The organism is Kineosporia mesophila (assembly GCF_021129235.1).
GTDB lineage: Bacteria > Actinomycetota > Actinomycetes > Actinomycetales > Kineosporiaceae > Kineosporia > Kineosporia mesophila.
Window position 1 is genome coordinate 1 of record NZ_JAJOMA010000035.1, and the last position, 56,875, is coordinate 56,875.

The window sequence follows — 56,875 nt, forward strand, 5'->3', positions numbered from 1 at the left end:
GTGGAGAACGGCGTCCGGGGGCCAGGCCTGGGCTCCGTGGACGGCGCCCAGCACGGCCCCGGCCATGGCGGCGACCGTGTCGGTGTCCCCGCCGAGCCCGGCCGCCAGGCAGAGGGTCGGGTAGGGATCGTGGTCGAGTGCCACCAGGGCCAGGGCGGCGACGACGGATTCCTGCGAGGCGACCGAGGTGCCCACCACATCGCGAATGGTCCGAAGCTGTTCTGGCGGGGTGAGTTCGGGCAGGAGCCCCCTGATCCAGCGCAGCCGGGCGGCGATGTCGGCGCCGGCGATCCAGTGCCCGCGCCGGGCGCCGATCTCGGCGGCGGCGCAGGCACGGTCAAGAGCCTCGCTACGAGGTGATCCGTCGAGGCCGGCGCTGACCGCGGCGGCGACCGCGGCGGCCCCGGCCACACCCAGTCCGGTGTCATGGGTGAGACGGCACGCGTCGTGCACGGCATCGACGAAGACGTCCAGATTCTGGTGCCGGAAGGCGATCCCCACCGGCGCGATCCGCATCGCGGCGCCGTTCGTGGTGCCGCCGGAACCGGCCTCCTCGACCGGCACTCCGTCGAGGATGCGCTGGACCGCCATCTTGGTGCTCGGGCCGAGCAGGTCGAGCGATCCCTTGGCCGCCATCCGTCGTTCCCATTCCAGGAGGGCGTGGGCGAAAAGGCCGGGGTCGATCCGGCCCTGGCCCCGGATGAGCAGTTCGGCCACCAGGACCGCTTGCTCGGTGTCATCGGTGATGCTGCCCGCGGACATGCCGGCGGCGATGCGTTGTCGGGGCCCGGCATCGATCAGGCCGCTGATGACGCCGTAGTCCTCGGCGATCGCGGCCGGTGACATGGACTGGGTGGGCATGCCCAGGGCGTCGCCGAGGGCCAGGCCGGTCAGGGAGGCGATCGCGTGCTCGGCCAGGGCGGTCACTGCGCCCCACCGAAGCGCATGTGAAGACGGAATCGTTCGGGAGCCAGGAGACTTTCGACGTTCTCGACGAAGTCGCCGGTCGCGGTGTGGGACACGCGCCGCGAATGCAGGAAGGGTGTGCCGGGCGGCCGTCCCAGCCGTTCCGCGTCTGCGGTGTCGAGCGGCACAACGTCCACCCACTGCTCGGCCCGGGCCGGCACGAGCCCGGCGCCGTCCAGGGTGGCGGTGATCGAGTCGTCGACCAGGCCGTCGGTCAGCACCCGGCGGAGGGCTCCAGTGAGGGGGACACGACTGCGTTCCAGGGAGATCGCGACGTCGTCGGCCAGCCGCATCCGGTCGATGGCGACGAAGGCGGTGACGGCAGAGCCGATCTCGGCGGCCAGCACCTCGTCAACGACGGTGGCGATGCGCAGCACACGGGTACGGACCTCGACGCCGACGGCGTCGATGGATCGTGCCCACCCCGAGCGGGGATCCAGAACCGCGCCGTCGAAGGTGACGACGGAACCGATGCCGCCGCGGGTGTCGATGTAGTCCTGGTCGGCCAGTTCGGCCAGGGCCGCGCGCACGGTGCCGCGACTGACGGCGAAGCGCTGCGCGAGTTCGTGCTCGCCGGGCAGGCGCTCGCCGGGCGCATGCCGGCCGGCGGTGATTTCCGCACGCAAGGTTTCGGCCACGAGGTGGCGCTTCGTTGAGCTGGGCACGTCCATGACAGTACATGTACATAACCTGTCCACTCAAGGTCTGGTCGCAACCCACACCGAGACCAGCGTGGAGGGGTCTCGTCGGTGCCGCCGGTCGGTGTCGGGTCAGGGTCAGGGCCAGGCAGGGCAGGCCCGGGAGGGACGAACCGTCAGTGAGCCGGGGCGGTTGGCCGGAAGGTGCCGCAGTCAGGAACGGCCTGCTGAATCCACGACGCGGAACGTGTTGCGGAACCGGTCATCAGGAGCAGGCATCCAGACATGTCGAACCACAGTTTTCAGATTTCACGGAACGAGGGGCGCAGAACACCGCTCCGGCCCTGCTTCCGAAGGCTTCGGAAGCAGGGCCGGAGCGAAGGGAGAGTCAGCGGACCGGGTGCAGGAGAACCTTGGTCCAGCCGTCCTCGCGCTTGTCGAAGCGGTCGTAACCCTCGGCCGCGTCGGTGAGGTCGAGCTCGTGGCTGACGATGAACCCCGGCCGGGCCCGGCCGGCGATGATCAGGTCGCGCAACTGCCGGTTGTACCGCTTGACCGGCGCCTGCCCGGTGCCCATCGACTGACCCTTGGTGAAGAAGGTGCCGTACTGGAATCCGATCCGGCCCTCCTTCGCCGCGTCGCTCCTGGCACCCGCGTCTTCGGGCATGTACACGCCGACGACGCCGATACCGCCGGTGGAGCGGACGACCTGGACAAGGTTGTCCAGCACCAGCTCCGGGTGCTCCTCGCCGCTGTGGTCATGGGCCTGGTAGCCGACGGCCTCGACCCCACGGTCGACGCCGGTGCCACCGGTCGCCTCCGTAATCTGTTCGACCGGGTCACCGGCGCTGAAATCAATGGGTACGGCGCCGATCTCGCGGACCAGGTCGAGCCGGTCCTTCTGCTGGTCGACCACGAACACCTCGGACGCGCCCCGCAGGATCGCGCTGTGGGCGGCCATCAGGCCGACCGGACCGGCGCCGAACACGGCCACCCGGTCGCCGGGCTGCATGCCGGACAGCTCGACCCCGTGCCAGCCGGTGGGAAAGATGTCCGAGAGCATGGTGAAATCGTTCTCGTGTTCGGTGCCCGACGGCAGCCGCAGCAGATTGAAGTCGGCGTGCGGCACGCGCAGGTACTCGGCCTGCCCGCCGTCGTACGGGCCCATGTTCGCGTAACCGTAGGCGGCGCCGTCCATGCCCTCGGTCGGGTTCATCCGGGTGCAGAATGACGACCAGCCGGTCAGGCAGTTACGGCAGGAACCACAGCCGATGTTGAACGGTACCGACACCCGGTCTCCGGCCTTGAACTGGCTGACGCCGGGCCCGACCTCCTCGACGACGCCCATGTTCTCGTGCCCGAGGACCTTGCCGGTCTCGACCGAGGTGCGCCCCTCGTACATGTGCAGGTCGGAACCGCAGATGTTCGTCGTGGTGATCCGGATCAGCGCATCCGTGGGTTCCTCGATCGTGGCGTCCGGAACGTCGTCAACGCTGACCTTGAACGCATCGTGATATACAACGGCTTTCATGTGATTCATCCCTTTCGAACGGGCCGGCCGGTGCCGGTGGTGTACCGGGTGCCACGGACGTCCCCGCGAGAACTGATTCCCCTTGTCTGGACGAATCTGTTCCGGTGGCTGCCATCCCACTCGGCCGGCCAGGTCGTAACCCTCTCCATGTATATCCGCTGCCGGTCGGCGCGCAATCGGGGGTGGGTATCCCGGCACACCCACCGATGGAGAGGGATCGGGTCGCCGTGGACGCAGGCGGCCGGACGTGCCCGCAGCCGGTCTCTCTTTCTGCTCTGCCTCGATGTTCCGGGAGGGTCGACCCCGACAACCCGCCATACTTCTGCACACCGACCAGACCGTTGTTCGCGGTGCGCCGGCCGCTTGGGTGAGCGAATTTCCTGCGCACAGAACCGTATCGAACCGAGCTGAATCGTCTGATCAGTGCTCCGGACCCTCCTGCGAACATCCATCCGGCAAGGGTTCACCCCGCCCAGGTGTACTGATGCTCCGGCCGCCCCGCGGCCCCGTAACGCAGGGAGACCGTGGCCTGCCCCTCCTGGGTCAGGGCGGCCAGGTAGCGCTGCGCCGTCGCCCGCGAAATGCCCAGGGCATCAGCCACACTCGCGGCCGTGATGGCCGGGCGCCCGGCGCGCAGCTGCTCGACGACGAGGCGGGCCGTCACCGGGGACTGGCCCTTGGGGGCGGGGGCCTGGTCGGCCTGGCGCAGGGCCAGGAAGGCCCGGTCCACGGCGGCCTGGCCAAGGGGGTCGCCGGTGTCGGGCAGGAGCTGCCGGAAGCGCGCGTAGGCGCCCAGGCGATGCTGCAACTGAGTGCCCGCGAACGGCTTGACCAGGTAGTTCAGGGCTCCGGCCGACAGCGCGGCGCGCACGGTTGCCACCGCGGAGTCGGCCGTGACCATGATGACGTCACAGGTCAGGGCCCGGGCGACCTCGGTGCCGGGACGGTCGGGCAGGTAGTTGTCGACCAGCGCCAGGTCGGGATGGTGGCGCTGGGCCTGCTCGATCGCGTCGGCGCCGGTGAACGCGGTGCCCACCACCGAGAACCCCTCGACCTCCTCGACGAAACGCGCGTGCAGGGCGGCCACGCGAAAATCGTCCTCGACGATGAGCACGGTGTGGGTCATCGGGTTTCTCCAGAATGATGGACGAGGTGGCCGGGTGCGGTCGCATCGGTCACCGCAGGACGCAGCACGCCCGGCATGCGGGCGACGAAGACGGTCGGGTCGCTCACGCCACCCGGGTGGGTCAGGTCCACGCTCCCGCCGAAGGACTCGGCCGTGCGACGGGCATTGGGCAGCCCCAGGCCCCGTTCCGGGCCACGGGTGGAGAAGCCCTCCTGGAAGATGCTGCGGCGCATGGTCTCCGGCACACCGTCGCCCGAGTCCGCCACGCTGATCAGCAGGTCCTCCCCGTCCACGAGCAGATCGACCTCGACCCGGGCCGGACGGTGCCGGGTCTGCCGGGCCCGCCGTGCGGCCTCGACCGCATTGTTGACCAGATTGCCGAGCACGGTGATCACCTCGACCGGCGCCGTGAGTTTGCGGGGCACATAACTGGTCTCGCTCAGCACCAGGGCGACACCGGTCTCGCTGGCCTCGGCGGTCTTGCCGGCCAGGAACGCCCGGATGCTGGCCGGGGCGATCATCTCCTCGGTCATCCCCACTGCCACCCCCGGCCCCTCGGCAAGTGCGTCCAGGTACTCCAGCGCATCCGCCGGCCCGGCGGTGTGCAGCAGGCCGCGCACGGTGTGCATCCGGTTGGCGAACTCGTGGCGCTGGGCGCGCAGGGCCTGTGTCATCAGCCGGACCCCCTCCAGTTCGCTGGTCAGGTTCTCCATCTCGGTCCGGTCCACCATCGTCACCACCGATCCCAGGGTGCGGCCGTCATGGTGCACGTCGCGGCGGGTGACGACCAGGGCACGGTCGTCCAGCGTGGCCACGTCCCGGCCGGGTGCCGCCGCGGTCATCGCCCGCCGCACCGCCAGCGGCAGGTCACTGTCCTCCAGGCGCTCGCCGATCCGCACGCGGGAGCCCAGCAGGCGCTGCGCCTCGGCGTTGAGCATGGTCACCGTGCCCTCGACGTCGATGGCGGTCACCGCGTCCGAGACCCCGAACAGCACGGCCTCGCGCTCGCGCACCAGTTCGGCCAGGTCGGCCGGTTCCAGGCCGAAGATACGGCGTTTCAGCAACCGGGTGAGCAGCAGGTTGCCGCCGATCCCGGCCAGCAGGCCGAGGCCGAGCAGCAGGATGCTGTCGCGCAGCAGGCGTTGCAGGGCCCGGGTGATCTCCTGGGCGTCGAACCCCACACTGACCTCGCCGACGATCGTCCCGTCGCCCGCCCGCAGGGGCACCTTGCCGCGGGCCGACAGGCCCAGGGTGCCGCGTTCGATGTTGGTCACGTGGTGTCCGCGCAGGGCGGCGTCGGGGCTGGTGCTGACCCGGTGGCCGATCTCGGCCGGGTTCGGGTGCGCCAGGCGGATCCCGTCGCGGTCGGTGACCACGACGAACAGCGCCCCGGTGGCCCGCTGGGCCTGCCGGGCGCGCTCCTGCACGGCCGGCTGGCGCCGGGCGAGGACGTCGTCCGCGAGTGAGGGTTCGGTGGCGAAGGTCTCCGCCACGAACAGCGCCCGGTCGGTGAACCGCTGGCGCAGCGTGTGATTCACCTGCCAGGCCGCCACGGTGAAGCCCAGCCCGGTGACGACCACCAGAAGGAGCACCTGCAGCAGGAGCAGCTGCCGGGTGAAGGGCAGCCGGGCGGGCCGTGGCGTGCGGGGGCCAAGCTGCTTCGTCGCAACCATCGGGTCACCGTAGACGCGGAGCATCGGTGCGCACAATGCGCACAACCCGATCAAAGAGGGTTGCGCGGGTAAGGGCCGCAACGCAGACGCCAGGGCCGGCCGGTACCTAACGTGCCGGGAAACGTCACCGATCCTCGAAGGCGAGATCCCGATGACTCCACTGGTGCAGTTACGGCAGGCCACGAAACGTTTCCCGAACGGCCGCGGCGGCCTGCACACCGCGATCCGTGACGTGGACCTCGACATCGGCGCGGGCGAGTTCGTCGCCGTCGTGGGCCCTACCGGATGCGGCAAATCCACGACTCTCTCGCTGATTTCGGGCCTGCAGCCGCCCTCGGCGGGCACGGTCACGGTCGGCGGCGATCAGGTCCAGGGCATCCCCGGCGGTGTCGGGTACATGTTCCAGTCCGACGCCATGCTGCCCTGGCGCAGTGTGCTGGCGAACGTGGCCGCGGGTCCCGTCTGGCGGGGCCTGGGCAAGGACGAGGCCCGGCGCCGGGCCCGGGACTGGATCGCCCGCGTCGGCCTGGACGGCTTCGAGAACTACTACATGCACCAGCTGTCCGGCGGTATGCGCAAGCGGGTGGCGCTGGCCCAGACCCTGGTCAACGAGCCCAGCATTCTGCTGATGGACGAGCCGTTCTCGGCGCTCGACGTGCAGACCCGGGCCCTGATGCAGCAGGAGCTGCTGCGGCTGTGGGCCGGTTCGGGGGCGGCGGTCGTGTTCGTCACCCACGATCTGGAGGAGGCCATCGTGCTGGCCGACCGGGTGGTGGTGATGACGGCCTCACCGGCCCGGGTGAAGGCCACCTTCGACGTGCGCCTGACCCGCCCGCGCGAGGTCGAGGACCTGCGCACCACCACCGGGTTCATCGAGATCTACCGGGAGATCTGGTCGTCGCTGTCGGCCGAGGTCGACATCGCGCGGAAGGGGCAGACCCGTGCCGCTTGAGACCGCCACCCCCGTGCCCGCCGCGGCCGCCGGTGAGCACGACGACCTGGCCGCCGTCCGCGCGGCCCGCCGCCGGCACCGTGCCACCGTCTGGGGTCTGCGGGTGCTCGTGCTGATCGTGGTGTTCGGCAGCTGGGAACTGCTGTCCACGTACTACATCGACCCGTTCTACTACTCCAAGCCCTCCCTGATCGCGCAGCGCCTGGGGGAGTGGTTCACCGACGGCACCTCCAAGGGCTCGATCTGGGTCAACCTCAGTGCCACGCTCCAGGAGGCCATCTACGGCTTCGCGCTCGGTTCGGTGCTCGGCGTGGTGCTGGGCATCTTGTTCGGCCGGGCCCGGCTGCTGGCCGAGGTGCTCTCCCCGTTCATCCAGGCCCTCAACGCCGTGCCCCGCATCGTGCTGGCCGCGTTGTTCATCATCTGGTTCGGCCTGGGCATGGAGTCGAAGATCGCCACCGCCCTGGTGCTGGTCTTCTTCCCGGTGTTCTTCAACGCCTTCCAGGGCGCCCGCGAGGTCGACCGCACCTTCGTCGACAACGCCCGCATCCTCGGCGCGAGCCGCTTCCAGGTGCTCACCTCGATCGTCGTGCCCAGCGCGACCAGCTGGATCCTGGCGTCCCTGCACACCGCCTTCGGGTTCGCCCTGATCGGCGCGATCGTCGGTGAGTACGCCGGTGCCGACAAGGGCATCGGCCTGCTGATCTCCACCGCCCAGGGAACGTTCGACGCCGCCGGCATCTACGCGGGCATGATCCTGTCCACCGCCCTGGCCCTGCTCGCCGAGGTGATCCTCGGCGCCCTGGAACGGCGGCTGCTGCGCTGGCGCCCACCCAGCCAGTCCGCCGGCGCCATCGGTATCTGATCCACCACCGTGCGAATGACGCGTCCACCATTGGACCCGAGAACCCGAGGATGACGATGAAGACCACGCAACGACGCGCGGTGACGGCGGCCGCTGTGATCGCGCTCGGCCTGACCGTGAGCGCCTGCCAGACCCAGTCCAAGGCCGCCTCGGGCAACCCGGCCGAGGTCTCGATCATGGTCGGCGGGCTCGACAAGGTGATCTATCTGCCGGCCGAACTGACCGAGCGCCTCGGCTATTTCAAGGACCAGGGCCTGACCGTCAAGCTGCAGAGCCAGCCCTCGGGCGCGAACGCCGAGACCGCCTTGGTGGCGGGGCAGGTGGACGGGGTGGTCGGGTTCTACGACCACACGATCGATCTGCAGACCAAGGGCAAGTGCATCCGTTCGGTGGTGCAGTTCGCGAACGTTCCCGGGGAGGTCGAGATCGTCGGGAAGGACGCGGGAATCACCGGCGCGAAGGACTTCGCGGGCAAGAAGCTCGGCATCACCAGCCCGGGTTCGTCCACCGACTTCCTCACCCAGTACCTGGCGGGCAAGGCCGGGGCGGCCACCGACGAATACACCACGGTGGCCGCCGGCGCGGGCGCCACGTTCATCGCGGCCCTGCAGAACGGCGGCATCGACGCCGGCATGACGACCGACCCGACCGCTCAGCAGATCAAGGAAAAGGGCCTGGGAGACGTCCTTCTCGACATGCGCACCGAGGAGGGGACCCGCGCCGCGCTCGGCGGTCTGTATCCGGCCAGCTCGCTGTACATGGACTGCGACTACGTGGAGAAGAACCCGCAGACCGTGCAGAAACTGGCCAACGCCCTGGTGAAGACCCTGGCCTTCATCAACACCCACAGCGGGCAGGAGATCGCGCAGCAGATGCCGGGCGAGTACGCCTCCGGTTCCGGCGGGGCGGCCAGTTACGCCGCCGCGATCGACGCCAGCAAGGGCATGTTCACCGCGACCGGCGTGATGGACCCCGACGGCGCCCAGAACGTGCTCACCGTGCTCAGCCAGTTCAACCCCAACGTCAAGGGCAAGGCCGGCACGGTCGACCTCGGCAAGACCTACACCACCGAGTTCGCGAGCAAGGCCACCGGCTGATCCGGGGGCATCGGGTGCAGCTGGGCGCCGGGCCGGTCGCGCGCGTATGGCGGCCGGTCACCGGCGTATGGTCTGCCCTCCCGATTGCTGCTCGAATGGGCCACGTCGTCACCGCACAGCGTTGGGAACCATTGTGAGCAAGGCAAATATCAACATCATGCGGTTGCTGAACGGTCTCGTCGACCGGGTGCTCGACCCCGTTCAGGATCTGCCGTCGGGCGCGCGTGTCGTCCAGATCGCCTGCGGTACCGGGGGGCTCGGTCTGGCCCTGGCCGGTCGCCGCCCGGATCTGCAGATCACCGGGATCGACCTGGATGCCTCCGTTCTGGAGGAGGCGCGGGCCGAGGCCGCGGCGCAGGGACTGAAGATCGAATTCCTCCGGATGGACATGGCCGGGCTGGACCTTCCCGAAGCCGGGGCGGACGCGGTCATCTCCCGGATGGGGCTGCTGACCCCCGGAACCGGCGACTTCGGTGCCTCGGCGCGGGAGGCGGCGCGCATCCTGCGGCCAGGTGGAGCGCTGAGCATGGTCACCTGGACCGACCTGGCCTCCAGCCCGTACACCGGGATCGGGCTCCCGCTGCTGAGGCGGGTGCTGCCGCCGGGAACCGTGCCCGACCTGGAGAAGCTCTTCGAGGACTCGGCCCGGCCGGGAGCGCTCGAAGGGTATCTCCAGGACGCCGGGCTGCGCGAGGTCGAGGGATCGTGGCTGCGGTGGGACACCGAGTACCCGGACTTCGAGGCCTGGTGGCAGTTCGGCGCCGGATTCGGGCCGCTGAAGGCTCTCTTCGGCCGGCTGGGCGCCGAAGGGCTGGCGACCGCGCGCCAGATGATGATCGACGACCTGAAGCAGTACCGCACGCCGTCCGGAAGCTACCGGATCCCGGCCCGGGCGAGGGTGATCACGGCCCGGCGCTGAGCGCGGCCTCGGCCCGGAACCGTCCCGGAGCGATCCCGTACTCCCGGCGGAAAGCGTTGCTGAGCGCGAACTCCGTGGAATAGCCCACCCGCCGCGCGATGGCGGACAACGGGGTATCGGTCTCCCGTAGCAGCCGGGCGGCGTCGGCGAGCCGCCGGCCGGTGAGGTAACGCTTGGGTGGCTGCCCGGTGACGGTGGTGAAGCGCTCGCTGAAGGCTGTTCTCGACAGGCCGGCGATGGCACTGAGGTCCGGCACCGTCCACGGGTGGTCCGGGGCCGCGTGGATGCGGCTCAGCACCCGGGCGATGGGCGCGTCGAGGGGATCGGGGTTCTCCTGCAGCCACTGCCGCAGCAGGTGGGTGAGCATGAGGTCGAGCAGGGCCGGGCGGGTCACCCCGGTCCCCGGCCCGGTCTCGGCCAGGTGCGCGCGCATCAGGTCCAGCAGGGGACGAAGCTGCGGGTTGCGTGCGTGGTCGGGGGTGACGGCGATGACGTCGGGCAGGGACCGTAGCTGCGGGGACACCTGACCGTGGTCGAGCCAGTAGGCGCCGCAGAGGAATTCGACGTCGGCCGGGTCCGGCTGCGGGAGGTCTTCCTCCCGCACGGCCCGCGGCAGGCCGGTGAGGGCGGCCGGGGCGTGACTGAGCCCGTGCTCGGCCCCGGCCGGGGTGAAGACGACGTCACCGGTCTTCAGGTGGCGGGGAGGTCCGCCGCGGGTGACGAGCCAGGCCTCGCCGGCGGTCACCAGGTGAAATCCGCTGCCGGAGAAGGAAGGATAGCGCCAGCCCCAGGCGCCGGCCTGGCGCACCGAACAGGCCTGGGCGCGCCCGATCCGGATGCTGCTGAGGGTTTCGCTGAGCACGTCCACCCCGGACAACCTACTCCGGCTCTTTCCCGGCGCCGGCGGGCGGGAGCACGATCGTGCGCAGCGCCCGGCGCCGGATCTGCGTGTGCTGCGGGCTGAGGCCGGACAACAGGGCCAGTTCGGCCTCGGCGTTCGCCTGCTGTCCGGCCTTCAGGGCGGCCCGGCCCGCGTCGGTCAGCTCCATGACATGGCGGCGCCGGTCGTGCGGTGCGGGTTGCGCGACACCAGGCCGATGGACGTGGTGGTGGCCGCAGCCAGCGCCACGGTGTCCGTCACGCCGGGGTAGGCCAGCTGTCCGACAGTCGCCAGGTCTGAGAACCCGGCCGCCTCCGCGGTGGCCGCCCAGGAGGGGATGACCTGGGCGCGTGCACGTCGCGTACCGGATGGGGAAGACCGATGTCGATCTTCGTGATGACTTCCGTGATGGCGGGAAAAGACGGGTCAGGCAGCGGTTCCGTAGACCCGCCGGGCGTAGGAGCGGTATCGGCGCGTGGCCAGCGGCCTGACCAGCAACCAGAACAGCGGGGGGACCCCGGCCCGGATGATCTCGGTCATCTCCTCGTCGGCCTGGTCGAGCATCATGCCGATCACGGTCGGCGCCATGGTGAGAGGCAGTTTCGCGGCCGAGGCGGCCACCGATGCCTTCCACTCCCGGTCGGTCAGGTAGCGATCGATGAGGGAGAGGACCTGGCGTTCCTCCAGCGCCAGGTGCTCGGTCAGGAGCGGTCCCAGCCGATCGGCGCAGGCGGCGAGCTCTTCACGGGTGGCCGCGTCGGCGAACTGCCAGCCTCCGGCGAGGGAACGCAGGGTCTGGAGCTGCTGATCGAGAGCGGTGTGCTGGGCCTCCATCGTGCCGATCAGCGGCTGGACCTCGTCCGGGCAGCGGTCGTGCAGCTTGGGCCAGACATGGTCGTCCTCGCTGCTGTGGTGGTGATGCAGCAGATCGGCCAGCAGGACGACGTGGCCGGAGACGATCGAGGCCCGCCGGGTGTCGCCGTCGGCCACGGACCGCACGAGGGCGGGCAGCGCGCCGAACTGGTGGCGGAACAGGTCGTGCGCGCCGATCATGTCCCGGCTGTCGGCCATGGTCGCGTCAGGGGTGGGCATGGATGGTTCCGTTCCTCGGTACAGGGGCACAACAGGGCTGTCCCGATGATCCGGGCCGTACCTTTCACCGGCCTTTCACGGTCCCGACCGGCCGGTAATCTGCGGGGATGTGGACGATCGGAGTGCTCGGTGTCACTCAACTCCGCCACGGCGATCACCCGGTGCAACCCACCGGTGCGGTGGCCCGGCGGTTCCTGGCCGCTCTCGTCGCGGCCGGTAGCCGGCCGGCGACGGACGAGGACCTGACAGAAGCGGTCTGGGGCCGGAACCGGCCGGAGCATCCGGCTTCGGCCTTGCAGGTGGCGGCGTCCCGGCTGCGGCGGGCGCTGGGCGAGGAGCACCGTCAGAGCCTGCGCCGCACGGGCAGCGGGTATCAGCTCTGGTTGCCGGCCGGATCCACCGATGCCGACGTCTTCACGCAGATCGTGGGCCGGGCCCGGCAGTCCGCCGCGCAGGGACGGCCGGGGGAGGCGGTCGCAGCTTTTGCCGAGGCGTCGCGCCTGTGGCGGGGCGAGCCCTACGCCGACCTGACGGTGGGGGACGGGCTGCCGGTCGGTCTGCAGATCGAGAGGAGCCGGCTGGTCGCCCTGCGAGAGGCCACTGCCGAAGAGGCCGCTGCCGCGCTCCTCCAGGTCGGCGACGCCGCCGGGGCGGCCGGGGAGCTGGACGCCCTGACCCGTGCCGCGCCCTACCGGGAACATCGCTGGTCGCTGCTCATCCAGGCCCTGTACCAGGCCGGCCGGCAGGCCGACGCCCTGGAGGCCGCCCGGCGCGTGCGGACCCTGCTCGCCGAGGACCTGGGGGTCGACCCCGGACCGGAACTGCTGCACGTGGAGCAGCAGATCCGCCGCCAGGACCCACGCCTGCGCGAGGTCCAGGCCATCCGGCCGGTCCGCCCTCGATCGAGGTTCCTGGGCCGGGACCGCGAACGCGCTCTGCTGGAGCAGCTGATCGCGGCCGAGCGGCTGACCACGATCGTCGGCCCGGCCGGTGTCGGCAAGACCCGGCTCGCCATCGAGGTGGCGGCCCAGCACGACCTGGCCTGGCTGGTGCGGCTGGCCGACGTCACCGAGAACCGTCACCTGCACGCCGCCGTCGCGACCGCGGTCGGCCTGCCGACCTCGACGCTCGACCACGACGCCTCGGTGCTGTCGGCGATGCGGGCCCACACCGGCCTGCTGCTGCTCGACAACTGCGAACACCTCACCGCGGTGCCCCGGTTCGTCGACCAGCTCCTCACCCTGGGGCCGGGCATCCGGGTACTGGCCACCAGCCGCAAACCCCTCGGCGTGGACGGTGAGCGTACCCTCGTGCTGGATCCGCTGCGCCTGCCCGAGGCCGTGGCCCTGCTGGAAGACCGCATCCGCGCCACCATCCCCGCCTGGCACCCCCAACCGGGCGACCAGGACACCCTGATCGCGCTCGCCACCGCGCTGGACGGGATCCCCCTGGCCATCGAGCTGGCGGCGGCGCAGGTCCGCGCGTTCAGCCTCAAAGACCTGAACCGGCTGCTCGACGACCACTTCTCGGTACTGGCCGCCGTACCGGACGGTTCGCTGACACCGCACCCGACGCTGCGGGAGGCGATCGCCTGGAGCATCGACCTGCTGACGCCCGCGCAGCGCACCTTGGTGCTGCGTCTGTGGCCGTACGAAGGCGGGTTCCCGCTCGAGGCGGCCGACGGCTCGCACGCCGTGCTGGCCGCACTGGTCGCCCAGTCGGTCGTCACGGCCGACACGACCGGCGAGGTGACGCGCTACCGCATGCTCGAGCCGATCCGGGCCCACTGCCGCTCGATCGACGCATCCCCCATGACCTCGCAGGCGGCCCAGGCGGTCTGGGCGCGCGAACTGGTCGAGCGCAACGGTGTCCACTCCGGGCCGGATGCCATGCGCGTCCTTACCCGCGAACTGCCCAACATTCGCGCGGCCCTCGCTCACGACCTGGTCGTGTCGCCACGTGACGCCGTGCGGACCGCTGGTCTTCTGGGGCCTTTCTGGTGGCGGTCGGGTCTTCTCAACGAAGGACGCACCATCCTCACGGCGGCGTTGGAGTCGGCTTCCGGTGTCCTGCCCGAGGACCGGCTCAGGGCCCTGGCGGCGCACGGGGGACTGGAGTACTACGCCGGTGACGGGGCGCGGGCCCGCGAACTGGTCGCGTCCGCCGTCGCCGGGGCCGACGGCTGCCGGGACACCCTCGCCTACGGCGAGGCCCGGCTGATCCAGTCCATGGCCGAGGTCCCCTCCGGTGACGCGACGCTGGCCCAGGAAGCGGCGAGGGACGCCGGGCGGCTGGGCCGCCTGACCGCAACACCCTGGCTCGAGGCCATGGGTGACCTGGTCGGCGTCGCCGCCGACGCGATGACCGGCCGGTGCGATGTCGCCCGCCCGCTCCTGGGGGCCACGGCCGACGTCGCCCTCGAGGCCGGGGAACGCTGGAGCGCGGCGTTCGGCCGGATGCTGCTGGCCCAGGGGATGATGGAAGAAGAAGGATCGTCCGCGCAGGTGCTGGACCTGCTGCGGTGGTCCCTGCGAGAGTTCTGGGAGGCCGGGGACGTCTTCCATATTCTTGCCGTGTTGCAGAATTTTTCGGTCGTCCTGGCCGCGGCCGGGAACACCGGGCAGGCGACGGCCCTGCGTGACACCGTGCAGGAGCAGCGGCTGCGGCACAACATTCAGGTCCGCGGCACCTACGGCGGCGTCACCACACCCGACACCTGGTACACCGGCGCGGGGACGGACGGCGAGGCACTGTCGCTCGAGGGAGCCATTGCCCTGGTCGCCTGAAACCGTTACTACGGGCAAACCCTGGCCCCGTCGCGGGTCCCGCCGTCATCGCGAACGTCGTGGCGGCCACCGGCTTCGGGGCGCAGATCGCCTTGGCCGGGGTGGCCGAGCCCGACGCCATGATCCCGCTCGGGCTGGTCCCCGGCGCCGGCACCGCCGGCGGCGCGGCTGTCAGAGCGGTTCTGACGATGTCCTGACCGTACCGCCGGGGTGCTGCGGAATCGGCGGCGCGGCGGCCAGTGAGCTCAGCAGGGAGAGCTTCTCGGCGCTGTCGGTGTCGGGGTGAGGGTGGTAGACGACCAGCATCATTCCTTCCGTCCCGGTGACGGCCAGCTTCTCGCGGTCCACGTGCAGGTCACCGACCTGCGGGTGGTGCAGGGTGAGGGTCGCGCCCCGCCGGTCGGCGGTGTCGTGGCGGGCCCAGATCCGGCGGAAGGCCTCGCTGGACAGCGACAGTTCGCCCACGAGCTCGACGACGCGGGGGTCGTCGACGTTCTCGCCCACGGAGGTGCGGAAGCCGGCGACCAGGGCCTTTCCCGCGCGTTCGGAGTTGGAGAACAGCGCCTGTTCGGCGGGGTCGAGAAAGAGGTCGCGCAGTCGGTTGCCGCCCGGGCGCAGTCGCGGCGAGATGGCGACGGCGAGCGGGTTGGACGCCAGCACGTCGAGGTAGCGGCCCTCGACGAAGGCCGGGAACGGCAGAGCGGTGACGAACCGGGCCAGACTGTCGGGCACGACCTCACGGCGGGGACGGCGCCGTCGGCGCCGGGGGGCCATGGCCGTGAGGCCGAGCAGATAGGTGTCGTCCTCCAGCAGCAGCACGCGGCCGATGGACTCCAGCACCTGCGCGGAGGGATTGCGGTCGCGGCCCTGCTCCAGGCGCAGGTAGTACTCGGCGCTGATGCCCGCCAGCAGGGCGACCTCCTCACGGCGCAGGCCGGGCACCCGGCGGGTGCCCATGACCGGAATGCCCGCCTGCTCGGGGGTGACCAGCTCGCGGCGGGCCCGTAGGTACTCCCCGAGCAGATTCGGTTGGTCGCTCATGCCTCCACGGTAGGCACGCGCGGCCCGATCAGCCTGTCCCTGCCACTACCAGTGTCGGCAGGGAATTGGGCCCCTCGCCGGGGCGACCTCAGGATCGACGCCGGGCCCGCCGCCCCGACCGACCCGAACGAGAACCCCCTCATGTCCCACCCCGGCGTCCTCGTCACCGGTGGCTCCGGTCGGAGGACGAACCACCACCGAAGGATCTGCGGCCGCACCCGACCTGAGCGACTCACCACGACTGCGAACCCGGTCGACCTGGTTCCGGTCAGGGTTGGCGGTACGTGCTCAGGTCGCAGGTGTGGATGGCCGAGGGGTCCATCACGGTATGCAGGTTGTACGCGGCGACGTCTTCGAACGTGCCGATGCTGAAAGCCGTGCTGGACCTTTTCAGGGTCCCTTTGGACGGACCGTTCGAGCCGATGCCCGCACGGTGCACCATCCATTCGATGTCACCGGCCTCGTGCGTCAGGTACTCCATGACGGATTCGTTGTCTTCGTGCTGTCCGATGAACGAGCGGGCCACGGTGCCTTTGATGATCCGGAACGGCAGCGAGAGTTTGCTGCCCGGAGGCTTACTCAGGCCGCCGGCCTGGTAGAGGAACCGACTCACGCCCGCCCGGCGCATGGCCGGCACCAGCTCGTGCACGAAGGCGGTATTGACCTTCTGCTGTTTCTGCATCTGGGCATCGCCCAGCATGCAGACCACGAAGTCGGTGTCCTGGAGCAGTTCGTCGAGGTTCGCAACGCCGGGTACGGCTCCCGGGTGCACGGCGAGATCCGGATGAGTGATCGCCAATTTTCCGGCGTTGCGAACCACGGCCCGGACCTTGTGGCCCTGTTTCAGGGCGAGCGCGGTGAAGTGCTGTCCGGTCTGGCCGGTGGCGCCGAACACCAGGAAGGTCTTCTGCTGGTTCATGGGCTGAGGCCTGTCGCTCGGAGTGGTCATGCGGACACGGCCCAGGGGGTCGCCGTGTGAGAGTCGCCGTGTGAGAAGGGAGAGGACTGCGTTCCCGCTCGCCAGACTAGGCAGTGTCTAGAATCTAGTCAATGCCTAGGTCGTTGCTAGGATCGGTCCATGGCGTCCAAGCCCTTGCACCACGGCAACCTGCGAGCAGTGCTGCTGGAGCAGGCTGAGGTGATGCTGCGCGAGAGCGGGGTCGACGGACTGTCTCTGCGGGAGCTGGCCCGACGGGCCGGGGTCAGCCACGGTGCGCCGCGAAGCCACTTCATCGATCGCCAGGCGCTGCTGGACGACCTCGCCGAACGGGGCTTCAACCGGCTCACCGAAAATCTCAGGGCCGCCCTGCGTGCGCCGGGTACGTTCAGGGAGCGAGCCCGGCTGGTGGGGCGGGCCTATGTGGATTTCGCCTTCGAGAACGCCGCACTGATGGACCTCATGTTCGCGGCGAAGCTGGAGGCGCCGTCCGGGCCGATCCACGATGCGGCGGTGCGTCTGTTTCAGGTTTTCGGCGAGGCGCTGGTCCAGGACGGCACTGGGCGTCGCGCCGCCGATGACGCGGAACGGTTCAAGCTCCTGTTCGTCGCGACGATGCAGGGCACCGCGACCCTTCTGGCGACACGGCGTATCGGCCGCATGCAGGCGGAGCAGGTCATCGACGACGCGATCGATGTTCTTCTGGCGTCGGAACTCGGTGGCCGCCTGCTGCCGGGGTGAGGGTGGGGTGGCTTCGCCCGGCGCGACGTCTGCCGAGAGGAAAAGCGCGAGCCGGGTCAGTCATCGAGACTGTGCGCCTGGATGTACCCCGGCTCCGTCGAGCGCGTTGTTCACCAGGGCGACGGCGAACGCCTCGTCCAGCGGGGCGTCCGGGATCAGCAGCCGCTGGTAGCAGGCGCCCCAGAGCTGATCCACGAGAATGCCCAGGTCCAGGTCGTCGCGCAGTTGCCCGCGCTCGCGGGCGCGTTCCAGAGCCTGGCCGGCCAGTTCACGGCGCGGGATCGAGTAGTTGCGGGAAAAGGCTTCCGCCAGCGCCGGATCGGTCTGGGCGGCCCCGATCAGCTCGGCGATGATCGGGCCGCCGCCCTCCTGGGTCAGCAAGCGGACGAACGACGTGAGCTGGTGGGTCAGGTCGGCGCGGATGTCGCCGGTGTCGGGGAACTCCAGCACCTGCTGGCTGTGGGCGAAATAGGCCTCCGCGGCCAGGGAACCGGCCGAGGGCCACCACTTGTACAGCGTCATCTTGCTGGAACCGGCGGTCGCGGCGACGCGGTCGAAGGTCACTGCCTTGATGCCCTCACCGAACAGCAACTGGCCGGCGGCCTCGAGCACGCCGGCGCGGACCTCGGCGGCGGGACGGCGTCCGCGACCCCGGCGGACCCGCTCCGGGACTGCCGGAACGGGTCGCTCTTCGTGCTGCACCATGCTCCACCTTTTCCCGGGAATCGCCTGAGTTTAATGGACAGATAGTCCTTAAGCAAGGGCAGCCGATGATGTGGACGGGGCGTCCTTTTCTGTGTTCTTATATGGACCACTAGTCCATCTAAGTGGGAGAGGTGGTTCCATGTCCTCGCAGAACCTTGAAGCCCTCCAGATCGCCCCCGGCCTGAGCCTGACCCGGATGGGCTTCGGGGCCATGCAACTGGCCGGCCCCAACGCCTTCGGGCCGCCCCGGGACCGGACCGAGGCGCTCGCAGTCCTGCGGACCGCGGTCGACCTGGGCGTCACCCACATCGACACCAGCGATTTCTACGGCCCGGCCACGGTGAACGAACTCGTGGCCCAGGCGTTGCACCCCTACCCGGATCACCTGCACGTGGTCACGAAGGTCGGCCGGGTCCGCGATCGTTCGGGTAGCTGGATTCCCGCGTTGCGTCCGGCGGAGCTGCGCCAGGGCGTGGAGGACAATCTTCGCCGGCTGCGCCTGGACGTTCTCGATCTGGTGCACCTGCGGCTGGCCCACGGGTCACCGAACTCCTCGATCGAGGAGGCGTTCTCGGTGCTGGCCGACCTGCAGCAGGCCGGGCTGATCCGTCATCTGGGGCTGAGCGGGGCCTCCCGCCCGCAGGTGGAGCAGGCCCGCGCGATCGCCCCGGTCGTGACCGTGCAGAACCTGTTCAACATCGGCAACCGCGCGGACGGGGCACTCGTCGACTGGTGCGCTGCGAACGGCATCGCCTACACACCCTTCTATCCGCTGGGCGGATCACCGGCCGGCCACGGCTCGGCGGTCACTGCGGTGGCCCGGCGTCATCGGGTCGGTGCCCAGCAGATCGCGCTGGCCTGGTTGCTGCACCGCTCGTCGTCGATCCTGCTGATACCCGGCACATCCCGGGTCAGTCATCTGCGCCAGAACCTCGACGCCGCCCGGATCCAGCTCACGGAGCAGGACCGGGCCGACCTTTCTGTCTGAAAACGCCTCCATGGATTGGAAACCATCTGTGCTCCCGTCACCTACAGATCAGACCCATGAGGTCCCACCGGTCCGGCACTGGATCGGCGCCCAGTACGTCGGTGGCGGAGTGATACTCCCCAGCGTCGATCCCGCCACCGGCGCCACCATCGGCAGCTTTCACGACGTGGAGGCCGAGCAGGTCGGGGCCGCTATCGTCGCGGCGAAGAACGCGTTCGAAACCTCCTCGTGGCCCGACAGTCCCATGCTCCGGTCGCAGGTGCTGAGTCACCTGGCGGACCGGTTCGAGGACCGGCGGGAGGAACTCGTCACCAGCCTCTGCCGGGAGAACGGCAAGCTGCAGGCCGAGGCCCTGCGCGAGACCTCGTACATCGGGAGGGCCCTGCGGATGGCCGCCGGTCTGGCCATTCATCCTCGGGGGCGGGTCGCGGACGTGGCGCCGGGCGTGCAGTCGATGGCCATTCGCCAGCCGATCGGTGTGGTCGGGGTCATCACCCCCTGGAACTCCCCGTCCTACCTGAGTGTTCGCTCGATCGCCCCGGCCCTGGCCGCGGGATGCACCGTGGTGGTGAAGATGCCCGCCCAGGCCGCGCAGACCGCCGCCATCGTCATGGACCTCCTCGCGAGCGTGCCGGAACTGCCGGCCGGCGTGGTGAACATCCTGATCGAGACCGGTTCCGTCGCCGCCCGCCGACTGGTCGAAGCCCCGGACGTGAAGGCGATCAGCTACACCGGCAGCACCGCCACCGGACGGAACATCGCTCAGGCGGCGGCATCACAGCTGAAACGGGTCGGTCTCGAACTCGGCGGGAAGACACCTCACCTGATCTTCCCCGACGCCGACCTGGACGCGGCCATCCCGGTCGTCGTCAAGTCGTGCACCGTCTTCGCCGGGCAGTTCTGCATGACCGGCAGCCGGGTCCTGGTGCACGAAAGCATTGCGGACGAGGTGCGGACGCGTCTGGTCGCGGCTCTCGGGGCGGTGCGTCCGGGGCCGGCGGCCGACCCGGCCAGCGATATGGGACCCCTGATCGACCAGGCCGCCGTCCGGCGGGTGAACCGGATGGTGGACGAGGCGGTCGAGGGCGGTGCCCGGGTGCTGCTGCGGGGAGGGCCCGGTGTCGAAGAACCCGGCTCGGCCGGTTCTTTCTACCGGCCCACCCTCCTGGAGGTGGACGACTCGGCCGTGCCGATCGTCCAGCAGGAAATTTTCGGTCCGGTCCAGGTGCTCCAGGTGTTCGCGACCGAGGACGAGGCCGTCGCCCTGGCGAACGACACGGAATTCGGCCTGAGCGCCAGTATCTGGACCCGGGACGTGGACCGGCCGGTGCGCCTGAGCCGGCGGCTGGAGGCCGGGCTGATCTCGGTCAACAGCTGGGCCAACCTGACCGTCGAGTTCGAGGAAGGCGGATGGAAGGCCAGCGGCACGGGGCGTCTGGGCGGTCTGGCCGGTCTGGACGACTTCCTGGAGTACAAGCAGATCACCCAGGACTTCGCGGGAGGTCGTCGATGAGGGCCTCCCGGTTTCTGCCCGGTGTGCTGGCCCTGCTCCTCCTGGGCGGATGCACCGAAGCCTCAACCTCGTCCTCAATTTCCGCCCCGACCCCCCGGGCCGGCGCAACCCGGCTCGGGGAGGTCAGCGAGATCGTCACCGATCTGGACATGCCCTGGGGGCTGGACTTCCTGCCCGACGGATCGGCGCTGGTCTCGGGGCGGGCCGACGGGAGGATCCAGCGGATCCCGGCCGGCGGCGGCACGCCCGAACCGGTGGGGGCGGTGCCGGGTGTGGTCAAGAGCTCGGAGGGAGGGCTGCTGGGGATCGCGCTGTCCCCCGACTTCGCCTCTGACCGGCTGCTGTACGCGTACGTGTCGTCGACCCCCACGAACCGGGTGGTCGCGATGCGGGTGGGGGAGGACTACGCGTCCCTGGGACGTCCGCAGGTGATTCTGGACGGCATCGAGACCGCCGATCGCCATCACGGTGGACGCATCCGGTTCGGCCCCGACGGGAATCTGTGGATCGGGACGGGGGATGCCTTCGAGCCGGAGAACGCCGCGGACGACGACTCGCTCAACGGGAAGATCCTGCGGATCCGCCCCGACGGCTCCGTGCCCGCGGACAATCCCTCGAACTCGCCCGTCTACTCCAGCGGTCACCGCAACGTCCAGGGCATCACCTTCGGACCGGACGGCACGGTCTATGCCTCCGAACTCGGCCACCGGACCTGGGACGAGGTGAATATCGTTCTCCCCGGCCGGGATTACGGCTGGCCGGAGAGTGAGGGAACTCAGGGGGACGCGGGCGAGCCACCGCTGTTCGTGCTGCACCCCGACGATGCCTCGCCCTCCGGCATCGCCTACGCGCAAGGGTCTTTGTGGACGGGGGCCCTGGGTGGGCAGCGCCTGTGGCAATTGCCGGTGGACGGGGCGAAAGCCACCGCGGACCCGATCGAGCACCTGGTCGGCGAGTACGGGCGGATCCGGACGGTCGAGGTCGCCCCCGACGGGGCGCTCTGGCTGACCACGTCGAACACCGATGAAGCGACCTGGGGCGGTACTCCGCCGCGGGCGGGGGACGACCGCATCCTGCGGGTCGAACTGACGCCGGACGAGTGACCCGTCCAGCAGTAATGGACAGCAAGTCTTTTTCGCAGTACCTTCATATGGACACCTGGTCTATTTACTTGAGGAGCAACAGTGAGCGACACCAGCAGCCGCATCGCCATCGTGACCGGCGCCTCCGGCGGGATCGGCAAGGCCGTGGCCGAGCGCCTGGCCGCCGACGGCCTGTCCGTGCTCGTGCACTACAGCGGCAACGCCGCCACGGCGGCCGAGACCGTGGCCGCGATCACCGCGGCCGGTGGGAAGGCCACCGCGTTCGGCGGTGACGTGGCCGACGAGGACGCGATGGGCCGCCTGTTCCAGCACGCCATCGACACCTTCGGGGGTGTCGACGTGGTGGTGAACAGCGCCGGGATCATGCCGCTGGCCCCGGTCGTGGACACGGACCTGGACACCTTCGACCGGATCCAGCGCACCAACGTCCGCGGCACCTTCGTGGTCAGCCAGCTGGCCGCCCGCACCGTGCGCCCGGGCGGGGCCATCATCAACTTCTCCACCTCGATCATGAAGCTGCAGATGCCGACCTACGGCGCGTACGCCATGTCGAAGGGCGCCGTCGAGGGCCTCACCCTGATCCTGGCCCGCGAGATGCGCGGCAAGGACATCACCGTCAACGCCGTGGCGCCCGGCCCGACGGCCACACCCCTGTTCTTCGAGGGCAAGCCGCAGGAGGTCATCGACCACATCGCCGGCCTGAACCCGATGCAGCGCCTGGGCACGCCGCAGGACATCGCCGAGGTGACCGCGTTCCTGGCCGGCCCGGGGCGCTGGGTCAACGGGCAGGTGCTCTACACCAACGGCGGCGCGGCCTGAACCAGTTCTACGTCTTCTGAAAGGCATCTGATGTCAGTTGTTCTCATCACCGGTTCCAGTACCGGTATCGGCAACCTCACCGCGAAGACCCTGGCCCGGGCCGGGCACACGGTCTTCGCCAGCATGCGCGGGATCGACGCGCGCAACGCCGACGTCACCGCGCAGTTCCATGAGCTGGCCGAGAAGGAAGGGCTCGACCTGCACGTGGTCGAGCTCGACGTCACCTCGCAGGCCTCGGCCGACGCCGCGGTGAAGGCCGTGGTCGACCGGGCCGGGCGCCTGGACGTGGTCGTGCAGAACGCCGGGCACCTGTACGTCGGGTACGTCGAGGCGTTCACCGACGAGGACCTGGCCCACCTCATCGACATCAACGCGATCGGTGCGCACCGGGTCAACCGGGCGGCCCTGCCGTACCTGCGGGAGCAGCGCTCGGGAACGCTGCTGTACGTCGGCAGCACGATCATCGTCACCACGCCGCCGTTCCTGGGCCCGTACGTGGCCTCCAAGGCCGCCTTCGACGCCCTGGCCGTCGTGACGTCGTACGAGGCGGCCCAGTTCGGCATCGAGACCAGCATCGTGATGCCCGGCGCCATCACCCAGGGCACCTCACACTTCCCGAACGCCTCCCGGGCCTCCGACGCCGAGGTGAGTGCCGCGTACGCGTTCCTCGACCCGCTGGTGGCCCGCAACGAGGAGGCCACCGCCAGTCTCATGCAGCCGGACGTCGACCAGGACCCGCAGGTGGTCGCGGACGAGATCACCCGCGTGCTGGGTCTTCCCCGGGGGCGCAAGCCCTTTCGCAGCGTCGTCGACTTCACCGCGGCCGGGGTCGACCACGTGATGGCGTTCTCCGACCTGACCCGGGAGGCGTTCGTCACCCGCATGGGGTTCGGGGAGACCCTGCAGTTGCAGGACTGACCCGCACAGTGGGCGGCCTCCGGTCATCGGTACTCGCTAGAAGGAGATCCGGGTCAGTTCTTCCGAAACCTCCCAGACCCGTCGCGCCTCGTCCTCGTCGCGCAGGCGCGAGTAGAGCTTCTGCTCGACCGGAGGGCCGCTCAGCTGACCCGGACCGCTCGGTCCGTAGAAACGTCCACTGTTCGCATCTTTCGAGGTCGCCGCGTACAGCGCCGACAGGGCTGCGGACTCCACCGTTCCGGCCAGGACCCCACGGGCCGACAGGACCCGGATCAGTCGCACGCTCAGGGTGTCCTTTCCGCGGCCCAGTTCCGGGCGGGCCGCCAGCAGAGCGGTCGGAGCGATGCCCGGATGCGTGATGTTGCTGGTGACTCCCCAGCCGTGGGCGGCACTGCGCCGGGCCAGTTCCAGACCGAAGAGGCCGAAGGCGATCTTCGACTGACTGTAGGCGCGCTGGCCGTGGTACGAGCGGTCCCAGTTCAGGTCCGCCCAGTTGATCGCATGGCTGTTCGCCGTGACGCTCAGTTGCGAGGTGACGCGCGCGTTTCCGGCGCGCAGCACGGGCATCAGCTGCGCGACCAGGGCGAAGTGACCGAGATGGTTCGTGCCCCACTGCAGTTCGAAGCCGTCGGCGGTGAGCTGACGTTCGGGCGGGGTCATCACCCCGGCATTGTTGATCAGGAGGTGGATCGGCCGGCCCTCACGGTTCAGGGTTTCCCCCAGGGCCGCCACGGAGTCCAGTGAGGAAAGATCCAGTGAGCGCAGAGAGATCTCGGCCTGCGGCGCCTGCTGGCGGATCGTGACGGCGGCCGCCTCGCCCTTGCGGGGGTTGCGGACGGGCAGGATCAGGGCGGCACCGGCGGCGGCGAGCCGGGTGGCCAGGACCAGACCCATCCCGTCGCTGGCGCCGGTGACCACGGCGAGCTTGCCGGTGAGGTCGGGGACGGTGATGTCGGGCTGTGAGCGAGGCATGGCTTCACTGTGACCGCCGGCCAGGACGCTTGCCACGGCCTACCGATCCGTGGATACGGGGGACGGGGCAGGGTAGAAACGAGGCATGGTGATCGACCGAGCCGGCCTGGCGCAGTTCCTCCGGCACCGCCGTGCGTCCCTGCAGCCCGAGGACGTCGGTCTGCCCCGGGGCCGGCGGCGAAGGACCAGCGGGTTGCGGCGGGAAGAGGTGGCCACGCTGTGCCACATGTCCGCCGACTACTACGCCCGTCTGGAACGTGAGCGCGGCCCGCAGCCGTCGCCGCAGATGATGGCCTCGATCGCTCAGGGGCTGCATCTGTCGCTGGAGGAACGCGACCACCTGTTCCGCCTGGCCGGGCACAACCCGCCGGTGCGCGAGGGGAGCGGCGACCACATCAGCCCCGGCATGCTGCGGGTGCTGGACCGGCTCAGCGACACCCCGGCCGAGATCGTCGGGGAACTGGGCGAGACGCTCCGCCAGACCGAGCTGGGCAAGGCCCTGACCGGTGACACCTCGCACCTGACCGGGCCCCGGCGGTACTTCCCCTACCGCTGGTTCACCGACTCGGCGGCCCGGCTGCGGTACGCCCCCGAGGACCACGCCTTCCTGTCGCGTCTCTACGCCTCGTACGCGCGTCAGGCCGTCACCCTGCGCGGTCCGGGGTCGAGAGCCGCGGAGCTGGCCGATCTGCTGCGGGCCGGGAGCGCGGAGTTCCGGACGCTGTGGGAGAAGCACGAGGTCGGGTTGCTGCCCCACGAGTCCAAGCAGTTCGTCCATCCCGAGCTCGGTGCCCTGCAGGTGAACTGCCAGACCCTCCTGGATCCGTACCGCTCGCACTCGCTGCTGGTCTACACCGCTGCCCCGGGCAGCGAGAGTTACGAGAAGCTGCAACTGCTGTCGGCTTTCGCCTAGGCGTGGGCCGGCCGCGGCCCGATAGCGGCCCGGCGGCGGCGTTGGGGCAGAATCGTTCGTGCCCGATCCGGCCCTTGCCCGAAGGAGAGTCATGCCCACGGTACGGTCCGTGACCGATGCGACGTTCGTCGATCAGGTGCTGCTGGCCGATGGTCTGGTCCTGGTGGATTTCTGGGCGGCGTGGTGCAAGCCGTGCCGGGCGATGGCCCCGGTGGTCGAGCAGTTCGCGGCCGCGAACCGGAGCCGGATCACGGTGGTGAAGCTCAACGTGGACGAGAACCGGGAGACCTCCGAGACGTACGGAATCACGACGATCCCGACGCTGAGGGCGTTCCGGGGTGGGCGCGAGGTGGCGTCGATCGTGGGGGCACTGCCGCGCAAGGCCCTGGAGACCCGGCTGCGTGGGGTGCTCGGCCGGGGTGCTGCCCAGGGGCCTATCGACTGACCTGGTCGTGCGCGCGGGCGGCCCGCACGAAGATGAACCAGCACAGCCCCAGCCCGAAGGTCTGGGCGGCGACGAAGCCCCAGGCCGCTCCGGCGGCTCCGTGCCAGACGGCGCCGGCCGCGGAGAGGGCCAGCATCAACGGGGCCTGCACCAGGGTGACGCGCAGCATCTGGTCGGCGCGGGCGAGGGCCTTCAGCCCCAGGCTGGCGCCGATGACCAGGGACACGGCCAAGGTGACCAGGCCCATCGGCAGCAGGACCGGGTGGGCGGCCGACCACAGGCCCTTCAGCAGGGACTCGGCCACCGAGGAGGGCATCACCAGCAGGATCAGCAGACACAGGCCGGACCCGGCACCGGCCACGGCGCTGATGGCCAGGGCGTGCCGCAGGACGCCGGCGCCACCGTTGCCAGGTTCGATGGCTGGTTCGATGGCTGGTTCGGTGTGGCGAGAGGTGGTGAGTGCGGTGCGGGCCAGCAGGGGCAGGGCGAAGGCGGAGATCCCGGCCAGGAGAAGGTTCAGGGGGCCGAGCAGGTTCTGGGCGGCCCGGATCGCGGCCATCGCCTGGAGCCCCACGATGCCGGTGATCAGGTAACTGGCCAAAGTGGTGGCGCCCTGGTTGAAGGCGAAGTCCATCGCCATCTTCAGGTTGATGTCGCGGGTCTCCCGGTACCAGGCTCCCGCCCGGGACAGGGCCGGCATCACCCCGGTCTGCGCGATCCCGACCAGTGCCGCCACCAGGGCGGACAGTCCCCAGGTGGCCGTGATCAGGAAGATCGAGGCCGAATGCGGGGTGGTCAGGAGGACGGCGAGCAGCCCGAACTGCAGCAGGGTCCAGACGCCGTCGTTCAGGGCGGCGGCCCGGGGGCGGCCCTCGGCGAAGAAGACGTGCCGCCAGGTCTCCTGCAGCATCAACCCGGGCATCGAGAGGCCCAGTGCCAGCATGGCCATGCGCATGTCGCCGCTCATGAACAGGGACGCGGCGACGCACAGCAGCCCGCTGAGCAGACCGAAGGCCACGGCGGCGCCGGTTGCCCAGCTCACGGCGGTGTTCCGGGTTGCGGGGGCGGCGCCGGTGTAGCGCACGACGTACGGGTCGCCGATGGCGCTGCGTCCCAGGCCGATGAGGAACGAGAACGTCACCAGGGCCAGTCCGAACGACCCGAAGGCCTTCAGGCCCTCCGGGGTCTCGCTGTGCACGACGTTGGCGACCACAGCGGCCAGCGCGAAGTTGCTGAGGCTGGACAGGCCCTGATCACCGAACGTCCACAGCATGCGACTGCGGCCGGAGGAGGGTGGCTCGGCCGGGGTAGCAGCGTCGTTCATCGGGTGTCCGTCCGGGTCGGGGCCCGGCCGATGGTGATCGAACGGTGTCTGGGGTGATCGGGATGCGTCCTGGGCTCGGAGATCTTACACACGGCTGAATTTGGGACGGACGGCCGACGCGGATCGAGAATTTCTGATGCGGCCCGGCCACAGGTCTGATGTGCTGGTGGGTATGTGGACGAGGAATGCGTTCGTGATGGCCGTGCACCCGGTCTAGCGACGGCCCCGACCGGGGCGTCGCGGAACCGAAAGGTGCCCGTCATGAGCAGAACAGACAAACATCGGCCGTACTGGGTCAGGCTTGCGGACGTCCCGCTGTGGACCAGCCGTCCGCACCATGATCACCGGTACGGGCCCTGCACCCTGCCCGGCGACGTGACGCCCGGCAGCGTCGAGGCCGTCCGCCGCGGTTGCTACTGGACCTACGGTCCGGGGCTGTACGGCGTGCGCCTGGACAACGGTGGCGCGGAGTGGAATCGCTGGCGTACCGAGGCCAATCATCAGGATCGGCGCGAAGCCCGTCGCCGGCTGCGTCGCTACCGGGACGGTGTTTCGCGCGGTTGACGGTGGGTGTCCGGCGTCCGCCGCCACTGGCGACGGACGCCGGACGTCGTCAGAACCCGGTCCGGGTCAGTGTATGGCGCTCATCGTCGGCTGCTGGTCCCCGGCCGCGGCCCGGTCGCCCGGGGACACCTTGATCAGGGCCAGGGCGATGACCGAGGCCACCGCGCTGATGCCGGCGGCCCACCAGAAGACTCCGACGTAGCCGTCGATCACGGCCTGGGCCGGGTTGGTCGACGGGTCACTGGTGAAGGCGTCGGCCACGAAGTCGGCGAACATGGTGGACAGGAAGGCGATGCCGATCGATCCGCCGAGTTGCTGGGCGGTGTTCAGCGCGGCGGAGGCCACGCCGGTGTCCTGGGGGGCGATGCCCTGGGTGCCGGTGGCGAACGTGGTCGGGTACAGGATGCCTGCGCCCAGTCCGGCCACGATCAGGGCCGGGAGCACTCCGTCGGCGTAGCCGGAGGTGGTGTCGAGCTGGGCCAGGAGCACGGAGCCCCCCGCGACGAGGAACAGGCCCACGGGGATGAGGATGCGCGGGGTGATGCGGGGCAGCAGCATCGTGGCGGTGAGTCCGGACATGATGAAGATCGTGATGTTCAGGGGCATGAAGGCCACGCCGGTCTTCATGGGCGAGTACTGCAGGTTCTGCTGCAGGTAGAAGGTCAGGAACAGGAACACACCGAACATCGTCACGCTGAGCACGGCCAGACCCAGGAAGGCGCCGGCCCGCACCCGGTGGGTCAGCACCCGCAGGGGCAGCAGGGGGTGGGTGCCCCGGCTCTCGATCACGGCGAACGCCGCCACCAGGATCACACCGGCGATCAGGCAGGCCAGTGTCACCGCGGAGGTCCAGCCGTCCTGCTCGGCGCGGGAGACGCCGTAGACGATGAGGAACAGGCCCAGCGAAATGGTCAGCGCGCCGGGCACATCCAGCTTGGCTCGGGTGGCCGGGCGCTCGTCACGGTCGATCATGCGGGCCCCGAGTGCGGCGGGCAGGGCGAAGACGAGGTTGACCAGCAGGCACCAGCGCCACGACAGCAGGTCGGTGAGGGCTCCGCCCAGGAGCAGGCCGAGTCCGGCGCCGATACCGGCGATGGCGCTGAACACCCCGAAGGCCTTGCCGCGTTCGGCCGGGTCGGTGAACGTGGTGGCCACGATGGCCAGGGCGGCGGGTGCCAGCAGCGCGCCGAACATTCCCTGCAGGACCCGGGCGATCACGAGGAGCTCGAAGCTGTTGGCCAGGCCTCCGATCGCGGAGGCGGCGGCGAATCCGAGCAGGCCGACGACGAAGGCCAGGCGTCGTCCGAAGACGTCGCCCAGGCGCCCGCCGAGCAGGAGCAGCGCGCCGAAAGCGATGGCGTAGGCGCTGATCACCCACTGCCGCACATCGTCGCCGAAGCCCAGGTCGGTCTGGGCCGAGGGCAGGGCGATGTTGACGATGGTGGCGTCGAGCACGACCATCAGCTGGGCCACGCCGACGACGCCGAGCACCAGCCAGCGGCGGGGATTGGCGGTGGAGTGACTGTTTTCGGGCAAGGGCACGTGCCCTCCTCCTTGGCAGATGTCTCCCCCGGAAGGGAGATCTCGTCAGTGGTGGAGGTCGCGCCCGAGCCCCGGCGTGTGAATGACCCTACATTTCCGGCGAGCCGAAGATTCTCGGACAAGGCAGGACCGGAAGCGCAGTGGAACGGGGAGGAATCTAGGAGACGATGTTCCGAGGAGTCAAGCGATGCTTCAAAAGGATTGTCCCAGGGAGATACTCGCTCCCTCCTCAGAAGACGCCGAGATGGGTGAGGAGGATCCGGGTTCCGATGACGATCAGGATGACACCGCCGGCGATCTCCGCGGGGCGGCCGATGCGTCCTCCGGCCTGCCGGCCGATGATGACGCCGATCAGGGTGAGGGCCGTCGTGATGGCCCCGATGAGGGCCACCGCGGGCAGGATGGACACGCTGAGGAAGGCGAAGCTGATGCCGACGGCCAGGGCGTCGATGCTCGTGGCCACGGAGAGCACCAGGAGTTCGCGGAGCCCGATGCTGTCGGAGGTGTCTTCGTCCTCGTCGGGGGAGAGGGCCTCGCGGATCATTTTCACGCCGATGAGGCCCAGCAGGCCGAACGCGATCCAGTGGTCGATCCCGGTGATGTAGCTGCTGAAGCTGCGCGCCAGGAGCCAGCCGGCCAGGGGCATCAACGCCTGGAACAGCCCGAAGCCGATCGCGAGACCCCCGGCGTCGCGAACGGTCAGGTGCTTCAGGTGCAGGCCCTTGGCGACGGCGACGGCGAACGCATCGGCAGATACGCCCACCGCGATGATCAGGAGCGTGAGGAACGACATGGCGGGTGGGGAGCCTTTCGGGTGTACGGGAGCCGAGGTGTCAGGGATGCATCGGCACCATCGGCCCCACAGTTTCGCCCATCCGGGCGCTCACGGTGCGCCCGGTCCCCTCCGGTCAGGGTTGCGGCCGGTCTTGATCGGAGGCCAGCCGCAGCAGGATCTCGTTCAGCGTTGCTGTCTCGGTGGCGCTGAGGCCCAGCCGATCGGGCTGGTTGGCGGCGTGGACCAGCGGCCACACCACCGACATCAGGTCATGACCGGCGGTGGTCAGGGTGAGGGGGTTACGGCGTCCCTTGGAGCGCCCCTCCGATCGGCTGATCAGACCGCGGTGCACCAGGCCGTCCAGGACGCCGCTGATCGATTGCGGCCGCACCAGTACTTCGCGGGCCAGCTGGGCCTGGGTCATCGGGGTGCCGGTGCTCAGATGGGTCAGCACCCCGAACTGAACCGGGGAGAGCCCGTGTTCGGCGAACAACTGCGTCAGTTCACGCTGGGCCCGGTGCGCGGCCCGGATCAGCGACCACGTGACCAGAGCGTCGATGTCGTGCGTTGTCAACTTCACGGTCGACTTGCCACCTCCTTCGTCAGAGCTCAGCCTGTCACCAACAGGTTCCTGCTACTGAAGGAGGTCGGCGTGTGCGCATCTGAATCCCCTGACCCGTCATCGCGTGACCGGGGCGGTCGCTCCGGTCCGGTCCTGGTCATCGGGGCCACCGGTGACATCGGCCGGGTGCTCGTCGAGGAGCTGCTGGGCGACGGGACGTCGTTCCGGGTCATGAGCCGGCGCCCCGAACAGGTACGCGCCTTCGCCGAGCGTGGTATCGATGCGGTCCTAGCCAGTTTTGAGGACGCTGACAGCTTGCGGGTGGCCCTGCGGGACTGCGATCAGGTGTTCTTGAACGCGCCCGTCGGAGTGCAGCAGTACCAGCAGATGCGCCTGGCCGTCGACGCCGCCGTCGAGTCCGGTGTGCGGCACGTCGTGAAGGTCTCCGCCTCCGATGCCAATCCCCGCTCGGCCATTCCCTGGGCGCGCAACCACGCTCTGGCCGATGAGTATCTCCGGGGCAGTGGTCTGGCCTGGACCGTTCTGAAAGCCTCTGCCTTCACTCAGAATCTGCTCACGGAAGCATCGGCCATCCGTCGCGGGTGGCTGCCCCAGACCAGTGGTCACGGAGCGACCGCCTGGGTCGATGTGGCCGACATCGCCGCGGTCGCCGCCCGCGTGCTGGCTGATCGGGAGCTGCGGGGCGCAGCTGGTGAGCACGGCCGCACCTACCTGCTCACGGGTGACCGACCCCTGTCCTACCCGGAGGTCGCCGAGATTCTGAGCACCGCGCTCGGGCACCGGGTGCGGTACGTCCACCTACCCGCGCCGGCCTTCTACGGGGCACTGCGTGCGAGCGGCCTGCCCGCCTGGCAGGCCCGGGGGCTGGTGCATCAATTCGTGGACGTGGTGCGGCGTGGACAGGATGGCGGGCGACTCTGCAGCCGCGACATTCCCGATCTGCTGGGGCGGCCCGCCATCACGATCGCCGACTTCGCGGCGAGGCATCGCGCCGAACTCAGCGCCGCGTGAACGGTGAGGCCGAGGCTCGGCTCCCCGGCCCGCTGGGGCGCTCCGCCGTCACGATCGCCTTCTTCGCGATGTAGCCGAGCGCCCCCGGGTGCGGCGGTTCGGCCGCCGGCAGCCGTCCCGATCCGCTGGCTCAGTTCCCTCCGAGGGCGGCGAAGATCTTCGCGTAGCGTTCCTTCGGGTCGAGGGTGAGCCCGGACTTCACGAACTTCGCCCAGTCGTCGGCCAGTACCTCCTGCGCGCCCGACTCGATCGCATCCAGGCCGGCACCCGCGAGGTCGGCCGGGTGGATCTTCGGCGCGTCCAGGCCCTTGCTCATGTCGGTGTCGACCAGTCCCATGTGCACGCCGACGACGTGGGTGCCCTGTGCCGCGAGCTCGAGGCGGGTGCTGTCGGTCAGCATCCACGCCGCTGCCTTCGACGCCGCGTAGGCACCTCCGTTGGGAACGGAGAACCAGGACAGGGCGGAGACGACGTTGAGAATGGCGCCGCCCCCGTTGGCCCCCAGGATCGGGGCGAAGGCCCTGGTCAGCAGGAGTGTGCCGTAGAAGTTGGTGTCCATCTCCCGACGGATGCCCGCCTCGTCCCCCGTGATCAGCGACGTGCCCGTGGAGATCCCGGCGTTGTTGATCAGGACCTGCACGTCACCCGCGACGCGGGCGGCGGCCTCGATCTGGCCGCGATCGGTGATGTCGAGGGCGATCGGCTCGACGCCGTCGGTCTTGAGCGAGCTCACGTCACGGGCGGCGGCGTAGATCTTGGCGGCCCCGCGTTCCTTGAGCAGGTGGACGAACTCGGCACCGATGCCCCGGTTCGCACCGGTGACGAGGACGACTGCGTCTTTCAGCTCCACGACGATCCCATTCTGTAGCGATCACTATTGATGTCGCGGACGCTATCACATTCCATAGTGGTAACTACGTTATGATGGCGGCATGGCCGGCCGACCACGGAGCTTCGATCGCGACGCAGCCCTCGCCGCTGCCGTCGAGCAGTTCTGGCGCGAGGGGTACGAGGCGACGTCCATCGCGACGCTCACCTCGGCCATGGGCGTGTCGCCCCCGAGCCTCTACGCCGCCTTCGGCGACAAGAACCGCCTCTTCGAAGAGGCCTCGGCCGCCTACTTCCGGCTCACGTGCGAAGGGCTCGACCGGGCGGCGGAACTGCCGACGGCACGCGAGGCGATCGTGCGCATGCTCGACGACACCGCCCACGCCCACACCCGAGCGGCAACACCCCCCGGCTGCCTGATGCTGACCGAGCCCCGGCTCACCGCCCAGCGTGAGGAGCTCCACCAGCGGCTCCTGGACCGGCTGGATCGTGGGGTGAAGGACGGCGACGTGCCGCCCGGCGCCCGCACCGACCGCCTCGCCTCGTTCCTCGTGGCGGTCCTGCGGGGCATGTCCGGCTGCGCCCGTGACGGTGGCACCCTCGAAGACCTCCAGGAGATCGCCGAGACCGCAATGGCAGCGTTTCCGGCGCAGCCCGAAAAGGCTGTACGGAGGCCGACTTCACCCTGAAGTGAGGTTGCCGCGCCGCGACATCGGCTCGATCACCAGCCCCAGCTGCCGGCTCCGCCCTTGAACGGGCCCACCACGTCATCGGTGATCCAGCCGCCGTAGAAGCCTCCCTCCTGCGGGCGCACCCGCTCCCCGTCCACCGTGCACTCCAAGTGGGCCGGATAACCGGTCAGCGCGCCCGCCAGGTCCGCGAACCGGGCCGTCGGGGTCTCGTACGACCACATGGCCGCGGGCAGCTCCCCGTCCGCGGTGACGACGTCCCAGTAGGTGGCCGCACCTTTCCACTCGCACAGCGTCGATGTCGCCCGTGAGCGTCGAAGCACTCCGGGGGCGATGTCATCGCGAGGGATGTACCAGGTCGGCGGATGCGACGTCTCCAGCACCCGCCAGGCTCGGTCGGTCTCGGCGATCAGGGTGTCACCGAGCCGGACCGTCACCCGCTTCGTACTGGACACCAGCGCCGGTGGGCGCGGGTAGTCCCAGACCGACTCCTGCCCGGGGTCGATCGGATCGGGGGTCACGGGTCGACGGCTCATGCCTCGATTCAAGCCCCGACCTCGCAGAAGCGCGAGTGTGCTTGCCTGATCGTCGATGGCCGGCCCGGGCGCCCGCCGGCTGTCAGTCGGCAGCGACTTTCAGCACCGATCCACGGGTGAGCGAAACCAGTTCGTCGAAGGTCAGGGGAACAACGGTGTGGGGCGTGCCGCCTGCTGTCCAGATCGTCTCGTAATCGTTCAGCGCCTCGTCGATGACGGTCCTCACCGGGGACGGATGGCCGATGGGCGCGACACCACCGATCGCCTGTCCGGTGATCGCTCGAACCTGCTTGGCCGAAGCCATTTCGATGCTCGACGCGGACAGCTGAGTCGCCAGGAAGTCCGTGTCCACCCGGTGCCGGCCGCTGGTCATGACCAGTACCGGCTCGCCGTCGGACAGGAAGAGCAGGCTGCTGCCGATGGCTCCGACCTCGCAGTCGAGAGCTGCGGCCGCCTCGGCCGCGGTGCGCGCGGAGTCCGGCAGTTCGCGCACAGTGGCGCCCAGGCCGGCGTCGGCGATCGCGCGCTGCACGATCTGGCTCCGCCCGGGCAGGGCGTTGGGGTCACTCATGGTGGTCTCCTGTCGTTTCCGGTGTGAGGGGATAGCGCATCACCAGGACGGTGGTGCTGTGGTGGGCCAGCCCTTCGTAGACGTGGTCCTGGTCGCCGGGGAAGGTGTGGCTCTGCCCGCTGGTGAGATGGGCCGGATCGTCAGTGGGCCCGACCGCGACCTCTCCGCTGACGACGGTGATGCTCTCGATCACGCCCGCTGTGTGGCCGGGGGACTGCCTGCGCCCCTGGCCGACCGTCATCCGGTAGACCTCGACGAGTTCGGCCGGTTCGGTCCATCGCCCGATGAGCTCGGCGTCGATGTTCTGCCCGTGGGCCTGTGGTCCAGGCGGCCGGCCCGGCCCGAGGTCGCCGCTGGTCGCCACGAGGAGATCGCCCAACGGCACGGACAGCGCCGTGGTGATCGCGAACAGCGTGTCCAGGGTGGGGTTTCGCTGGCCGCGTTCGAGTTCGGAGAGCGTCCCCTTCCCGAGGCGGGTGGCCGCGGCGAGTGCGGTCAGCGACAGGCCGCGCTGGGTGCGCAGGTCTTTGATGCGGTCTCCGACCGATGCGGAGAGGTCGGGGAAGGAGGTGGGTTCGGCTCCTGGGGGGCGGGGCTGACGGGGTGGCATGAAGACACCCTAGCGTTCTATGAACAGAACGTTCCATAGATAGAACGAGGGAGTTGCCGTGCCCGTGGGTCGTCTGCACCACATCCCCATGCCGACATCCTCCGCTCGCAGTCGCGGTGGATCATGCGATCATGCACAGGAGAATCCTGTGGAGCCGCGAGCTTCTCGGCCTCCGACGTACGTGGGACAGCTGAAGATCCGGGGGTGGAGATGTCTGACACCACACGGGCAGCGAAGGCCGCGCTCGCGGTCACCGAATCGCTCGCCCTGCCGGCCCATGACGCGATCGTCATTCAAGATTCGAACAGACTGACACTGCGGCTGGCTCCCTGCGACACTCTCGCCCGCGTCGCCCCACCGGGCCATGAGGCCGCCTCGTTCGAGGTCGAGCTCACTCAACGGCTCACCGAGGTCGGATGCCCGGTGGGCGCCTTGGAGCCGCGGGCGGACGCGCGCGTGTACACGCACGACGGCTTCGCGGTGACGCTGTGGACCTACTACGAGCCCGTCGCACATCACGTCTCGCCGGCCGACTACGCCGAGACCTTGGAACATCTGCACGCCGGCATGCGCGAGGTGGATGTGCCGAGCCCGCGATTCATCGATCGGATAGCGGAGGCGGAAGAAGTCGTCGTCAACCCGAAGCTCTCGCCAGGCCTCGCCGACACGGACCGTTCCTTCCTGGGCGGCCGGCTTGCCGGCCTGTCGCAAGCGATCAAGAAACGAGGTGCCGCAGAGCAGATGCTGCACGGCGAGCCTCATCCAGGCAATGTGCTCGGCACGCAGAACGGCCTGCTGTTCATCGACCTGGAAACAACCTGTCGCGGACCCGTCGAATTCGACCTCGCCCACGTCCCGCAGGCAGTCTGCGAGCACTACCCGAACATCGACCAAGAACTGCTGGACGACTGCCGACCACTCGTCCTGGCGATGGTCGCCGCCTGGCGCTGGAAGCGCGGCGACCGGTTCCCGAACGGGAGATTCTTCGGAGAAGAGCTTTTGCGCGCACTACGCAACGGCCCACCCTGGCCGACACTCGACATTGTCAACGCAGGTGTGGGACTGTCCGAAAACCAGCCGAACTGAAAACGCTTCAGAGCATCGCCACTCCGTTCGTGAAGCCCGGACGAACGCCCGCGGACTCTTCGAGTGAGTGGACGATGCGGTCGCGCTCGTGGCCGACATCGACCCGGCGTTCGCCGTCTCCCTCGACCACCTGCGCCCCTTGGAACTCAGGTCGACCGGCCGACGAGCAGCCCGGGTTACGGACCTATGGCAGTACGCGCCCGGGTGATGATGGCGTCCGAGTACGGGCGATGCGAAAGTTCCAGCCAACGCACGCCAGCGGTGGTGGAAGCCCTGGGGTGGGTCAACCGGTGGTGGCCCAGCCGAACCCGTCGCGCGGAAACCCCGTCGCCGACCACACCTCGCGAGCAGGACTTGATCGGCAGGAGAACGGCTTACGACGCGGACGCAGGCGCCGGCCAGGAGGAGCGCCTACCCGTCGGATCAGGCAGCGCCTTCCACCGGGGGAGTCGCTGTCCGCGGGACGTGCGAAGAGAGGACGGTCTCCGCACTGGTGCCGACGGCGCTGGAGGCGTCGCTGAGCCAGGTGGCCCCGAGGGCGTGCAGGCCCTGCAGCAGTTCCTGGCTGGTGCGAGGGCGGGGGGCGTTGCGGTCGGGGAGGGGTTCCTGGCCGCTCAGCACGATCTCGGGAGCGGTCTGGGAGGTGATGGTGGCCAGCATCTTCACCGGCAGGTCACGGGTGGCGGGGTCGGCGCGCACATGAATCAGGAAATCGAACCCGTTCATGTCGCGGGTCCGCAGATCGAGGAGGATCATGACCGGCTGTAGTGGAGGCTCGTCTTCCTGCCCGTGCAGCAACTGCAGGGCCCGGAGGCCGTCCTGGGCCACCACCACATCACAACGAGGTGCCGGGCTCAGGGCGCACGCGGCCTGCGCGCCGTTCCTGACGCCTGAGTCGTAGGGGCTGTCGCTCACCAGAAGAATGACCGGGAGATGTTCTCGATCTACAGGATGGTGCACTGTGCATCCTTCTCGGTCCGCGTCCGTGGTGATCCGTGCATTCCCGGCCAAAGTCTCGTCAGCGTTCGCTATCGGTCGGGAGTCATTCCAGCACCAGCTGTTTTGTCATACGGCAATGTCTTTCGGGCCCGGATTCCGGGTACCGGCACAGGTCCCGGAATCGGAGACCTGACGCCGGGTGCAGCTACTGGGCCTGTGGCATTACTGTCACAGATTCGGTGCGGACTGCACGCCCAGATGCCGTGGCGCGGTCATGCCGGTCAGGACGATCAAGGAACCGCAGCACCCCTGTGCCCGGACCGGAAAGATCGTGGCCCCCTCCTGGACCGGATGAGCCGGGTCCCGGCACATCCGGCCGGGACGGGCTGGTCGGCTCCCGCGGATGCGGTCAAGGCCCGGCCACGACCCTCGACTGCAAGGTACGGGTCGAGGGCCGGGGGCGACTGGCCACCGGCACATCGCGCCAGAAGCGCTGCAGGGCATCACCCGAGGTCGGTCAGGCCGGGCTCCGCGTCGATCCGCGACGTCAGAGCCAGCATCGTCTGTTCCGCACGCCCGACCAGAGCTGTCGCTTCCCCCGGCCGGTGCGGCCGGACAAGGCGCGGGCGAGTCGGGGCAGGAGCTCACGGCCCTGGATGCCGACCTGATGTCGCCCACCGGCGGCGACCCGTGCGTGTTCGGACGGGGAGAGCCGTACCGCGGAAAGCGCAATGCTCACGATGCGCCCGCTCAGGTGCTCGCCGGCCCGCAGGACCACGGCGTGACCGGAGGACGACTCTGTAGTCACACCCAGCCTTTTCTCTTGCGAGCTGACGTTCGGGCGGTTCGACGTCTGGGCCGGCGATCTTGTTCTGGCCCGGAATCATCACCCGGTTTGCCTCCTCACCAGGGACTTTCGTATGGCACCATCACCGCAGTCGGCCCGGATGATCAATGACTGTCTGATCGCCGTAGTCAGGTGGGTGGCCGTCTGGTGCTGGCGCTCCACCTGGGCGGGAGTGGTGCTGAAGCGGTACCCGATCGTGCGGAATCGGCCAGGGAAGGTCGTACTCGCCTGGACCATCCAGGGCGGCTGAGGTAGCTACGTCCATGGCCCTGATCAGCCCGCCTGAGGAGCACCGAGATGACCCACCCGACATGGTTCGTCGAGCCGGCGGAGGACCCGGTGCTGCTGAGGACGCTGGAGGCTGCGGGACTGCCTACGACGGGGCGGTTTCATCTCAAGGCTGGTTGGGTGAGTCGCGCGTGGGTCGGTGATGAGTACGTCGTACGGCTGAACACCGACCGACGGCACCGCGACGCTTATCGTCACGAAGCTGCTGTGGTCGGCCTGCTGGCCGGCGCACAGGTCCCGCACGCCCGGCTCCTCGCCCACGACGACGGCCCCGACGGGCCCTGGTGCATCTCCGAACGTCTGCCCGGTCAGACCCTCCACGAAGCGTGGCCGGCGGCGGACCCGGCCACGCGTCAGGCGATGATCGAGAGTCTCGGCTCAGCGTTGCGCGCCCTTCACCGCATCCGGGTCCCGGCCGGCCTGCTGCCGCCCTGGCTGGCCGGCGCGCTCGGTGGCGAGCCGTGGCCTGCATTCCACCCGCCCGTCGTGAGTGCAACGCTGCAGCAGGTCGAGGCTGCCCGGCGACAGCCCGATCACGACTCGCGCCTGCTCGTGGATGTTGCCGGGTGGATCCAGGAGCGGCTGGCGTTGTTCGCCGCTGACGAACCCGTCCTGGTTCATGGGGATCTCCATGGATCCAATGTGATCGTCGACCGGGGACGTGTCTCCGGGATCATCGACTTCGCGGAGGCGTTGGCTCAGCCGGCTGATGCCGAGCTCGACACGTTCCTGCGCTGGTGTGCGAGAGCGCGAGAGTACCCACCCACACCTCACGCAGCAGGGCTCGACGAGACGACCCTCGCAGACCTGCCCGGGTGGTTGCACAGTGCGTATCCGGAGCTGTTCGAGCGCGAGCATCTGCGCGAGCGGTTGAACTTCTACGACTTGTACGTCGAGCTCGCGATCTACGCCCACCATCCGCAGCCCGAGACGCGCGAGGCGGCCGGCAACCGCATCACCGGTCTTCTGTCCGGTCGTAACCATCTGGATGGGATGACCTGGTAGGTCGTACATCGTTTCGCCTACATGACCTGGCCAGAAAACGCCGTTCGGGAAGAACGTGGACCGCAGTATGGCCCCTGCGTCCGGGTGATGTTCCCGATGTACGCGCCCTCGTCGTAACCGGGCTCGGCATTCACCGCCGTGACCCCAGCAGACAGCGTCCAGGGATCGTCAATATGTTACCCAGTGCCTCCATTGGCGACGTCGGTGCCGGTCAGGTAACCGTCGAAGGACGCCGCGAACGCCGGCACCGCCGGGTTAGGCCGGGGCATCCTACGTTCGGGCAGCCCTCGCAGGATTCGGGCCAGATCGTCGTGCAATGGGTAAGGAAACTGCTCACGAAACAGCTCCCAGTCTGCTTCTTGGATATCGGCCCCGACGCCGGAAACAAGGGACTCTCAGATTCCCCGAAATCGTGGAGGCATGCGCTGGGAGGAGTAAGCCCTTCCAGCCTCCTGAGCCACAGGTGGTCAGTACGTCAAGTGCTCTCCGTCCTCGTCGCCGGCGTCATGAGCAAGTAACACCTCGATGATCTGTTCTTCAAGGCAGCGCGGCTCGGCCTGAAAAGCCAGGGCTGATGTGGCCCATCACGTCCGTGCCGTTGTCACGGTGGCCACCCCTGGGGGCACATCGATGGCGCCGTTGATCGTCATCGCCAGCGCCTGGCAGCGCCGCAGCGAGGGCAGGCCGTCCGTGCGCCGGGCCAGCTCGGTGGCCACGGCCAGCTGTGCCAGGGCCGCGGTGGTCTCGCCCAGCAGATGATGCAGCCGGGCCACGGCCAGGGCGACGGGGCCCACGAGGCCGACGTGGCCAATCGTCGCGATGCAGTGGGCGATCGGGGTCAGCCGGGAGATCAGGTCGCGGGCGTGGTGTTCGGCGCCGATGTCGGCGACCAGGTGGGCCAGCATCGTGAGCTTGCCGTAGGTGGTCCAGACGGCCGGTTGCCGGGCCGCGAGTTCGAGGCCGATCAGCCGGTCGGCCTCCGCGATCCGCCCGGTCGCCACGCACAGGGCGACGCGGGCCCAGGGGCCGCTGGTCCGGTCGACCTCGCGCAGCGGCACCGGGGTGCGGAAACCGTCGCGGTCCCAGCGCAGCCCGATCAGCGCGATGTCGTACACCCCGCTGCTGTAGAGCTCGGTCTCGCGGTGCAGTTCGTAGGCGTGCTCGAAGATGGCGGCGGCCGCGTCCAGATCTCCGTGCCACTGCGCCATCGCGCCTTCGGCCCAGCGCAGCTAGGTACGGGCCACCGGCAGACGCAGCAGGTCGCAACCGCCCACGCCGAGGCGCCGGTGTTCCTCGGCTGCGTCCACGTCGCCCAGGGTCATCTCCACCCAGGACAGCATGTTGTGGCTGAGTACCTCGTCGATCCGGGCCTGGGCGTGCGGCACCTGGCCCAGCCGCAGCAACAGGTCCCGCACCTCCTCGACCCGGGTGATCACGCCGCAGAAGACCACGGCCCGGGCCAGCAGGGCGTCGGCGAGCGCGTCGTTGTCCCCTGATGCCTCGGCGCAGGCGATGGCCCGGGCGCTGAGGTCTTCCCGTCGTGACTCGTCCGGGTCGTAGCAGCTGCCCACCGCCATCGCCGCCAGGACCCGGGCCTGGGCCGAGGGGTCGGCCCTGACCAGTGGCTCGACCGAAGCCAGGCGGGTGATCAGCGGACCGGGGTCGGAGGTGTAGCCGACCCATGGCCAGCCGCCGGCGGTGCGCAGCAGGCCACCGGCCAGCCGGCCCAGTGAGCGGACGCGACCCTCTCGGCCGGCCACCAGCAGTGCTTCGTCCACCACGTCCAGCACCTGCTGATCGCGCCCGGCCCGGGCCAGCGCCTCGACCTGCGCCTCGACCAGGTGATCGCGTGCGTCGTCGGAACCTGGGTGGATCGGCAACCGGGCGAAGACCTGCCGGGCCGCGCCCCACCAGTGCGAGGCGGAGTCTGAGTCCCAGCGGGTCTCGGCGTCCAGGGCCGCGGCCCGGCAGGCCTCGTACACCGGCGCCGGCGGCAGGAAGGGCAGGGCCGCCACCAGGTGCCCGGCCCGCCGAGACCGATGGTCCGGAGCGTCGGTGAGGGCGTCGGCCACGCGGGCGTGCAGTTGCTGGCGGCGCACGGGCGGGATGCCGAGCAGGACTTCCTCCCGCAGCAGTCCGTGGGCGAAGACGTAGTTCCCGGTGGACGGCGAGACGATGATCATGCCTGCGTCGAGCGCCGTGTCCAGGGCATCGGCCAGGCGGTCGACAGGTTCGTGCGTCACCGCGCCCAGGAGGTCCACGTCGATCTGGTCGCCCATGATCGCGGCGTGCCGCAGGAGGTTCAGGACGGTCGGATCGGTGGTCGACAGCCGACGGTTCAGGACTGCGCGCACCCCGGCGGGTACCTGCCCCGCCGCCCGGTCGGAGGCCGGCAGGCGAGCGTATTCACTGACGAAAAACGGGTTTCCGCCGGTCCGTTCGGTCAGCAGGCGCGCCTGTTCAGGTGTTAGGTCTTCACCGCTGACGTGTTCGACGAGTGCGGCGACCTGCTCCGGGGTCAGGGCGGGGAGCGCTAGTTGCCGGGCTCCGGCCCGGCGGCCCGTCGCGGCCAGCAGCCGCTGCACGTCGGGTCGGAACTGGCCGTCCCGGGCGGTCAGGATGACGGCGAAGCCGTTCAGGCCTGCCGTTGTCGTCAGGTTGGTCAGGAACCGCAGGGATGCCGAGTCGGCCCATTGGACGTCGTCGACCACGATCAGCAGCGGCTGTGTCCTGCTGAGTTCGTTCAGCTCGGTCTGGACCCGGTCGGCAATGGCGAATCGGGCCGCATCGGCCTCCAGGTCGCGGGGCCGGGCAAAAATCGCGTCGACGTCCGCCCCGAGGGATCGCAGCAGTGCACGCACCGGCCACCAGGGAGGCAGACCCTCGTCCTCCGGGCAGCTCATCCGAACGGTCTGGACCCCGGCCGCCCGCGCCTGCGTCATCGCTTCCTCGGCCAGCCGGCTCTTCCCGATCCCGGCGGGGCCGGACAACAGCAGCCAGGCCGATCCGCCGGCGAGGGTCGCTTCCAGTGCCTCGTCCAGAGCCAGCAGCTCGTGCGTGCGCCCGACGAAGCCGTCACGAAACGTGGTCAACTCTTGCGGATTTGGCCATTCCTGCAGGTCGGCGTCCTGGCGAAGGATAGCCGCCTGTACATCTCGCAGGGCCGGGCCCGGTTCCAGTCCCAGTTCCTCGTCCAGTACTCCGGCGAACGTGCGGTAGGCCGCGAGGGCCTCACCGCTGCGGCCGGCACGGTGCAGCACGAGCATGCGCAGCCGACAGGCGCGCTCGCTCAGGGGTGCTGCCCCGGCCAGGGCTCCGGCCTGGGTCAGCGCCTCGGCGATCCGGTTGGCGCCGAGCAGGGCGGTGATCAAGTGCTCGGTGCATTCGTTCCGCCGCTCCCGTAGGGCCGCTGCCTCGGTCTGCACCCAGTGTTCGTCGGTGAACTCCCCGAACGGCTCGCCCCGCCACCAGGCCAGCGCCTGCTGAGCCGCCGCGATCCCGGCTCGCCAGTCTCGGAGCCGGATCGCTTCGCGCGCCGCGTCGGTGCCGGCCAGGAAGTGATGCGTGTCGATCTGCTGATCCGGCACGGTGAGCACGTATCCCTGGGCGCTGCGGGTAATGGGGGACGCCTCACTGGCCTCAGTGCGTAGGGCCCGGCGCAGTTTTGAGATGTATGCCTGGATGGTGGCCACCGCGGTGGACGGCGGGTCTTCCCCCCACAACAGGTGCGCGAGCCGATCGATGGACACCACCCGGCCGGCCTCGAGCAGCAGAACGGTCAGCACCAGGCGCTGCTTCGGCCCACCGAGATCGACCGGCCGGCCGTCGTGCGCCACCTCCACCGGGCCCAGGACACGGTAGGGAAGGGAGTGCTGCATCCGGCCATCACATCATATCGGCCGAACGGCTACTGAAATCTTGCAAGCCGCCTGCAAGGGGTCCGGCCCACAGTGATGCCCATGGCCGAGTCGAGCACCGCACCCGCGTCGGAAATCGCCGACAATCTCCAGACCATCGAGGGCTTCCGGGCCGGACGGGACGGGCTGGGCGGGTTCTTCCCGCGTTCGGCCCTGCTGTTGCTGACCACCACGGGCGCCAGGTCCGGGCAGGAACGCACCTGGCCGGTCGTCCGATTCGTGATCGACGGACGACTGAGCGTCGTGGGGTCGGCGGCTGGACGGGATCAGCATCCGGCCTGGTACCACAACCTTTTGGTGAACCCTCAGGTCGTGGTGGAGCAGTGGGTGGACGACGTGTACGAGTCGTTCTCGGCCGTCGCCACGGTTGCCGCCCCGCAAGAGCGGGACGCGCTGTGGGCCGAGGTCATCCGGCAGAACCCGAACTTCGCCGGTTACCCGGCGATGACGACGCGCACGCTGCCGATCGTCTTTTTGAACCGTCTCTGATCCAGCCGAGGAAGGCTCCTTTGATGACCACCGACCTAGCCCAGCTGGCCGCCGCCGTCAGCGGCCCGGTGCTGCTGCCGGGCGGCGAGGACTTCGCCGCCGAATGCGCCACTTACAACCTGATGAGCCCGCTGGAACCGGCGATCGCCGTCGGCGTGACCAGCCCGCGAGACATTCAGGAGGCGGTCCGGTTCGCCGCCCGGCACCACCTCCCCGTGGCAGTCCGGGGAGCCGCGCACTGCGTGGCCCGGCCCGCGGACGGAGCCTTGCTGATCAGCCTCCGCCGTCTGTCCCGGGTGCAGATCGATCCCGCCCGGGCCACGGCCCGGATCGAGGGGGCGGCCACCTGGGACGACGTCGTGCGGGCGGCGGCACCGCACGGGCTGGCCCCGATGGCCGGGTCCAGCCCGACCGTGAGCGCGATCGGCTACCTGCTCGGTGGTGGCCAGAGCCCACTGTTCGGGCGGGTTCACGGTTACGCATCCGACCACGTCACCCAGCTGACCGTGATCACCGCGGACGGCGAACTGCGGGACGTGACGGCCACGAACAACCCTGACCTGTTCTTCGCTTTGCGCGGCGGCAAGGGAAATTTCGGGGTGGTGTCCTCCGTCGAGGTCGGGCTGGTCCGGCAGGAGCGCGTCTACGCGGGCGGTCTCTACTTCGCCGGTGAGCAGATGGCCGAGGTCCTTCAGGCCTGGAGCGCATGGGTCGGCGACCTCCCGGAGGAGATGTCCTCGTCCGTCGCCATTCAGCGGTTGCCCCCGGCTCCGGAACTTCCGCCGCCCCTGCAGGGCGCCTTCGTCCTGCACCTGCGGGTCTCGTACCTGGGAGACGCCGAGACGGCCGAGAAACTGCTGGCCCCGATGCGCGCCGCCGCCCCCATCATCTTCGAAACCCTGCGCGACATGCCGATGACCGCATTCGCCACCATCCACGCCGACCCACCGCAGCCCATCCCCTATGTCGATCGCAGCACCGGCCTGAAGACCCTGCCCACCGCGGCCGTCGAAGCGCTCACCGGCATACTCGGACCGGAGTCGGAATCTCCGCTCGTCCACGTCGAGATCCGCTCTCTGGGTGGAGCCCTGGACCGGGCACCGCAAGCGCCCGATGCCGTATCGACCCGCGGACTTGCTTTCCAGCTGTTCGCTTTCGGGGTCGGAGGCCCGGACCGGGCCGACATCCTCCGCGGCGCACTGGACGACCTGATCCGCAGCCTAGAGCCATGGGCCGACTCCCGGTCGCTGCCCAACTTCTTGTCACCCGATGAGGCCGGAACCCCGGAGCAGGTGCAGGCGCTCTACGGGAATGACCTCTACGCCAGGCTTTCCGCCGTCAAGGCTCGGTACGACCCGGCGAACCTGTTCCGGATCAACCACAACGTGGCCCCGGCAGTGGACCCTGATCATGGATGACCGGCAGACGTTTCGCGAAGCGGCCTCCCGGCAAGGCCTGCCCGTCGCGGCCGTCGACTGGTGGGTGCAGCTGGCCCGCCCACGGTTGGAACTGATCCGCGAGGCAGAAGGACCGGCCGTCGGGCGATTCGGCGGCAGTCCGACGCTGCCCGAAGACATCGCCTGGCCGAGCGGAATGACCCACCTGGCCAGCATCGACCTGTCAGCGATTCCGGCCGGGAGCCACGACCTGAACCTCCCGCAGGACGGGCACCTGATCTTCTTCTCCCAGGAAGACATCACTCCCGAAGAGTGCGCGGTCCTCCACGTTCCGTCAGGCGTGCTGACCGAGGAGCGCGAGGGTGAGGACGTTCTCGATTCCTTCCCGCTGTACAGCCGCACCGGCTGGGCGTTGCCGGAGGAGCGCTCGCAGTCGGCCCTTGAGCTGGGTGAGCCGGATGTCGATCTTGACGAGGAAGCGGTCCGCGCGGCCATGCGTGAGGTGCCGGCCCGCGAAGACGTGGTGGTAGCCATCGGTGGGTACGGGGACGAGGCCAGCAGCGGGGTCGGTTCGCCGGTGGAGAACCCCGGCGAAGAGGTTCTGCTCGTGCAGACGTTCCTGCCCAGGGACCTGGTCGGGGACAGATTCGGCGGGAGCGACGTGTGCATCCTGTCGTTCCTCATCACTCCCGACGATCTGGCCGGCCGGTCCTTCGACAAGACGTGGCTGTTCTCCGATTTCTTGGGATGAGGGCACCGGGTCACGCGAGGAATCGAGTAGAACGGCTGATCCCCGGTGACGGTGAACCGGTCTGGCGGTAGGCCTGCTGGTCGTTCTCGGCCGGAGCACGGAGGGGAGTTCACCGGCGCCGTGACAGCAGCTGCCCGCGCCCGGCACGACCTGCGGCGGTCGATGGGCAATACCGGAGTTGACCAATGGTTCAACACGCCCGGCTGCCGCCCACGACGACTGCCCGGACGGCTCCCGGTACATCTCCGAACGCCATCTCCACGGGCGACCGCGTCGCGCGGGGGATGGCAGGGGAGTGTCGGAAGGGCGACACGCTGCTGGGCCGAGGGTGCCTGACCGGGCTGTGATCCTCTTGACACCGGGTCCGCTGAACCAGTGGGCGCCCGAGGGCCGTTTACAGGAGGTGAACGGCGCTCAGGCACTTCTGCGGACTCTGATCGACAACGACGTCCGGGTGTGTTTCGCCAATCCCGGAACCTCAGAGATGCACCTGGTCGCGGCCCTGGACTCGTTCCCGGCCATGCGCGCGGTGCTGTGCCTCTTCGAGGGCGTGGCCACCGGCGCGGCCGACGGGTACGGCCGGATGAACGACTCCCCGGCCGCCACCCTGCTGCACCTCGGTCCGGGTCTGGGCAACGGGCTGGCCAACCTGCACAACGCCCGCCGGGCCGGCACCGCCGTGCTGAACATCGTCGGCGATCACGCCGCCAGTCATCAGAGTCTGGACTCGCCCCTGCAGTCGGACATCGCATCGGTGGCCGGCACCGTGTCCTCCTGGGTGGGCCGACCGACCCGGGTGAGCGAGCTGGGGCCGGCCGTGGTCCAGGCGCTTGAGGTGGGCGGGGTGACGACGCTGATCGTCCCCGCGGACGTGTCCTGGTCCGACGGCGCCGAACCGGCCGGACGGGCGCCGGCCGCACCCATCAGGCCACCGAACGGCCGTGACCTGAGCGAGCTCCCGGCTGGCGGGGAGCCGGCGGCCTGGATCCTGGACGGCTCGGCGCTGACCGAGGCGGGCCTGCGCGCCGCCGACCGGATCGCCCAGGTCACCGGTGCGCGGATGTTCTGCCCCACCTGGCCGGCCCGGCAGCGGCGCGGAGTGGGAGTTCCCACCGTGACGCCACTCAGCTACCGGGCCGAGGGCGTCCGTGAACAGTTCGCCGGCATCCAGCACCTGGTTCTGGTCGGGGCCCGGCCTCCGGTGACCTCCTTCGCCTACCCGGGCCAGGAGGGGCGCCTGACGCCGTCCGGCGTGCGGGAGCACCACCTCGAGGGCGGCGCTGCCGCTCTGACCGCCCTGGCCGACCGCATCGCTCCCGGCGTCGAGCCCCGGGTGAGCCCGGCCCTGCCCGCCGATGCCCCGAGCGGGCCCCTGGACGCGGACAACTGGGCTCTCGTGGTCAGCGCCCTCCTGCCCGAGGACGCGATCGTCGTCGACGAGGCCATCACGTCCGGAATGACGGTCAGCGCGCGGGCTTTCGGTGGTGCCCCGGCCCACGACGTGCTCGGTCTGGTCGGGCTGGCCATCGGGCAGGGCCTGCCGCTGGCCGCCGGTGCCGCCATCGCCCGGCCGGACCGTCCGGTGGTCTGCCTGGAGGCGGACGGAAGCGCGATGTACACCCTCTCCGCCCTGTGGACCCATGCGCGGGAAAACCTGGACATCACCACGATCATCCTCAACAACCGCGCCTACGCCATCCTGCGCGCCGAACTGACGCGGGTCGGGGCCGACGCGGCCGGGCCCAGTACTGCGTCCATGATGAACCTCGACGGCCCCGACCTGGACTTCGTCTCCCTCAGCGAGGGCATGGGCGTACCGGCTACCCGGGCCACGACCGTGGCGGAACTGGCCGCCCAGTTCAAGGCCGCGACGGCGAGCCCCGGCCCTCACCTGATCGAGGCAATCCTGACCGGTGAACACGTCCAGGACGTCCAGACGCCGATCGAGCCTCTTGCCTGACGAGGGGAGAGATGCAGCCGGCGCCGCCGCAGCTGCCGGTCTGGGGATCGATGACCGAGACGTTTCCCTCTCGCCGGAAGGGCCGGTCCCAGCGCAGGGCGTTCAGCGTTCCCCGGGGCGCTTGCGCGTGTATCACCCGCACGGGGTGCACTATCCCGCCGATGCGTAGTTCCGTGTTCTTGACCGGACAGGCCCGGATCAGCTGGTGCGGGGAGATGACGGCGAACGTGCTCGTGACGGGTGATCGCTGTCCTGTACTACGTCACGGGCACGATGTTCGGGCAGCTGGGGTCATGTGAGCTCTCACGACGTCCAGCGCCCGACCCGGCGGAACGGTGGTGTTTCGCCGGGTCGGGTGGGGCACGGGCTATCTGGGCGTCGTTGATGAGCGCGGACTGACGTTGCCCGCCGATCGCAGGAGGAATGCGAGGCCGACCACGGCGAGGCCCATCGCGGGATGCAGGAGGGACTGGCTCACGCTGGAGGTTCCCAGGGTGAAGTACGTGACGGTCCAATAGCCGGCCAGCACGAAACAGACGGGAACGGCCGCCAGAGCGAACCTGACCTCACAGGCAGCGACGAGAAGGGTTGTCGCCAGGGTTATTCCGATGGCGATCCCGAACAGCGGAAACGGCAGGAGCATGGCGGCCCCGAGCATCAAGGGAACGAGCATCCATCCCCAGGACACCGTGGGGGCCGGTCGTCTCCGCAGGGCCAACCACGCCAGGCCGGCGACGGCCGGCGTGTCGAGCCAGATCAGCAGAATGATCGGGGAGGCGGTGGCGAGGAGCAGCGGGTACGAGAACGGAGCGAGCAGGAGAGCCGCACCTGGGTGGCCTCGGAGCAGGAGGGCGAACTTCGACAGTGACAGCAGCGTCGCCAGCGGAAACGTCCAAGGTGGCAACCCCGCACCCAGCATCACCGGATCCAGTGCGATGGCGATGCTGCTCATCAGGCTGACACCTAGCAGCAGGAGAGCAGCCAGACAGGCTGCGGAGTCGAAGGTGGCCGCACGGGGACGCGACCGATCTTCCAGTCGGCGTTGATGAAAGCCGCCCAGCAGCAGTCCCGTGACCTCGCGGGGGAGGACGCGCCCCTGACTGGAGAATGCCAGGGTGGCGAGCAGTTCGTTGCCGTGAGCGGCCGCCCAGGCTCGGGGGTACGCGCGCAGGAGTGCCGGGTAGATCCGGTCGGCGGCGCTCATGCCGGCGACACCCGGACGATGCTGGTGCGGGCCATGACGACTCGCGCAGCCGCCTCCAGGCGTTCGGCTTCCGCAGTGACGGCAGTCAGCCCGGTGGGCGTCAGCGAGTATGCGCGTCGGGGTCGGCCCTCGACGACCTCTTCCGCACCGGGCAGCAGGAGACCGTCAGCGGTCAGCCGTTCCAGCGCGCCGTAGAGGGTGCCGGTGGACAGGCGCACGCGTCCGTCGGAAAGTTCGAGGACCTGTTTGAGGATCGCGTAGCCGTGCAGAGGGCCGTCGATCAGGGCAGCCAGGACGAAATAGCTTGGTTCCCGCAGCGGTCTCGACATGCCCCGACTATATGTCGCTTTACGACGTGTCGGCAACCGATATATGGGGACGTCGGTGTCAGGAGCCGGAAAGCTCTCCGTGCTTGCTCGCTGATCTCCCTCGCAGGGACGGTGGGGGCCCGCCCCCCGCTGAGGGGGAGGGCCACCGGAGGTGTGCCGATGTTCAGCACTTCTCGGCGACAGCGTCCTCACCAGGGAAACGGAACCCCCACCACATCATGGCTACATCAGGCCGTACCAGCAGGGGCGAAACGCGCCCTGAGCGAATCTGTCCGGCCGGGCCCGAGCCGCAGAAGCACGGAAACAAGGTTCGGCCCGGCGGGCGGGTCCGCAACGGTGGGCCCAAGGCCGTCAGGTCAGCGACTTTCGGCGCCCCCACGCCTCAGCAACAGCATGTTGATCAGCACGGCCCCCACGATCAACCCACCCCGCACCACATCCTGCACGTACGAGTTCACGCCCAGAATCACCAGTCCGTTACCGATCACGGTAATGAACAGAACCCCTAGCAGCGTCCCCAGCAAGGAACCCCGGCCACCCGACAGCGAGGTCCCACCCACCACGACAGCCGCGATGACCGAGAACTCAAGTCCCACAGCCGCACTACTGCTCCCGGACGCCAGCCGAGCGGCGAAGACAACACCGAGCAGCGCCGCCGACAGTCCGCTGACGGCGAAAATGAGGATCCGCACCCGTGAAACGTTGATGCCGGTCAGCATGGCCGCCCGGGCATTGCCGCCGACAGCGAAGACAGAACGGCCGAAGGTGGTGCGGCGGGAGATGAAGGCGAAGATCACGAACAGGACGAGCATGAGGATGGCGGCGGTGGGGACCTGTCCGATCTTGCCGCCCAGGGTGTCCAGGAAGGAGTTGGTCTCGATCGGGACCGGCAGGGAGTTGGTCATGAACTGGGCGAGCCCCCGCAGCGCGCTGTACAGGCCCAGGGTGACGATGAAGGAAGGGACGCCGAAGCGGGCGCGTACCCAGCCGCCGAGGGCGCCTACGAGCATCCCTCCGACCAGGGTCAGCACGATGGCCAGCCACAGCGGCAGGCTCCAGCGGCCGTCCAGCTCGGCCAGGATGACGCTCCAGAACGCCACTGCCGAACCGACACTCAGATCAATTTCGCCGGCCACGATGACCAGGGTTCCGGCCCAGGCGACGATGCCGACCAGGGCCGCGTCGCCCAGGATCGCCCACATGTTCGCGGTGGTGGCGAAATTCTCGGCAGTGAAGCTGAGCACGATGATCAGCAGGATCAGCGCGGCGGCCAGGCCGGCCTCGTTCAATTGCTGGGTACTCAGGTGCACGCCACCCGAAAAGCGGGAGCGACGGCTGGGCGGGGACTGGGTCTGTACTGCACTCACCATGACTCCTTGAAGATCAGTGCTCGGCAATGGCCGCGAGCAGAAGCGTTTCGGTCTCGATGGCCGGGGCCGCCTGCTCGGCCACGATCCGGCCACCGGCCAGCACGACCGCCCGATCGCACACCAGGTTCAGCTCGTCCATCTCGCTGGAGACGAACACCACGGCCGTGCCGGCGGCGGCCAGTTCCCGCAGCAGCTCGTAGATCTGGGCTTTGGCCTGGACATCGACGCCGCGGGTGGGTTCGTCCAGCAGCAACAACCGGCTGCCGGCGTGCAGCCAGCGCCCGATCACGATTTTCTGCTGGTTGCCGCCACTGAGATGACCGATGGGGGTGCGCGGGTCGCGGGTGCGCACGGACATGCTGGCGATCGCCCTCTGAGCCGCGATCAGCAGCTGCTGGGGTTTGATCACTCCGAAGCGGGAGACCTTGCCCCAGTCGGTCAGGACCAGGTTCTCGTCCACGCCGAGTTCGGGGATGATGCCGTCGTTCTTGCGGTCCTCGGGGGTGATGCCCACACCAAGCTTCTTGGCGTGGGTGAAACCCTTTCCGTCGATGCGCTTGCCCTCGAACTCCACCGTGCCGGAGTCTGGTTCGCGAAGCCCCGCCATGACCTGCAGCAGCTCGGTGCGGCCCGAGCCCAGGACTCCGGCCAGGCCCAGCACCTCCCCGGCGCGCACCTCGAAGGTGACCCCGGCCAGCTTGGGGGCCACGGCGACCTCGCGCACGGTCATCAGGACCGGCCCGGCCTCGCGGCGCCCGGCCGCCTCGCTCACGGCGGGGGTCTCGGCGCCGCTCTCACCGACCATCATGGCCACCACCTGGCGGGAGGTCAGATTGGCCATCGGGAGGGTGTCGATCACGCGGCCGTCGCGCATCACCGTGGCGGTGTCGGCGATACGGCGGATCTCGGCCAGGCGGTGGCTGACGTAGACGACCGCCACGCCGCTGGAGCGGATGGTCTCCACGACGGTCAGCACCCGGTCCACTTCGGCTGCGGCCAGGGAGCTGGTGGGCTCGTCCAGGATCAGCAGGGTGGGGTCGTTGGCCAGGGCCCGGGCGATCTCGACCATCTGCTGGTCGGCGATGCTCAGCTCGCCGACCAGGCGGCGCGGGTGCAGGTCCAGTCCCAGGCGGTGCAGCGCCGCCTGGGACTCGTCCTCCATCCGCCGCTGGTCGATCTGCCCGTTGCGCTTGGGCCAGGCGCCCATGAACAGGTTCTCGGCCAGCGTCATCTCCGGGATCAGGGTGAGTTCCTGATAAACGGTCATCACCCCCAGCCGCTGGGCGAGCTGGACGTCCGGGCCCTGCAGGCGGGTGCCGCCCAGGGTGACGCTGCCCTCGTCCGGGGCTTCGACCCCGGCCAGCAGCCGGATCACCGTGGACTTACCGGCCCCGTTCTTGCCCAGCAGTGCCCGGACCTCACCGCGGGCGATGGACAGATCGACTCCCGACAGCGCCTGCACGGCGCCGTACTGCTTGCTCGCCCCGCTGATCGTGGCGATCGCCGTACCCGGCTCGGTCATGACTACTCCGTCTTCCGCGGTCGAGCTGGTCTGATCGTCGAAAAGGCTCTCTGCAGGCAGTCTTACGGGATGCCGTCGGCGTGAGCGGTCAGCCAGTCGGCCGCTGTCCGGGGCGAGTACAGGTCGACCTGTACCGGCACGACGACCTCGGCCGGCTTCTTGCCCTCCACCGCGTCCAGGGCGGCCTTGACCGCGGCCTTGCCCATGGTCTGCCCGCCGATGTCGACCTGGGCCTTCAGCACCGAGCCGTCCTTCAGGGCGTTGGCGATGTCCGTGGTCATGTCGCCACCGAAAACCACCGTCTTGCCCACGCGGTCGGCGTTCTGGACCGCCTTGATCGCGCCCACGGTGGCGTCGCCGTACTCACCCATGAAGCCGTCCAGGTCCGGGTGGGCGGTGAGGATGTTCTGCGCCGCGGTCAGCGAAGCCGACGCGTCGCCGCCCTTCTGGTTGGCCACGATCGTGTAGGCGGGCAGTTTTTCCTTCATCGCCTTGTCGAAACCGGCGCGGCGCTGCACGCAGACCTCCAGGAACTCGCAGTCGACCACGCCGATCCTGGGTGCGTCGATCTTTGCGCTCTGGAAGTACTCGGCCGCGGCCGTGCCCAGCTGGTAGCCGAACTCCTCGGGGTCGCCGAGGGTGTACGCGGTCACGTACTTGCCCAGGTCCGGCTCGGTGATGCAGGTGTTGTAACAGATCACCGGGATGTCGGCCTGAGAGGCCGCGCGGATGGCCGGGACCGAGGCGGTGGCGCTGGAGGCGGACAGCATGATGGCATCGACCTGCTGGGCCACCAGGTTCGTCATGAACGTCGACTCTTTGCTGGCGTCGTCCTGGGCGTTGGTCTCCACGACCTTGATGTTGGTGCCGGCCTCGGCTGCACCGTCGTCGATGCCCTTCTTGACCCCACCGTAGAAACCCTGGGTGTCCAGGTAGATCACACCGAGCTTGACGCTGTCGCCGCCCGAGCCGCCGGCGCCGGATTCCGAGTCGCTGCCGCAGGCCGCCAAGCTCGCCGCGAGAGCTAAGCAAGCTCCTAGTACGGCAGCAGATCTCCATTGAAATGCGGGCACTTCGACCTCCTGGGCTGGTACGTCCGCGTCGTCGCGGTCACGTCGTCGTGCGGCCAGGCTGTCAGGCCCGCAAGGGACACCCCTATGGCAGCAACGACTATGCACATGGAGAAATCCACGATGCCGGCCGGAACCGGGGGCGAAAGATCACCCCTTGGCGCGGGCCCGATGCTCCGAGGGTGTCATCCCGTGCACGGACCGGAACTGCCGGGAGAAGTACAGCGGGTCGCCGTATCCGACATTCCGGGCGATGACCGATACGGGGATCTCGGTCGTGTCCAGCAGCTGACGGCTTTTCATCATCCGCAGACGAGTCTGGTATTCGTGTGGGCCGCAGCCGACCGCCTTTCGGAAGATTGCGGACAGATGGGATGGTGAAAGGCCGGCATGTTCGGCCAGTTCGGCCACGCTGACCTTCTGGGTGAAGCGTTGCTGCAGGTACTCCATGGTCAGCTGAACGGCGTCCGGGCGGCCCGGGGACAGGCCCGAAGCCGCCGTGGACAGCAACGCCAGCAGGTGCCAGCCGGCCCCGGCCGCCAGTTGCAGCGTGGCCATCGAGTCGTCGCGTTCCATCCCGCGCAACGCCTCCTCCACCAGGGCGACGGCCCGCGGCAGATCGGTCACCGTGACCACCGGGTTCTGGGCGCTGGCGCCGTTGGCCTCGACCAGCGCGCCCACGTCGTCCCCCCGCAGATGCATCCACCAGACGGTCCAGGGGGAGTCCTCGGCCGATCCGTAGCGGTGCGGCGTTCCGGCCGGGATGACCAGGGCGTGGCCGGGGTGCACGGCGTGGGAGCCGCCGGGCAGTTCGCACCAGCCGTAGCCGTCCACGCACAGGATGAGGATGGTCTCGGCGCAACCGGTGGGGCGGGTACGCAGGTGATCGGCCGCGGAAGGGAAGTACCCGCAATCGGTCACCAGCAGCCGGGAGGTGACGGGCTGCTCCAGGGCGCTGACCACCCGCGGGCGGGGCAGCACGCTGATCCGCTCGCCGGGAAAGCCGGACCTGAGAGCCACCACCGAACTGTAGCCAGGCATCGCGGTTTCCTCCATGTGAACAGTCGTTGGGGGCATGGGTCGGGGCCGCCGGTGTTCATAGCCTCGCTGTCATGCCGTCCTCACCCAGCAACGCCTCCCGGCTGGTGCTTCCCGACATTCCCGCAGAGCTGGCATCGGTGCCGGTGGCGGCCTGGCGGGAGCCGGTCGACATCGACACCTACGAGCCGATGCCGCCGGACCGCTACCCGATGTTCCTGGAAAACAGGGTGTATCAGGGTTCTTCGGGCAAGGTCTACCCGATGCCCTTCTACGACCGGATCGAGCGCGAGAAGCATCCGCGCCGCTGGGACGCCGTGCACCTGGAGAACCGCTGGATCCGGCTGACGATCCTGCCGGAGCTCGGTGGGCGCATCCACGTCGGCTACGACAAGAGCGCGGGCTACGATTTCTTCTACCGCAACAACGTCATCAAGCCGGCGCTGGTCGGGCTGGCCGGCCCCTGGATCTCGGGTGGGGTGGAATTCAACTGGCCGCAGCACCACCGGCCCGCCACCTATCTGCCGGTGGGCGTGGAGATCGAGACGCACGCCGACGGCGCGGTGACCGTATGGTGTTCCGATCATGACCCTTTCCACCGGCTCAAGGGCATGCACGGCATCACCCTGCACCCGGATCGGGCCGTCGTGGAGGTGCGGGTGCGGCTGCACAACCGCACCGAGGACGTGCGGACGTTCCTGTGGTGGGCCAACGTCGCCGCCCGGGTGAACGACGACTACCAGTCGTTCTTCCCCGAGGACGCGCACGTCGTGGCCGACCATGCGCGCCGGGCCACCACGACTTTCCCTCGTGCCACCGAGCCCTACTACGGCATCGACTATCCGGCGCGGGTGAGCCCCGAGAATCCTGACGCGGACGGGATCGACTGGTATCGCAACATCCCGGTGCCCACGTCGTACATGTGCCTGGACAGCAAGGGTGACTTCTTCGGTGGCTACGACCATGGCGCGCAGGCCGGGTTCGTGCACTGGGCCGACCACCGCATCGCTCCGGGCAAGAAGCAGTGGACCTGGGGCAACGAGAAGTTCGGCTGGGCCTGGGACCGCAACCTGACCGACGGCGACGGCCCCTACGTCGAGTTGATGGCCGGGGTCTACACCGACAACCAGCCCGACTTCTCCTTCCTGGCCCCCGGCGAGACCAAGACCTTCAGCCAGTACTGGTACCCGATCCAGGGCATCGGACCGGTACATCAGGCCACCACCGAGGTCGCGGTGCACCTGGAGGTGCCCGGTCCGGACACCGTCAGTTTCGCCATCGCGTCCACCCAGGTCCGCGACGGGGTGCGCATCTCGCTACTGGACCCGGACGGTCGGGTTCTGCACGCCACCCAGGCTGACCTGGCTCCGGAAAAGCCCTTCACCGCTGATGTTCCGCTGAACCGATCACTGAACCGGCACGAGCTGACCATCCTGATCGAGGACGACGCACAGGAGCTCCTACGGTGGTCTCCCACCGATCCGAGGATCGGGACGTCCACCCGATCAGCCGCTTTCGAACCGGAAGCGCCCGGTGATCTGGACACGGTCGAGGAGCTGTACCTGACCGGGCTGCACCTGGCCCAGTACCGGCACGCCACCCGCTCGCCCGAGGTGTACTGGCAGGAGGCCCTGCGCCGGGACCCCGGGGATTCCCGGAGCGCGACCGCGCTGGCGGCCCGGGCCTATGAGCGCGCCGAGTACGAGGTGGCCGAAGAGCTGTTGCTGGGCGCCGTCACCCGGCTCAGCCTGCTCAACTCCAACCCCGCCGACGGCGAGGCGCACTACCGGCTGGGTCTGACCCGGCAACGGACCGGCCGGACGGCCGAGGCCTACGACCACCTGGCCAAGGCGGCCTGGAACCAGGCCTGGCGGGCGCCGGCGCAACTGGCGATGGCCCGCCTGGACGCCCAGGACGCCCACTGGACCCGAGCGCTGTCCTTGCTCGACGACGTCCTCAAGCTCGACACCGACCTGCTGGCCGCTCGCGACCTGCGGGTGCTGGTTCTACGACGGCTCGGGCGGGACGCGGAGGCCGAGGCCCAGTTGCGTGCCACCCTGGCTCTGGACCCGCTGGACTGGTGGGCCCGGGATCTCGCCACCCACGCAGCCCTGGACTGCGACGCCCGCACCCATCTGGACGTGGCCACCGAGTACGCCTCGGCCGGTTTCCTGGACGAGGCCCTGCGCGTGCTGGAGGCCGCCGTCGAGGCCGCCGGCCGCGAGCCCTGGACCGGCATCCTGCCGCTGGCGCACTATCACCGGGCCCAGGTACTGGACCGGCTCGAGCGGGGCGGCGAGGCCGCTGCGGCCCGACGAGAGGCGGCCGCGGCTGACCAGGCCTACTGCTTCCCCCACAGCCTGGAGGACGAAAGCGCCTTGCGGGCGGCGCTGGTTGCGGGGCCGGACGGGCGAGCGGCTGCCCTGTACGGGAACTGGCTCTATGATCGCCGCCGTTACGCTGAGGCGATCGCGCACTGGGGCCAGGCCGTTCGGGCCCATCCCGACGACGCTGTCAGCTGGCGCAATCTGGCCATCGCCAACCACAACGTCCTCCATGACGCAGCCGGCGCCGTGGGGTGCTTCGAGAAGGCCCTTGCGGCGGCCCCGGACGACGGACGGCTGCGTTTCGAACGTGACCAGCTGGCCAAGCGCACCGGCGAGTCGCCTGCGGCCCGGCTGGAGCGTCTGGACGAACGCCGGGACCTGGTGCGTCAGCGGGACGACCTGACGATCGAGTGGGTGGGGCTGCTGGTGAACGCCGGACTGGCTGAACAGGGCGTCCAGGAGATGAGGGGACGGGACTTCCAGCCCTGGGAGGGGGGTGAGGGGCAGACACTGGGCGTCTGGGAACGGGCGCATCTGCTGCTGGCTCGCCAGGCTCAGGTTCCGGCCGAGGCCGAACGGTTCCTGCGGGCGGCCCTGGACCCGCCGCAGAACCTGGGGGAGGGGCCGCATCTGCTGGCCAACCGCTCTGATCTGCTGCTCGCGCTCGGCGATGCCCTCGCCGC

54 protein-coding genes (1 of these 54 cut by a window edge) are annotated in these 56,875 nt (G+C 69.4%); 23 read left to right on the top strand and 31 right to left on the bottom strand.

From position 1 onward, the window contains the following. The 5 genes from LR393_RS31965 to LR393_RS31985 form a co-directional block, all read right to left on the bottom strand. A partial coding sequence (locus LR393_RS31965; protein ID WP_231488940.1) for an ADP-ribosylglycohydrolase family protein occupies positions 1–927 on the bottom strand: 927 nt, incomplete at its 3' end. Continuing rightward, positions 924–1,631: a GntR family transcriptional regulator gene (locus tag LR393_RS31970; RefSeq protein WP_231488941.1), complete on the bottom strand. Its 708-nt coding sequence runs from the start codon at positions 1,629–1,631 to the stop codon at positions 924–926. The genes LR393_RS31970 and LR393_RS31965, both read right to left, overlap by 4 nt. Positions 1,632–1,992: 361 nt before the next feature. After that, the gene (locus tag LR393_RS31975) at positions 1,993–3,135 is read right to left on the bottom strand and encodes a glutathione-independent formaldehyde dehydrogenase (RefSeq protein WP_231488942.1); all 1,143 of its coding nucleotides are present in this window, start codon (positions 3,133–3,135) and stop codon (positions 1,993–1,995) included. A 463-nt stretch (positions 3,136–3,598) separates the two neighbouring features. Then, the gene (locus tag LR393_RS31980; protein ID WP_231488943.1) at positions 3,599–4,261 is read right to left on the bottom strand and encodes a response regulator; all 663 of its coding nucleotides are present in this window, start codon (positions 4,259–4,261) and stop codon (positions 3,599–3,601) included. After that, on the bottom strand, positions 4,258–5,934 hold the full coding sequence (locus tag LR393_RS31985; RefSeq protein WP_231488944.1) for an ATP-binding protein: 1,677 nt from the start codon (positions 5,932–5,934) through the stop codon (positions 4,258–4,260). The genes LR393_RS31980 and LR393_RS31985 overlap by 4 nt, the downstream gene beginning before the upstream one ends. 151 nt (positions 5,935–6,085) lie before the next feature. On the opposite strand from LR393_RS31985, the gene LR393_RS31990 reads away from it, so the two are divergent. From LR393_RS31990 to LR393_RS32005, 4 genes are all read left to right on the top strand, one after another. Further along, positions 6,086–6,886, top strand: a complete 801-nt coding sequence (locus LR393_RS31990) for an ABC transporter ATP-binding protein (RefSeq protein WP_231488945.1) — start codon at positions 6,086–6,088, stop codon at positions 6,884–6,886. Then, positions 6,876–7,751 (top strand): ABC transporter permease, encoded by an 876-nt coding sequence (locus LR393_RS36780; protein ID WP_231488946.1) that lies wholly within the window; start codon positions 6,876–6,878, stop codon positions 7,749–7,751. The genes LR393_RS31990 and LR393_RS36780 overlap by 11 nt, the downstream gene beginning before the upstream one ends. 50 nt (positions 7,752–7,801) lie before the next feature. Beyond that, positions 7,802–8,848, top strand: a complete 1,047-nt coding sequence (locus LR393_RS32000) for an ABC transporter substrate-binding protein (RefSeq protein ID WP_231488947.1) — start codon at positions 7,802–7,804, stop codon at positions 8,846–8,848. Positions 8,849–8,981: 133 nt separating this feature from the next. Continuing rightward, entirely contained in the window at positions 8,982–9,767 is a 786-nt protein-coding gene (locus tag LR393_RS32005) for a class I SAM-dependent methyltransferase (RefSeq protein ID WP_231488948.1), read from the top strand. On the opposite strand, the gene LR393_RS32010 is transcribed toward LR393_RS32005, so the two are convergent. The 3 genes from LR393_RS32010 to LR393_RS32020 all read right to left on the bottom strand — a co-directional run bounded on the left by LR393_RS32010 (position 9,751) and on the right by LR393_RS32020 (position 11,739). Then, positions 9,751–10,635, bottom strand: a complete 885-nt coding sequence (locus LR393_RS32010; protein WP_231488949.1) for an AraC family transcriptional regulator — start codon at positions 10,633–10,635, stop codon at positions 9,751–9,753. The genes LR393_RS32005 and LR393_RS32010 overlap by 17 nt on opposite strands. A 10-nt stretch (positions 10,636–10,645) precedes the next feature. Next, complete coding sequence (locus LR393_RS32015) at positions 10,646–10,816, bottom strand: hypothetical protein (RefSeq protein ID WP_231488950.1); 171 nt, start codon at positions 10,814–10,816, stop codon at positions 10,646–10,648. A 257-nt stretch (positions 10,817–11,073) separates the two neighbouring features. Continuing rightward, positions 11,074–11,739, bottom strand: coding sequence for a hemerythrin domain-containing protein (locus tag LR393_RS32020; RefSeq protein ID WP_231488951.1), 666 nt, complete (start codon positions 11,737–11,739; stop codon positions 11,074–11,076). Between the two features lie 107 nt (positions 11,740–11,846). On the opposite strand from LR393_RS32020, the gene LR393_RS32025 reads away from it, so the two are divergent. Continuing rightward, positions 11,847–14,525, top strand: a complete 2,679-nt coding sequence (locus tag LR393_RS32025; RefSeq protein ID WP_231488952.1) for a BTAD domain-containing putative transcriptional regulator — start codon at positions 11,847–11,849, stop codon at positions 14,523–14,525. A gap of 171 nt (positions 14,526–14,696) precedes the next feature. On the opposite strand, the gene LR393_RS32030 is transcribed toward LR393_RS32025, so the two are convergent. Together LR393_RS32030 and LR393_RS32035 are read right to left on the bottom strand one after the other, a co-directional pair. Continuing rightward, a complete protein-coding gene (locus tag LR393_RS32030; RefSeq protein WP_231488953.1) occupies positions 14,697–15,566 on the bottom strand; it encodes a helix-turn-helix domain-containing protein in 870 nt (289 codons plus the stop codon). Positions 15,567–15,834: 268 nt separating this feature from the next. Then, positions 15,835–16,485, bottom strand: a complete 651-nt coding sequence (locus LR393_RS32035; protein ID WP_231488954.1) for an NAD(P)-dependent oxidoreductase — start codon at positions 16,483–16,485, stop codon at positions 15,835–15,837. Positions 16,486–16,644: 159 nt separating this feature from the next. Here LR393_RS32035 and LR393_RS32040 point away from each other — a divergent pair, with 159 nt between their 5' ends. Beyond that, a complete protein-coding gene (locus tag LR393_RS32040; protein WP_231488955.1) occupies positions 16,645–17,244 on the top strand; it encodes a TetR/AcrR family transcriptional regulator in 600 nt (199 codons plus the stop codon). A 60-nt stretch (positions 17,245–17,304) separates the two neighbouring features. On the opposite strand, the gene LR393_RS32045 is transcribed toward LR393_RS32040, so the two are convergent. Beyond that, positions 17,305–17,949 carry a TetR/AcrR family transcriptional regulator gene (locus LR393_RS32045; protein ID WP_231488956.1) on the bottom strand — a complete coding sequence of 215 codons (645 nt, stop codon included), beginning with the start codon at positions 17,947–17,949 and terminating at the stop codon, positions 17,305–17,307. A 139-nt stretch (positions 17,950–18,088) separates the two neighbouring features. On the opposite strand from LR393_RS32045, the gene LR393_RS32050 reads away from it, so the two are divergent. From LR393_RS32050 to LR393_RS32070, 5 genes are all read left to right on the top strand, one after another. Then, entirely contained in the window at positions 18,089–18,937 is an 849-nt protein-coding gene (locus tag LR393_RS32050) for an oxidoreductase (protein WP_231488957.1), read from the top strand. 109 nt (positions 18,938–19,046) lie between these two features. Further along, positions 19,047–20,450 (top strand): aldehyde dehydrogenase family protein, encoded by a 1,404-nt coding sequence (locus LR393_RS32055; RefSeq protein WP_231488958.1) that lies wholly within the window; start codon positions 19,047–19,049, stop codon positions 20,448–20,450. Continuing rightward, positions 20,447–21,553 (top strand): PQQ-dependent sugar dehydrogenase, encoded by a 1,107-nt coding sequence (locus LR393_RS32060; protein ID WP_231488959.1) that lies wholly within the window; start codon positions 20,447–20,449, stop codon positions 21,551–21,553. Before LR393_RS32055 ends, LR393_RS32060 begins: the two co-directional genes overlap by 4 nt. Positions 21,554–21,634: 81 nt before the next feature. Beyond that, positions 21,635–22,372 (top strand): SDR family oxidoreductase, encoded by a 738-nt coding sequence (locus LR393_RS32065; protein ID WP_231488960.1) that lies wholly within the window; start codon positions 21,635–21,637, stop codon positions 22,370–22,372. Positions 22,373–22,402: 30 nt separating this feature from the next. Then, positions 22,403–23,290, top strand: a complete 888-nt coding sequence (locus tag LR393_RS32070) for an SDR family oxidoreductase (protein ID WP_231488961.1) — start codon at positions 22,403–22,405, stop codon at positions 23,288–23,290. 36 nt (positions 23,291–23,326) lie between these two features. On the opposite strand, the gene LR393_RS32075 is transcribed toward LR393_RS32070, so the two are convergent. Beyond that, complete coding sequence (locus tag LR393_RS32075; protein ID WP_231488962.1) at positions 23,327–24,262, bottom strand: SDR family oxidoreductase; 936 nt, start codon at positions 24,260–24,262, stop codon at positions 23,327–23,329. Positions 24,263–24,347: 85 nt separating this feature from the next. On the opposite strand from LR393_RS32075, the gene LR393_RS32080 reads away from it, so the two are divergent. Both LR393_RS32080 and trxA read left to right on the top strand, forming a co-directional pair. Then, on the top strand, positions 24,348–25,175 hold the full coding sequence (locus tag LR393_RS32080; protein ID WP_231488963.1) for a helix-turn-helix transcriptional regulator: 828 nt from the start codon (positions 24,348–24,350) through the stop codon (positions 25,173–25,175). A 91-nt stretch (positions 25,176–25,266) separates the two neighbouring features. Continuing rightward, on the top strand, positions 25,267–25,620 hold the full coding sequence (gene trxA / locus LR393_RS32085) for a thioredoxin (protein WP_231488964.1): 354 nt from the start codon (positions 25,267–25,269) through the stop codon (positions 25,618–25,620). On the opposite strand, the gene LR393_RS32090 is transcribed toward trxA, so the two are convergent. Then, a complete protein-coding gene (locus LR393_RS32090; RefSeq protein WP_231488965.1) occupies positions 25,610–26,944 on the bottom strand; it encodes an MATE family efflux transporter in 1,335 nt (444 codons plus the stop codon). The genes trxA and LR393_RS32090 overlap by 11 nt on opposite strands. Positions 26,945–27,205: 261 nt before the next feature. Between LR393_RS32090 and LR393_RS32095 the strand changes: the two genes are divergently transcribed. Further along, complete coding sequence (locus LR393_RS32095; RefSeq protein ID WP_231488966.1) at positions 27,206–27,508, top strand: hypothetical protein; 303 nt, start codon at positions 27,206–27,208, stop codon at positions 27,506–27,508. Between the two features lie 66 nt (positions 27,509–27,574). On the opposite strand, the gene LR393_RS32100 is transcribed toward LR393_RS32095, so the two are convergent. From LR393_RS32100 to LR393_RS32110, 3 genes are all read right to left on the bottom strand, one after another. Then, a complete protein-coding gene (locus tag LR393_RS32100) occupies positions 27,575–29,050 on the bottom strand; it encodes a DHA2 family efflux MFS transporter permease subunit (protein ID WP_231488967.1) in 1,476 nt (491 codons plus the stop codon). A gap of 229 nt (positions 29,051–29,279) precedes the next feature. After that, positions 29,280–29,843, bottom strand: a complete 564-nt coding sequence (locus tag LR393_RS32105; protein WP_231488968.1) for a manganese efflux pump MntP — start codon at positions 29,841–29,843, stop codon at positions 29,280–29,282. A 115-nt stretch (positions 29,844–29,958) separates the two neighbouring features. Further along, the gene (locus LR393_RS32110; RefSeq protein WP_231488969.1) at positions 29,959–30,405 is read right to left on the bottom strand and encodes a MarR family winged helix-turn-helix transcriptional regulator; all 447 of its coding nucleotides are present in this window, start codon (positions 30,403–30,405) and stop codon (positions 29,959–29,961) included. A gap of 72 nt (positions 30,406–30,477) precedes the next feature. Here LR393_RS32110 and LR393_RS32115 point away from each other — a divergent pair, with 72 nt between their 5' ends. Continuing rightward, positions 30,478–31,419: an NAD(P)H-binding protein gene (locus LR393_RS32115; protein ID WP_231488970.1), complete on the top strand. Its 942-nt coding sequence runs from the start codon at positions 30,478–30,480 to the stop codon at positions 31,417–31,419. A 130-nt stretch (positions 31,420–31,549) separates the two neighbouring features. Here the strand turns inward: LR393_RS32115 and LR393_RS32120 are convergent, their stop codons facing one another. Then, positions 31,550–32,269, bottom strand: coding sequence for an SDR family oxidoreductase (locus LR393_RS32120; protein WP_231488971.1), 720 nt, complete (start codon positions 32,267–32,269; stop codon positions 31,550–31,552). Positions 32,270–32,351: 82 nt separating this feature from the next. Here LR393_RS32120 and LR393_RS32125 point away from each other — a divergent pair, with 82 nt between their 5' ends. Further along, positions 32,352–32,936, top strand: a complete 585-nt coding sequence (locus LR393_RS32125) for a TetR/AcrR family transcriptional regulator (RefSeq protein WP_231488972.1) — start codon at positions 32,352–32,354, stop codon at positions 32,934–32,936. 32 nt (positions 32,937–32,968) lie between these two features. Here the strand turns inward: LR393_RS32125 and LR393_RS32130 are convergent, their stop codons facing one another. From LR393_RS32130 to LR393_RS32140, 3 genes are all read right to left on the bottom strand, one after another. Continuing rightward, positions 32,969–33,472 carry a DUF427 domain-containing protein gene (locus LR393_RS32130; protein ID WP_231488973.1) on the bottom strand — a complete coding sequence of 168 codons (504 nt, stop codon included), beginning with the start codon at positions 33,470–33,472 and terminating at the stop codon, positions 32,969–32,971. A gap of 82 nt (positions 33,473–33,554) precedes the next feature. Beyond that, entirely contained in the window at positions 33,555–34,043 is a 489-nt protein-coding gene (locus LR393_RS32135; protein WP_231488974.1) for a YbaK/EbsC family protein, read from the bottom strand. Next, positions 34,036–34,653: a helix-turn-helix domain-containing protein gene (locus tag LR393_RS32140; protein ID WP_231488975.1), complete on the bottom strand. Its 618-nt coding sequence runs from the start codon at positions 34,651–34,653 to the stop codon at positions 34,036–34,038. Before LR393_RS32140 ends, LR393_RS32135 begins: the two co-directional genes overlap by 8 nt. A gap of 210 nt (positions 34,654–34,863) precedes the next feature. Here LR393_RS32140 and LR393_RS32145 point away from each other — a divergent pair, with 210 nt between their 5' ends. Further along, positions 34,864–35,739 carry a phosphotransferase gene (locus LR393_RS32145; RefSeq protein WP_231488976.1) on the top strand — a complete coding sequence of 292 codons (876 nt, stop codon included), beginning with the start codon at positions 34,864–34,866 and terminating at the stop codon, positions 35,737–35,739. A 7-nt stretch (positions 35,740–35,746) separates the two neighbouring features. Here LR393_RS32145 and LR393_RS35960 read toward each other — a convergent pair whose 3' ends face one another. From LR393_RS35960 to LR393_RS32155, 3 genes are all read right to left on the bottom strand, one after another. Continuing rightward, on the bottom strand, positions 35,747–35,869 hold the full coding sequence (locus tag LR393_RS35960; RefSeq protein WP_269328228.1) for a hypothetical protein: 123 nt from the start codon (positions 35,867–35,869) through the stop codon (positions 35,747–35,749). A 293-nt stretch (positions 35,870–36,162) separates the two neighbouring features. After that, complete coding sequence (locus LR393_RS32150) at positions 36,163–36,654, bottom strand: response regulator (RefSeq protein WP_231488977.1); 492 nt, start codon at positions 36,652–36,654, stop codon at positions 36,163–36,165. Between the two features lie 571 nt (positions 36,655–37,225). Further along, complete coding sequence (locus LR393_RS32155; RefSeq protein ID WP_231488978.1) at positions 37,226–37,486, bottom strand: hypothetical protein; 261 nt, start codon at positions 37,484–37,486, stop codon at positions 37,226–37,228. Between the two features lie 336 nt (positions 37,487–37,822). On the opposite strand from LR393_RS32155, the gene LR393_RS32160 reads away from it, so the two are divergent. Further along, the gene (locus tag LR393_RS32160) at positions 37,823–38,818 is read left to right on the top strand and encodes a phosphotransferase family protein (protein ID WP_231488979.1); all 996 of its coding nucleotides are present in this window, start codon (positions 37,823–37,825) and stop codon (positions 38,816–38,818) included. Between the two features lie 584 nt (positions 38,819–39,402). Here LR393_RS32160 and LR393_RS32165 read toward each other — a convergent pair. Further along, entirely contained in the window at positions 39,403–40,026 is a 624-nt protein-coding gene (locus LR393_RS32165) for a hypothetical protein (protein WP_231488980.1), read from the bottom strand. 21 nt (positions 40,027–40,047) lie between these two features. Beyond that, positions 40,048–42,696, bottom strand: coding sequence for a BTAD domain-containing putative transcriptional regulator (locus LR393_RS32170; protein ID WP_231488981.1), 2,649 nt, complete (start codon positions 42,694–42,696; stop codon positions 40,048–40,050). Between the two features lie 81 nt (positions 42,697–42,777). Between LR393_RS32170 and LR393_RS32175 the strand changes: the two genes are divergently transcribed. The 4 genes from LR393_RS32175 (at position 42,778) to LR393_RS32190 (ending at position 47,332) form a co-directional block, all read left to right on the top strand. Further along, the gene (locus tag LR393_RS32175; protein ID WP_231488982.1) at positions 42,778–43,224 is read left to right on the top strand and encodes a nitroreductase family deazaflavin-dependent oxidoreductase; all 447 of its coding nucleotides are present in this window, start codon (positions 42,778–42,780) and stop codon (positions 43,222–43,224) included. A gap of 23 nt (positions 43,225–43,247) precedes the next feature. Then, positions 43,248–44,642 (top strand): FAD-binding oxidoreductase, encoded by a 1,395-nt coding sequence (locus LR393_RS32180; protein WP_231488983.1) that lies wholly within the window; start codon positions 43,248–43,250, stop codon positions 44,640–44,642. Further along, positions 44,635–45,372 carry a DUF1963 domain-containing protein gene (locus LR393_RS32185; protein WP_231488984.1) on the top strand — a complete coding sequence of 246 codons (738 nt, stop codon included), beginning with the start codon at positions 44,635–44,637 and terminating at the stop codon, positions 45,370–45,372. The genes LR393_RS32180 and LR393_RS32185 overlap by 8 nt, the downstream gene beginning before the upstream one ends. A gap of 403 nt (positions 45,373–45,775) precedes the next feature. Continuing rightward, positions 45,776–47,332 (top strand): acetolactate synthase large subunit, encoded by a 1,557-nt coding sequence (locus tag LR393_RS32190; RefSeq protein WP_231488985.1) that lies wholly within the window; start codon positions 45,776–45,778, stop codon positions 47,330–47,332. Between the two features lie 367 nt (positions 47,333–47,699). On the opposite strand, the gene LR393_RS32195 is transcribed toward LR393_RS32190, so the two are convergent. The 6 genes from LR393_RS32195 to LR393_RS32220 form a co-directional block, all read right to left on the bottom strand. Then, a complete protein-coding gene (locus LR393_RS32195; protein ID WP_231488986.1) occupies positions 47,700–48,536 on the bottom strand; it encodes a hypothetical protein in 837 nt (278 codons plus the stop codon). Continuing rightward, a complete protein-coding gene (locus LR393_RS32200; protein ID WP_231488987.1) occupies positions 48,533–48,865 on the bottom strand; it encodes a PadR family transcriptional regulator in 333 nt (110 codons plus the stop codon). Before LR393_RS32200 ends, LR393_RS32195 begins: the two co-directional genes overlap by 4 nt. Positions 48,866–49,221: 356 nt before the next feature. Then, entirely contained in the window at positions 49,222–50,235 is a 1,014-nt protein-coding gene (locus LR393_RS32205; protein ID WP_231488988.1) for an ABC transporter permease, read from the bottom strand. 13 nt (positions 50,236–50,248) lie between these two features. Beyond that, complete coding sequence (locus tag LR393_RS32210; RefSeq protein WP_231488989.1) at positions 50,249–51,757, bottom strand: sugar ABC transporter ATP-binding protein; 1,509 nt, start codon at positions 51,755–51,757, stop codon at positions 50,249–50,251. A gap of 62 nt (positions 51,758–51,819) precedes the next feature. Continuing rightward, entirely contained in the window at positions 51,820–52,767 is a 948-nt protein-coding gene (locus LR393_RS32215; protein ID WP_231488990.1) for a substrate-binding domain-containing protein, read from the bottom strand. Between the two features lie 210 nt (positions 52,768–52,977). Further along, positions 52,978–53,868, bottom strand: coding sequence for an AraC family transcriptional regulator (locus LR393_RS32220; RefSeq protein ID WP_231488991.1), 891 nt, complete (start codon positions 53,866–53,868; stop codon positions 52,978–52,980). 71 nt (positions 53,869–53,939) lie between these two features. Between LR393_RS32220 and LR393_RS32225 the strand changes: the two genes are divergently transcribed. Then, positions 53,940–56,875 carry the 5' portion of a tetratricopeptide repeat protein gene (locus LR393_RS32225; RefSeq protein ID WP_231488992.1) on the top strand. It continues 448 nt past the right edge of the window, so only the first 2,936 of its 3,384 coding nucleotides appear in the window; its start codon is at positions 53,940–53,942; its stop codon lies off the right edge, out of view.

Bases quoted from the DNA above. Each gene is read 5' to 3' on its own strand.
- LR393_RS31975 (WP_231488942.1), bottom strand. From the start codon at position 3,135: ATGAAAGCCGTTGTATATCACGATGCGTTCAAGGTCAGCGTTGACGAC.
- LR393_RS31980 (WP_231488943.1), bottom strand. From the start codon at position 4,261: ATGACCCACACCGTGCTCATCGTCGAGGACGATTTTCGCGTGGCCGCC.
- LR393_RS31985 (WP_231488944.1), bottom strand. From the start codon at position 5,934: ATGGTTGCGACGAAGCAGCTTGGCCCCCGCACGCCACGGCCCGCCCGG.
- LR393_RS31990 (WP_231488945.1), top strand. From the start codon at position 6,086: ATGACTCCACTGGTGCAGTTACGGCAGGCCACGAAACGTTTCCCGAAC.
- LR393_RS32000 (WP_231488947.1), top strand. From the start codon at position 7,802: ATGACGATGAAGACCACGCAACGACGCGCGGTGACGGCGGCCGCTGTG.
- LR393_RS32015 (WP_231488950.1), bottom strand. From the start codon at position 10,816: ATGGAGCTGACCGACGCGGGCCGGGCCGCCCTGAAGGCCGGACAGCAG.
- LR393_RS32020 (WP_231488951.1), bottom strand. From the start codon at position 11,739: ATGCCCACCCCTGACGCGACCATGGCCGACAGCCGGGACATGATCGGC.
- LR393_RS32025 (WP_231488952.1), top strand. From the start codon at position 11,847: ATGTGGACGATCGGAGTGCTCGGTGTCACTCAACTCCGCCACGGCGAT.
- LR393_RS32030 (WP_231488953.1), bottom strand. From the start codon at position 15,566: ATGAGCGACCAACCGAATCTGCTCGGGGAGTACCTACGGGCCCGCCGC.
- LR393_RS32035 (WP_231488954.1), bottom strand. From the start codon at position 16,485: ATGAACCAGCAGAAGACCTTCCTGGTGTTCGGCGCCACCGGCCAGACC.
- LR393_RS32040 (WP_231488955.1), top strand. From the start codon at position 16,645: ATGGCGTCCAAGCCCTTGCACCACGGCAACCTGCGAGCAGTGCTGCTG.
- LR393_RS32045 (WP_231488956.1), bottom strand. From the start codon at position 17,949: ATGGTGCAGCACGAAGAGCGACCCGTTCCGGCAGTCCCGGAGCGGGTC.
- LR393_RS32050 (WP_231488957.1), top strand. From the start codon at position 18,089: ATGTCCTCGCAGAACCTTGAAGCCCTCCAGATCGCCCCCGGCCTGAGC.
- LR393_RS32060 (WP_231488959.1), top strand. From the start codon at position 20,447: ATGAGGGCCTCCCGGTTTCTGCCCGGTGTGCTGGCCCTGCTCCTCCTG.
- LR393_RS32070 (WP_231488961.1), top strand. From the start codon at position 22,403: ATGTCAGTTGTTCTCATCACCGGTTCCAGTACCGGTATCGGCAACCTC.
- LR393_RS32075 (WP_231488962.1), bottom strand. From the start codon at position 24,262: ATGCCTCGCTCACAGCCCGACATCACCGTCCCCGACCTCACCGGCAAG.
- LR393_RS32080 (WP_231488963.1), top strand. From the start codon at position 24,348: ATGGTGATCGACCGAGCCGGCCTGGCGCAGTTCCTCCGGCACCGCCGT.
- trxA (WP_231488964.1), top strand. From the start codon at position 25,267: ATGCCCACGGTACGGTCCGTGACCGATGCGACGTTCGTCGATCAGGTG.
- LR393_RS32090 (WP_231488965.1), bottom strand. From the start codon at position 26,944: ATGAACGACGCTGCTACCCCGGCCGAGCCACCCTCCTCCGGCCGCAGT.
- LR393_RS32095 (WP_231488966.1), top strand. From the start codon at position 27,206: ATGAGCAGAACAGACAAACATCGGCCGTACTGGGTCAGGCTTGCGGAC.
- LR393_RS32105 (WP_231488968.1), bottom strand. From the start codon at position 29,843: ATGTCGTTCCTCACGCTCCTGATCATCGCGGTGGGCGTATCTGCCGAT.
- LR393_RS32125 (WP_231488972.1), top strand. From the start codon at position 32,352: ATGGCCGGCCGACCACGGAGCTTCGATCGCGACGCAGCCCTCGCCGCT.
- LR393_RS32130 (WP_231488973.1), bottom strand. From the start codon at position 33,472: ATGAGCCGTCGACCCGTGACCCCCGATCCGATCGACCCCGGGCAGGAG.
- LR393_RS32135 (WP_231488974.1), bottom strand. From the start codon at position 34,043: ATGAGTGACCCCAACGCCCTGCCCGGGCGGAGCCAGATCGTGCAGCGC.
- LR393_RS32140 (WP_231488975.1), bottom strand. From the start codon at position 34,653: ATGCCACCCCGTCAGCCCCGCCCCCCAGGAGCCGAACCCACCTCCTTC.
- LR393_RS32145 (WP_231488976.1), top strand. From the start codon at position 34,864: ATGTCTGACACCACACGGGCAGCGAAGGCCGCGCTCGCGGTCACCGAA.
- LR393_RS32160 (WP_231488979.1), top strand. From the start codon at position 37,823: ATGACCCACCCGACATGGTTCGTCGAGCCGGCGGAGGACCCGGTGCTG.
- LR393_RS32165 (WP_231488980.1), bottom strand. From the start codon at position 40,026: ATGGCGCAGTGGCACGGAGATCTGGACGCGGCCGCCGCCATCTTCGAG.
- LR393_RS32170 (WP_231488981.1), bottom strand. From the start codon at position 42,696: ATGCAGCACTCCCTTCCCTACCGTGTCCTGGGCCCGGTGGAGGTGGCG.
- LR393_RS32175 (WP_231488982.1), top strand. From the start codon at position 42,778: ATGGCCGAGTCGAGCACCGCACCCGCGTCGGAAATCGCCGACAATCTC.
- LR393_RS32180 (WP_231488983.1), top strand. From the start codon at position 43,248: ATGACCACCGACCTAGCCCAGCTGGCCGCCGCCGTCAGCGGCCCGGTG.
- LR393_RS32185 (WP_231488984.1), top strand. From the start codon at position 44,635: ATGGATGACCGGCAGACGTTTCGCGAAGCGGCCTCCCGGCAAGGCCTG.
- LR393_RS32195 (WP_231488986.1), bottom strand. From the start codon at position 48,536: ATGAGCGCCGCCGACCGGATCTACCCGGCACTCCTGCGCGCGTACCCC.
- LR393_RS32200 (WP_231488987.1), bottom strand. From the start codon at position 48,865: ATGTCGAGACCGCTGCGGGAACCAAGCTATTTCGTCCTGGCTGCCCTG.
- LR393_RS32205 (WP_231488988.1), bottom strand. From the start codon at position 50,235: ATGGTGAGTGCAGTACAGACCCAGTCCCCGCCCAGCCGTCGCTCCCGC.
- LR393_RS32210 (WP_231488989.1), bottom strand. From the start codon at position 51,757: ATGACCGAGCCGGGTACGGCGATCGCCACGATCAGCGGGGCGAGCAAG.
- LR393_RS32220 (WP_231488991.1), bottom strand. From the start codon at position 53,868: ATGCCTGGCTACAGTTCGGTGGTGGCTCTCAGGTCCGGCTTTCCCGGC.